This window comes from Pseudomonas sp. ZL2 (genome assembly GCF_054788455.1).
Map to the genome: position 1 here is coordinate 1 of NZ_JBGOGX010000047.1, position 57,671 is coordinate 57,671.

At 62.5% G+C, this 57,671-nt stretch carries 45 protein-coding genes and 1 pseudogene (1 of these 46 running past the window's edge); 19 read left to right on the forward strand and 27 right to left on the reverse strand.

Going from position 1 to position 57,671, the window contains the following annotated elements; translation table 11 throughout:
• Window positions 1–9: 9 nt before the first annotated feature.
• The 14 genes from ABM562_RS21340 to hutC form a co-directional block, all read right to left on the reverse strand.
• Window positions 10–744, reverse strand: coding sequence for an amino acid ABC transporter ATP-binding protein (locus ABM562_RS21340; protein WP_115089519.1), 735 nt, complete (start codon window positions 742–744; stop codon window positions 10–12).
• Window positions 737–1,699, reverse strand: a complete 963-nt coding sequence (locus ABM562_RS21345; RefSeq protein WP_134064738.1) for an amino acid ABC transporter permease — start codon at window positions 1,697–1,699, stop codon at window positions 737–739. The genes ABM562_RS21340 and ABM562_RS21345 overlap by 8 nt, the downstream gene beginning before the upstream one ends.
• A 78-nt stretch (window positions 1,700–1,777) precedes the next feature.
• Window positions 1,778–2,578, reverse strand: a complete 801-nt coding sequence (locus ABM562_RS21350) for a transporter substrate-binding domain-containing protein (protein WP_166675744.1) — start codon at window positions 2,576–2,578, stop codon at window positions 1,778–1,780.
• Window positions 2,579–2,829: 251 nt separating this feature from the next.
• Window positions 2,830–5,403 carry a glucans biosynthesis glucosyltransferase MdoH gene (gene mdoH, locus ABM562_RS21355; RefSeq protein WP_115089274.1) on the reverse strand — a complete coding sequence of 858 codons (2,574 nt, stop codon included), beginning with the start codon at window positions 5,401–5,403 and terminating at the stop codon, window positions 2,830–2,832.
• Window positions 5,396–7,111 (reverse strand): glucan biosynthesis protein G, encoded by a 1,716-nt coding sequence (locus ABM562_RS21360; RefSeq protein WP_115089520.1) that lies wholly within the window; start codon window positions 7,109–7,111, stop codon window positions 5,396–5,398. The genes mdoH and ABM562_RS21360 overlap by 8 nt, the downstream gene beginning before the upstream one ends.
• A 261-nt stretch (window positions 7,112–7,372) precedes the next feature.
• Window positions 7,373–7,810 (reverse strand): D-aminoacyl-tRNA deacylase, encoded by a 438-nt coding sequence (dtd, locus tag ABM562_RS21365; protein ID WP_115089275.1) that lies wholly within the window; start codon window positions 7,808–7,810, stop codon window positions 7,373–7,375.
• The gene (gene pip / locus ABM562_RS21370) at window positions 7,807–8,778 is read right to left on the reverse strand and encodes a prolyl aminopeptidase (protein ID WP_115089276.1); all 972 of its coding nucleotides are present in this window, start codon (window positions 8,776–8,778) and stop codon (window positions 7,807–7,809) included. The genes dtd and pip overlap by 4 nt, the downstream gene beginning before the upstream one ends.
• 168 nt (window positions 8,779–8,946) lie before the next feature.
• Complete coding sequence (gene hutG, locus ABM562_RS21375) at window positions 8,947–9,750, reverse strand: N-formylglutamate deformylase (protein WP_346617461.1); 804 nt, start codon at window positions 9,748–9,750, stop codon at window positions 8,947–8,949.
• A gap of 10 nt (window positions 9,751–9,760) precedes the next feature.
• Window positions 9,761–10,966 carry an imidazolonepropionase gene (gene hutI, locus ABM562_RS21380; protein WP_460423264.1) on the reverse strand — a complete coding sequence of 402 codons (1,206 nt, stop codon included), beginning with the start codon at window positions 10,964–10,966 and terminating at the stop codon, window positions 9,761–9,763.
• A gap of 15 nt (window positions 10,967–10,981) precedes the next feature.
• A complete protein-coding gene (locus ABM562_RS21385; RefSeq protein WP_115089279.1) occupies window positions 10,982–12,385 on the reverse strand; it encodes an amino acid permease in 1,404 nt (467 codons plus the stop codon).
• A gap of 112 nt (window positions 12,386–12,497) precedes the next feature.
• Window positions 12,498–14,030 carry a histidine ammonia-lyase gene (hutH, locus tag ABM562_RS21390; RefSeq protein WP_115089280.1) on the reverse strand — a complete coding sequence of 511 codons (1,533 nt, stop codon included), beginning with the start codon at window positions 14,028–14,030 and terminating at the stop codon, window positions 12,498–12,500.
• 67 nt (window positions 14,031–14,097) lie between these two features.
• Entirely contained in the window at window positions 14,098–15,777 is a 1,680-nt protein-coding gene (gene hutU / locus ABM562_RS21395; protein ID WP_115089281.1) for a urocanate hydratase, read from the reverse strand.
• 297 nt (window positions 15,778–16,074) lie between these two features.
• Window positions 16,075–16,647, reverse strand: a complete 573-nt coding sequence (locus tag ABM562_RS21400; RefSeq protein WP_115089283.1) for a HutD/Ves family protein — start codon at window positions 16,645–16,647, stop codon at window positions 16,075–16,077.
• Window positions 16,644–17,354, reverse strand: a complete 711-nt coding sequence (hutC, locus tag ABM562_RS21405) for a histidine utilization repressor (RefSeq protein ID WP_166675745.1) — start codon at window positions 17,352–17,354, stop codon at window positions 16,644–16,646. Before hutC ends, ABM562_RS21400 begins: the two co-directional genes overlap by 4 nt.
• Window positions 17,355–17,498: 144 nt before the next feature.
• On the opposite strand from hutC, the gene ABM562_RS21410 reads away from it, so the two are divergent.
• Window positions 17,499–18,863, forward strand: coding sequence for a formimidoylglutamate deiminase (locus ABM562_RS21410; protein WP_460423267.1), 1,365 nt, complete (start codon window positions 17,499–17,501; stop codon window positions 18,861–18,863).
• Window positions 18,864–18,927: 64 nt separating this feature from the next.
• On the opposite strand, the gene ABM562_RS21415 is transcribed toward ABM562_RS21410, so the two are convergent.
• Window positions 18,928–19,503 carry a lipocalin family protein gene (locus tag ABM562_RS21415; RefSeq protein WP_115089290.1) on the reverse strand — a complete coding sequence of 192 codons (576 nt, stop codon included), beginning with the start codon at window positions 19,501–19,503 and terminating at the stop codon, window positions 18,928–18,930.
• Window positions 19,500–19,754 carry an outer membrane protein assembly factor BamE domain-containing protein gene (gene bamE / locus ABM562_RS21420; RefSeq protein ID WP_115089291.1) on the reverse strand — a complete coding sequence of 85 codons (255 nt, stop codon included), beginning with the start codon at window positions 19,752–19,754 and terminating at the stop codon, window positions 19,500–19,502. Before bamE ends, ABM562_RS21415 begins: the two co-directional genes overlap by 4 nt.
• 234 nt (window positions 19,755–19,988) lie before the next feature.
• Here bamE and ABM562_RS21425 point away from each other — a divergent pair.
• Both ABM562_RS21425 and ABM562_RS21430 read left to right on the forward strand, forming a co-directional pair.
• A pseudogene (locus tag ABM562_RS21425) lies at window positions 19,989–21,026 on the forward strand (HAMP domain-containing protein); the annotation flags it as partial.
• Window positions 21,027–21,092: 66 nt separating this feature from the next.
• Window positions 21,093–21,881: a methyl-accepting chemotaxis protein gene (locus ABM562_RS21430; protein WP_420849262.1), complete on the forward strand. Its 789-nt coding sequence runs from the start codon at window positions 21,093–21,095 to the stop codon at window positions 21,879–21,881.
• An 83-nt stretch (window positions 21,882–21,964) separates the two neighbouring features.
• On the opposite strand, the gene ABM562_RS21435 is transcribed toward ABM562_RS21430, so the two are convergent.
• The 3 genes from ABM562_RS21435 to ABM562_RS21445 all read right to left on the reverse strand — a co-directional run bounded on the left by ABM562_RS21435 (window position 21,965) and on the right by ABM562_RS21445 (window position 26,166).
• Window positions 21,965–22,561 carry a DUF924 family protein gene (locus ABM562_RS21435; protein ID WP_115089295.1) on the reverse strand — a complete coding sequence of 199 codons (597 nt, stop codon included), beginning with the start codon at window positions 22,559–22,561 and terminating at the stop codon, window positions 21,965–21,967.
• A 3-nt stretch (window positions 22,562–22,564) separates the two neighbouring features.
• Window positions 22,565–23,575 carry a class 1 fructose-bisphosphatase gene (locus tag ABM562_RS21440; RefSeq protein WP_460423269.1) on the reverse strand — a complete coding sequence of 337 codons (1,011 nt, stop codon included), beginning with the start codon at window positions 23,573–23,575 and terminating at the stop codon, window positions 22,565–22,567.
• A gap of 140 nt (window positions 23,576–23,715) precedes the next feature.
• The gene (locus ABM562_RS21445; protein WP_460423271.1) at window positions 23,716–26,166 is read right to left on the reverse strand and encodes a glycogen/starch/alpha-glucan phosphorylase; all 2,451 of its coding nucleotides are present in this window, start codon (window positions 26,164–26,166) and stop codon (window positions 23,716–23,718) included.
• 199 nt (window positions 26,167–26,365) lie between these two features.
• On the opposite strand from ABM562_RS21445, the gene ABM562_RS21450 reads away from it, so the two are divergent.
• Window positions 26,366–26,773 (forward strand): YkgJ family cysteine cluster protein, encoded by a 408-nt coding sequence (locus tag ABM562_RS21450; RefSeq protein WP_233673577.1) that lies wholly within the window; start codon window positions 26,366–26,368, stop codon window positions 26,771–26,773.
• Between the two features lie 155 nt (window positions 26,774–26,928).
• Here the strand turns inward: ABM562_RS21450 and typA are convergent, their stop codons facing one another.
• Together typA and thiI are read right to left on the reverse strand one after the other, a co-directional pair.
• Complete coding sequence (gene typA / locus ABM562_RS21455; protein ID WP_115089301.1) at window positions 26,929–28,749, reverse strand: translational GTPase TypA; 1,821 nt, start codon at window positions 28,747–28,749, stop codon at window positions 26,929–26,931.
• 128 nt (window positions 28,750–28,877) lie between these two features.
• A complete protein-coding gene (gene thiI, locus ABM562_RS21460) occupies window positions 28,878–30,332 on the reverse strand; it encodes a tRNA uracil 4-sulfurtransferase ThiI (protein ID WP_115089303.1) in 1,455 nt (484 codons plus the stop codon).
• 331 nt (window positions 30,333–30,663) lie between these two features.
• Here thiI and glnA point away from each other — a divergent pair, with 331 nt between their 5' ends.
• From glnA to ntrC, 4 genes are all read left to right on the forward strand, one after another.
• Window positions 30,664–32,070, forward strand: coding sequence for a glutamate--ammonia ligase (glnA, locus tag ABM562_RS21465; RefSeq protein WP_010222298.1), 1,407 nt, complete (start codon window positions 30,664–30,666; stop codon window positions 32,068–32,070).
• Between the two features lie 147 nt (window positions 32,071–32,217).
• Window positions 32,218–32,766 (forward strand): chorismate mutase, encoded by a 549-nt coding sequence (locus ABM562_RS21470; protein WP_115089305.1) that lies wholly within the window; start codon window positions 32,218–32,220, stop codon window positions 32,764–32,766.
• Window positions 32,767–33,022: 256 nt separating this feature from the next.
• A complete protein-coding gene (glnL, locus tag ABM562_RS21475; protein WP_115089307.1) occupies window positions 33,023–34,108 on the forward strand; it encodes a nitrogen regulation protein NR(II) in 1,086 nt (361 codons plus the stop codon).
• On the forward strand, window positions 34,105–35,541 hold the full coding sequence (gene ntrC, locus ABM562_RS21480) for a nitrogen regulation protein NR(I) (protein ID WP_115089310.1): 1,437 nt from the start codon (window positions 34,105–34,107) through the stop codon (window positions 35,539–35,541). The genes glnL and ntrC overlap by 4 nt, the downstream gene beginning before the upstream one ends.
• 305 nt (window positions 35,542–35,846) lie before the next feature.
• Here ntrC and ABM562_RS21485 read toward each other — a convergent pair whose 3' ends face one another.
• Window positions 35,847–36,284: a hypothetical protein gene (locus tag ABM562_RS21485; protein ID WP_115089311.1), complete on the reverse strand. Its 438-nt coding sequence runs from the start codon at window positions 36,282–36,284 to the stop codon at window positions 35,847–35,849.
• Between ABM562_RS21485 and ABM562_RS21490 the strand changes: the two genes are divergently transcribed.
• Window positions 36,283–36,738, forward strand: coding sequence for a tRNA (cytidine(34)-2'-O)-methyltransferase (locus tag ABM562_RS21490; protein WP_010222290.1), 456 nt, complete (start codon window positions 36,283–36,285; stop codon window positions 36,736–36,738). The genes ABM562_RS21485 and ABM562_RS21490 overlap by 2 nt on opposite strands.
• Window positions 36,739–36,836: 98 nt before the next feature.
• Here ABM562_RS21490 and secB read toward each other — a convergent pair whose 3' ends face one another.
• Genes secB through ABM562_RS21505 form a run of 3 tightly spaced genes read right to left on the reverse strand, consistent with a single transcriptional unit; the run spans window position 36,837 to window position 38,041 of the window.
• Window positions 36,837–37,328: a protein-export chaperone SecB gene (gene secB, locus ABM562_RS21495; RefSeq protein ID WP_038997589.1), complete on the reverse strand. Its 492-nt coding sequence runs from the start codon at window positions 37,326–37,328 to the stop codon at window positions 36,837–36,839.
• Between the two features lie 40 nt (window positions 37,329–37,368).
• The gene (gene grxC / locus ABM562_RS21500) at window positions 37,369–37,623 is read right to left on the reverse strand and encodes a glutaredoxin 3 (RefSeq protein ID WP_045193908.1); all 255 of its coding nucleotides are present in this window, start codon (window positions 37,621–37,623) and stop codon (window positions 37,369–37,371) included.
• Window position 37,624: 1 nt separating this feature from the next.
• Entirely contained in the window at window positions 37,625–38,041 is a 417-nt protein-coding gene (locus ABM562_RS21505; protein WP_010222286.1) for a rhodanese-like domain-containing protein, read from the reverse strand.
• 217 nt (window positions 38,042–38,258) lie between these two features.
• On the opposite strand from ABM562_RS21505, the gene gpmI reads away from it, so the two are divergent.
• The 4 genes from gpmI to ABM562_RS21525 all read left to right on the forward strand — a co-directional run bounded on the left by gpmI (window position 38,259) and on the right by ABM562_RS21525 (window position 43,426).
• A complete protein-coding gene (gpmI, locus tag ABM562_RS21510; RefSeq protein ID WP_115089312.1) occupies window positions 38,259–39,794 on the forward strand; it encodes a 2,3-bisphosphoglycerate-independent phosphoglycerate mutase in 1,536 nt (511 codons plus the stop codon).
• A 152-nt stretch (window positions 39,795–39,946) separates the two neighbouring features.
• Window positions 39,947–41,233, forward strand: a complete 1,287-nt coding sequence (locus tag ABM562_RS21515) for a murein hydrolase activator EnvC family protein (protein ID WP_208644395.1) — start codon at window positions 39,947–39,949, stop codon at window positions 41,231–41,233.
• Window positions 41,234–41,320: 87 nt separating this feature from the next.
• Window positions 41,321–42,649: a S41 family peptidase gene (locus ABM562_RS21520; protein ID WP_115089314.1), complete on the forward strand. Its 1,329-nt coding sequence runs from the start codon at window positions 41,321–41,323 to the stop codon at window positions 42,647–42,649.
• 9 nt (window positions 42,650–42,658) lie between these two features.
• Window positions 42,659–43,426 carry a divergent polysaccharide deacetylase family protein gene (locus tag ABM562_RS21525; RefSeq protein ID WP_115089316.1) on the forward strand — a complete coding sequence of 256 codons (768 nt, stop codon included), beginning with the start codon at window positions 42,659–42,661 and terminating at the stop codon, window positions 43,424–43,426.
• Here ABM562_RS21525 and ABM562_RS21530 read toward each other — a convergent pair.
• Window positions 43,417–44,157, reverse strand: a complete 741-nt coding sequence (locus ABM562_RS21530; RefSeq protein ID WP_115089318.1) for a substrate-binding periplasmic protein — start codon at window positions 44,155–44,157, stop codon at window positions 43,417–43,419. The genes ABM562_RS21525 and ABM562_RS21530 overlap by 10 nt on opposite strands.
• 139 nt (window positions 44,158–44,296) lie before the next feature.
• Here ABM562_RS21530 and ABM562_RS21535 point away from each other — a divergent pair, with 139 nt between their 5' ends.
• The gene (locus ABM562_RS21535) at window positions 44,297–45,745 is read left to right on the forward strand and encodes a trypsin-like serine peptidase (protein ID WP_460423278.1); all 1,449 of its coding nucleotides are present in this window, start codon (window positions 44,297–44,299) and stop codon (window positions 45,743–45,745) included.
• A gap of 63 nt (window positions 45,746–45,808) precedes the next feature.
• On the opposite strand, the gene betT is transcribed toward ABM562_RS21535, so the two are convergent.
• Entirely contained in the window at window positions 45,809–47,812 is a 2,004-nt protein-coding gene (gene betT / locus ABM562_RS21540; protein ID WP_258578662.1) for a choline BCCT transporter BetT, read from the reverse strand.
• Between the two features lie 422 nt (window positions 47,813–48,234).
• Between betT and betI the strand changes: the two genes are divergently transcribed.
• The 5 genes from betI to mscK form a co-directional block, all read left to right on the forward strand.
• The gene (gene betI / locus ABM562_RS21545; protein WP_010222276.1) at window positions 48,235–48,900 is read left to right on the forward strand and encodes a transcriptional regulator BetI; all 666 of its coding nucleotides are present in this window, start codon (window positions 48,235–48,237) and stop codon (window positions 48,898–48,900) included.
• 31 nt (window positions 48,901–48,931) lie between these two features.
• The gene (gene betB / locus ABM562_RS21550; RefSeq protein WP_115089326.1) at window positions 48,932–50,404 is read left to right on the forward strand and encodes a betaine-aldehyde dehydrogenase; all 1,473 of its coding nucleotides are present in this window, start codon (window positions 48,932–48,934) and stop codon (window positions 50,402–50,404) included.
• A gap of 151 nt (window positions 50,405–50,555) precedes the next feature.
• Complete coding sequence (gene betA, locus ABM562_RS21555; protein WP_134061219.1) at window positions 50,556–52,247, forward strand: choline dehydrogenase; 1,692 nt, start codon at window positions 50,556–50,558, stop codon at window positions 52,245–52,247.
• 414 nt (window positions 52,248–52,661) lie between these two features.
• Window positions 52,662–54,404, forward strand: coding sequence for a potassium/proton antiporter (locus ABM562_RS21560; RefSeq protein WP_460423281.1), 1,743 nt, complete (start codon window positions 52,662–52,664; stop codon window positions 54,402–54,404).
• A 39-nt stretch (window positions 54,405–54,443) separates the two neighbouring features.
• A protein-coding gene (gene mscK / locus ABM562_RS21565; protein WP_115089331.1) for a mechanosensitive channel MscK crosses the window boundary here: on the forward strand, window positions 54,444–57,671 show its 5' portion. The gene runs 123 nt beyond the window's last position; the window shows 3,228 of its 3,351 coding nt (coding positions 1–3,228); its start codon is at window positions 54,444–54,446; its stop codon lies off the right edge, out of view.

The window sequence follows — 57,671 nt, forward strand, 5'->3', positions numbered from 1 at the left end:
GATGGGGCCCTAAAGCACCTGCCGCAAAAACGCCTGGGCGCGAAGGTCCTTGGGTGAGGTGAAGAACGCCTCCGGCGGCGAGTCTTCCAGCAGCTTGCCGTGATCGAAGAACAGCACCCGATCCGCCACTTCGCGGGCAAAGCCCATTTCGTGGGTGACACAAACCATGGTCATGCCTTCCAGGGCCAGGGTCTTCATCACATCCAGCACCTCACCGACCATTTCCGGGTCGAGCGCCGAGGTCGGCTCATCGAACAGCATTACCTTGGGCTCCATGGCCAGGGCGCGAGCGATCGCCACCCGCTGCTGCTGCCCACCGGACAAGCGCGAAGGGAACTCATTGGCCTTCTGCGCAATGCCGACCTTCTCCAGCAACGCCCGGGCCTTGGCCTCGCGCTCGGCCTTGCCGCGCTTGCGCACGACCTTCTGCGCCAGGCACAGGTTCTCCAGCACGGTCATGTGCGGGAACAGGTTGAAATGCTGGAACACCATGCCGACTTCCCGGCGGTAGGCGTTGACGTCGGTCTTCGGATCAGCCAGTTGCAGGCCGTCGATGGCCACGGTGCCTTCATCGAACGACTCCAGGCCGTTGAGGCAGCGCAGGAAGGTCGACTTGCCCGAGCCCGAAGGGCCGAGCACCACCAGCACTTCGCCCTTGGCCACGTCGGTGCTGACGTGATCGACCGCGCGCACCACTTGCCCACGGGTATCGAAGACTTTTACCAGGTCACGGACTTCAATCACTTTGCGCAAGCCTCCGCTCAAGCCGGCTGGCCATGTGCGACAGCGGCAGGTTGATCAACAGGTACAGGCCGGCGACGCAGAACCAGATCTCGAAGGTCGAGAACGAGGTGGTGATCGCCTCGCGACCGCTTTTGGTCAGCTCGGTGATGGCGATCACCGAGACCAGCGAGGTGTCCTTGACCAGGCTGATGAACTGCCCGGCCAGCGGTGGCAATACGCGCTTGAAGGCTTGCGGCAGCACCACATGGCGCATCGACTGGCCAGCGCTCAGGCCCAGCGAACGGGCGGCTTCACCCTGGCCCTTGGCGATCGACTGCACACCGGCGCGGACGATCTCGGCGACATAGGCGCCGGTAAACAGCGCCAGCGCCGCCACCCCGGCAAACTCCCGGGACAGGTTGAGCACGGTACCGATGAAGAAATAGAAGATGAAAATCTGTACCAGCAACGGCGTACCGCGTACCAGCTCGACATACACCGTCGACAGGTCACGCAGGGTCGGGTTGTTCGACAGCCGGCAGAGCCCGGCAAACAGGCCGATCAGCAGCCCCAGCACGCCGGAGGCGACCGAGATCCATACCGTGGTCCACAGGCCCCAGGCCAGCGGGCCGGCGGCCCAGTGATGGGTAACGCCGATCAGGTCGCCTTCGGCCACATCGTCGCCGCGCGACAGTTGCACGCTGGCCTGCTCGACCTCGAAGACCTGCTCGCCACCGCTCTCGTCACGTACCGTGACGCTGGCCATGTCGCCCTTGCTGACGATGGCTTCGATGGTGCCGTTTTCAGCGACGCGCTGGGCGACTTCAGCCTGGTAGGCAAAGTACTGCGGCACCCGGTTCCAGCGCCACTCGTAGGAAATCACCGAGGTCGCGTAATACAGGCTGACGGCCAGGCCGATCAGGACCAGCGCGGTCAGCCCGTGCCAGGGCCACTGGGCTTTTTTGTGTTTGATCACGTGAAGGTACTTCCGTAAAAGCGAACGCGCAGGGCCAGCCTGCGCGTCGGGTTTCAAGCCGGGCGTGGTGCCTCGGCCTTATTCCATGTCCTTGAGCCAGGCGGTGTCCTTGAACCACTTGTCGTGGATGCGATCGTAGGTCCCGTCGTGCTTGATCTGGTGCAGGAAGTTGTTGATGAAGTTGAGGCTGTCGTAGTCGCCCTTCTTCAGGCCGAAGGCCAGCGGTTCGAAGGTGAACGGCTTGTCGAGGAACAGCAGCTTGCCGGCGCCGGCCTTGTTCACCGCGACGACGTTGTACGGCGCGTCGTAGACGAAGGCGTCGGCCTTGCCGTTGACCACGTCCATCACCGCTTCCTGCTCGTTGTCGTAGCCGTGGTACTTGGCCTTGCCGATCAGCTTCTTGGCGACCATCTCGCCGGTAGTACCGAGCTTGGAGGTCAGGCGGTACTTCTCGTTGTTCAGGTCTTTGTAGGACTTGATCTCGTCAGCCAGCTCCTTGCGGATCAGCAGGGTCTGACCGACAACGATGAAGGGTTCGCTGAAGTTAAGCTTGAGGTTGCGTTCCTGGGTCAGGGTCATGCCGCTGCCGATCATGTCGAACTTGTCGGTCATCAGCGCCGGGATGATGCCGTCGTACGCAGTGGAAACGGTCTCGAGCTTGACGCCCATGGACTTGGCCATGGCCTTGAGGATGTCGACCTCGAAGCCGATGATCTCACCGCGCTTGTTGGTCATCTGGAACGGCATGTAGGTAGGGTCCATGCCGACACGCAAGGTGCCGCGCTTGACCGCGTCATCGATGGCTCCGGCCGCCTGGGCGGCACTTACCGCGACCAGCGCCGTGACGCCGACCAGCAGCATCGACAGATACTTCTTAATCATCACCAGATCCCCCAGCAGAAAAGCTCGAATTTTATTTTTGGCGCGAACCGTCCTACTCAGACGGGTGCGAGATATTCGGGGAGGGATGCTAACGCATGAACGGCACGGTACATATAGCCGAAGATGACTTTGTTACGCATTGATACCAGAAAAAACATCGCCGGCAACGCCGGCTCCCACAAGGTCAGTTGTGCATACAACCCTGTGGGAGCCGGCGTTGCCGGCGATTGCTTGAGCCGATCAGGCGATCAGGCACTGGCCAGCGAAGGCTGTACGGCAGGCTCCGGATGCAACGGCAACAGCGGCGAGTGCGGATCGTTGGCGATCGACTGGCGCCAGACGCCCAGCCAGGCCTCGTTCTGCTCATCCCAGACCGCCGTGTGCAGGCGTGCCAGGGCAACCGGGTCGCTGAGCAGGGCCAGACGGGTATTGCCATCCAGACCGCTCGGGCCGACTTCCAGGGCCTTGGCGATACGCTCGGCACGCAACGCCTCGATCGGCGCCGCGACGCCGTGACGGGCAGTGGCCAAGGCGCAAGCCAGGGCGTTCTGCTGCGGGTCGACCACGGCACGGACGAAGCCGTCGTGCATGGCGTGCCAGCGATTCTCGTGGGTGTACTGATCGGTGGCCAGCAGTTCGCGAGGCGTGGCGTATTCCTCGGGGATCAGGAACAGGCTCTCGTCCTTGGCACGCAACCCCAGGTGCACCCGACTGGAAATCACCGAGACCGGGATCGACAACATCAGCGAACCAACGATCGGCACCAGCCACCACAAAAAGCTCGGGTTCAGCCAGGCCACCAACAGCGCCCAGGCCACACCCAGCAGGGTTTGTGGACCATGGCGGCGGACCGCTTCGCTCCACGGGGTGGAGTCGTCGTCACGCTGCGGCGAGTTCCAGGTCGCGGCCCAGCCGAGGAACGCGGCGAGTACGAAGCGGGTGTGGAAGATCATCCGCACCGGCGCCAGGAGCATGGAGAAGAGCATCTCCAGCAGCATCGACACGGTCACCTTGAAGCGCCCGCCGAACTCTTTCGCACCCTTGGCCCAGATCAGGATGACGCTGAGCAGCTTGGGCAGGAACAGCAGCACGATAGTGGTGGAGAACAGCGCAATGGCTTTCTCTGGATGCCACTGCGGCCACAACGGGTAGAGCTGGCGCGGTTCGAGGAAGTACTGCGGCTCCATCAGGGTGTTGGTCGCCAGCAACGCAGTCGACAGCACCAGGAAGAAGAACCACAACGGCGCCGAGAGGTACGACATCACCCCGGTAAGGAACACCGCACGGTGCACCGGGTGCATGCCTTTTACCAGGAACAGGCGGAAGTTCATCAGGTTGCCGTGGCACCAGCGCCGGTCGCGCTTGAGCTCGTCGAGCAGGTTCGGCGGCAGTTCTTCGTAGCTACCCGGCAGGTCGTAGGCAATCCACACGCCCCAGCCGGCCCGACGCATCAGCGCCGCTTCGACGAAGTCGTGGGAGAGGATCGCACCGGCAAAGGCACCCTTGCCCGGCAATGGCGCCAGGGCGCAGTGCTCGATGAAGGGCTTCATGCGGATGATCGCGTTGTGACCCCAGTAGTGCGACTCACCGAGCTGCCAGAAGTGCAGGCCGGCAGTGAACAGCGGGCCATAGACGCGGGTGGCGAACTGCTGCATGCGCGCATACAGGGTGTCCATGCCCGAAGCTTTCGGCGCGGTCTGGATGATCCCGGCGTCCGGGTTGGCCTCCATCAGGCGCACCAGGCTGGTCAGGCATTCGCCGCTCATCACGCTGTCGGCGTCGAGCACCACCATATAGCGGTAGTCGCCACCCCAGCGACGGCAGAAGTCGTCGAGGTTGCCGCTCTTGCGTTTGACCCGGCGGCGACGGCGACGGTAGAAGATCCGCCCGAAACCCTTGGCCTCACGGCAGACTTCCAGCCAGGCCTGTTGCTCGGCCACGGCGATGTCGGTGTCGTTGGTGTCGCTGAGCACGAAGAAGTCGAAACGGTCGAGGTCACCGGTGGCGGCCACCGACTCGAACGTCGCCCGCAGGCCGGCGAACACGCGTGGCACGTCTTCGTTGCAGATCGGCATGACGATCGCGGTGCGGGCACCGGCTTCGATCGGCTCGTTACCGGCACTGCTGCCGGAAATGCGGTATTTGTCGCGCCCGGTAAGCAGTTCCAGGAAACCCATCAGCGCGGTCCAGAAACCCGCCGAGACCCAGCAGAAGAGGATACCGAAGAGGATCAGGATGCTGGTCTGCAGCGCATACGGCCAGACTTGCGTGGCGGTTTGCAGCAGCGGCTGGTGCATGACTTCGTCGAGGTCGACGAACGACCAGCCCTGGTACGGCAGGATGCCCTTCATGTACCAGCCGGCGACGATGGTCTGACCGAGCATCAGCGCCAGCAGGATGTAGCGGCGCATCGAGCCGACCCAGCGCCAGCGCGCCTTGGGCAGCTCGCGCTTTTCCGGCGCCGGAGCGTTGGTGCGGCCGGTCAGGCGGCGCCAGGCGCGGATCAGGATGTTGGTCCGCCACGGCTCGGGGATTACCCGGGTGCGACGGATCGGCGGCGTGGCCTTCAGGCAGACCCGGCCGCTGCCGTCCACCGCGAGCATCTCGGCGTCTTGCAGCTCTTCGGCGCAGGTCACGTGCAGGCGCTCGCCCACCGAGGCCTGAACGGCCTCGGCAGCGTCGGCGCCCGGCTGGGCAGACAGGCGTTGATGCAATTCGCTGAACGAGGAGCAGCGGGCGAGTTCCGCACGCTGCTCGTCGCTCAGGGGCAGGTGGGCCAGATATTCGCTGAGCGATTCTGGCCGGGTATGGGCATTACTCATCGGCAGGCAACTGATAGCTCCAGGTCTCGGTCAGCACCTGTTCGGTGGTGGCCGGTGCCCCGGTGGTGGACGCCGCGTCGGCGGCAGGTTGCTCGGCAGGCTTGTCAGCCTTGGCATGTTTGGCCGCGGCTTTGTCCTGCTTGCTTGGTTTGGCAGGCTTGGCCGGCTCGACCGGAACGTCACGCAGCAGGGCGGCGCGCATTTCCACGGACTTGCTCGGGTCTTTGACCTTCAGCCGCAGGGTCAGGCGCCAGCCTTTGATTTCCGGGTTGTAACGCAGGTTGTTCTCGACCACTTCGGCATTGTCGCCAACGCTGACCTGGCTACGCACTGCGGTGTCTTCCGGCAGTTTGCTCAGTACCGGGCCTTCGAAGTCGACCAGGAAGGCCACGCTGCCATCGGGCTGGCGGATCAGGTTGGACTGCTTGACGTCACCGGTCGAGCGCAGGGTCTGCTTGACCCAGCCCAGGTTCGGCGAGTGGAACTCGGACTCGTCGATGGTCCAGTGCAGGCGGTAGGCGTATTCGAACGGGGTACCTGGCTCCGGCAGTTTCTCCGGGCTCCAGAAGGCCACGATGTTGTCGTTGGTTTCGTCGGCAGTCGGGATCTCGACCAGGTCGACGGTACCCTTGCCCCAGTCACCGACCGGCTCGATCCAGGCACTTGGACGCTTCTGGTAGTTATCGTCGAGGTCTTCGAACTGGCTGAACTCACGCTGGCGTTGCAGCAGGCCGAAACCACGCGGGTTCTCGACGCTGAAGTTGCTCACGGCCAGGTGTTTCGGGTTGTTCAGCGGGCGCCACAGCCATTCGCCATTGCCAGCGTGGATCGACAGGCCTTCGGAGTCGTGCAGGGCCGGACGGTAGTTGAGCACCTTGGACGGCTGGTTGCCGCCGAACAGGAACATGCTGGTCAGCGGGGCGATGCCCAGGCGGCTGACGTGGTCACGCAGGAACACCTTGGACTGCACGTCGACAATGGTGTCGCTGCCCGGACGCAGGGTCAGGCGGTAGGCGCCGGTGGAACGCGGCGAATCGAGCAGCGCGTAGATCACCAGTTGCTTGTCGGTCGGCTTCGGACGCTCGACCCAGAACTCGGTGAAGCGCGGGAATTCTTCGCCCGACGGCAGCGCGGTGTCGATAGCCAGGCCGCGAGCGGACAGGCCATACACATGGCCCTTGCCGACCACGCGGAAATAGCTGGCGCCAAGCAGGGTCATGATTTCATCCTGCTTGTCAGCCTTGTTGATCGGGTACAGCACGCGGAAACCGGCGTACCCCAGCTGTTCGGTAGCCTTGGCGTCGAACTGCAGGTCGCCGAAATCGAAACGGCTCGGGTCGTACTTGATCTCTTTCACCGCCTTGCTGGTGACTTCGTTGATCTTGACCGGCGTGTCGAAATGCATGCCCTGGTGGTAGAAGGACAGCTTGAACGGCGTCTTGTCCTTGGCCCACTCGGCTTTTTCGTTGAGGAAGCGGATTTTCTGGTAGTCCGCGTACTTCATGTCACGGAACACCGCCGGCAGATTGCTTTTTGGCGCTTCGTACTTCTGCCCGGCAAGATCCTTCGCCTTGGCCGCGACATCGTCAAGGTTGAACGCCCAGAGCTGGCCTGCGCCGAGCAGGCTTACCAGCGTTGCGCCTGCCAACAGGGCCGTGCGCAGCCGATTGCCGGGAGTTCTTGGTGCATTACAGGGACTTACAATCACGAGCAACCCTCGCCGAAAACAGATCATAAAACCAACGGCCAGCGACATATGCCAGGTTGGCGAGCACTGTTCGGACTCCGAAAGGGCGCAATGATTCCCCAAACGGTTCCGGACAGTCTCAAGTCAGAGTGAAACGAACCCGCGAACGCAGGCCCACATAGCGCGCGATTATCCAGCAGGCTGCGTTACAACGCATCAGGCTGAACAAACTATTTATGCAACCAAACCCCTTGTTTTCCCGCAAACAGGGGTTTTTTGCCATCATATTTGTAACATAAATGTTACCGGGCCATCATTGACCAGGTGCACCTGCATGTCAGCTCCGAACTGACCACTGGCAACCGTCGCGTGCTGGACCTGGGCCTGGGCCAACATATAGTCGAAAAGCTCGGCGCCCAGCGCTGGCGGCGCAGCCGTGGAAAAACTCGGGCGCAGGCCGCTCTGGGTATCGGCGGCCAGGGTGAACTGCGAAACCAGCAGCAGGCCACCACCGATGTCCTTGAGCGACAAGTTCATCTTGCCCTGAGGGTCGCTGAATACCCGGTAGTTGAGCAGCTTGTGCAACAGCTTGTCGGCATGCGCGCGGGTGTCGCCGGGCTCGACCGCCACCAGCACCAGCAGGCCCTGGTCGATCGCGCCAACGGATTTGCCCTCGACATCCACCCGCGCGCCACGCACGCGTTGCAACAGCCCCTTCATGCTTCTTCCAGGGGCAGGTCGAGCAGGCGCCGGGCCATCTGGTCGGCGGCGCGCACCAGGGCGTCGGTGATGCCGGGCTCGGAAGCAGCGTGGCCGGCGTCGCGAATCACCTTCAATTCACTGTTCGGCCAGGCCTGATGCAGCTCCCAGGCGTTATCCAGCGGGCAGATCACGTCGTAACGACCATGCACGATCACCGCCGGCAGGTGGGCGATCTTCGGCATGTCGCGGATCAGTTGGTCCGGCTCGAGGAAGGCATTATTGGTGAAGTAATGGCATTCGATGCGGGCGATCGACAGCGCGCGCTGCGGCTCGGAGAAGCGATCGACCACCAGCGGGTTGGGCCGCAGGGTTGCGGTGCGCCCTTCCCAGGTCGACCAGGCCTTGGCCGCGTGCATCTGGGCGATCTGATCGTTGCCGGTCAGGCGCTTGTGGAAGGCCTTGACCAGGTCGCCACGCTCCTCGGCCGGAATCGGTGCGATGTAGTCCTGCCAGTAATCGGGGAACAGGCGGCTGGCGCCAGCCTGGTAGAACCACTCGATCTCTTGCGCGCGGCACAGGAAGATGCCGCGCAGGATCAGGCCATGCACGCGCTCGGGGTGGGTCTGGGCGTAGGCCAGGGCCAGGGTCGAGCCCCAGGAGCCGCCGAACAGCACCCATTTTTCGATGCCCAGGTGCTTGCGGATGCGCTCCAGGTCTTCGACCAGGTGCCAGGTGGTGTTGTTTTCCAGGCTGGCATGGGGGGTCGAACGGCCACAGCCGCGCTGGTCGAAGGTGATGATGCGGTACAGGTTGGGATCGAAGTAGCAGCGGCTCTGGGCATCGCAGCCAGCACCCGGGCCACCATGGATGAACACCACCGGCAGACCTTCCGGCGAACCGCTCTCATCGACATACAGCACATGCGGTGCTTCCACGGCCAGATCGTGCCGGGCGTAGGGTTTGATCTGCGGGTACAAGGTCTGCATTACGCACTCCGTGTGGGAATTATTCTGCCGTTGGGCATCATAAACCTGAATTGCGCTTAGAGCATGTACCTGTGATGGCTTTGAGGGCCCTATCGCTGGCAAGCCAGCTCCCACAGGTTCGATACACCCTGTGGGAGCTGGCTTGCCAGCGATGGGCTCACCCTGGTCTCAAGCCTTGTAGCGCTCCTTGCCCCATTCCAGCACCGTCTCGAGCAGTTGCTTCAACACCACCTGGGTCGGCGCCGCCAGATCCTCGCGGTACTTGAACGGCTCGACCTCTTCCATATAGGTGCTTTGCGCCAGCTCCAACTGCACCGCGTGGATGTCTTTGGCCGGGTCACCATAGTGACGGGTGATATGGCCACCCTTGAAGCGACCATTGAGCACATGGCTGTACTGCTCAAATTTTGCACAGACACCCTGCAGCCGCTCAGCCAGCTGCGGATCACAACTGGCGCCATTGAAGGTGCCGAGGTTGAAGTCCGGCAGCTTGCCATCGAACAGGTGCGGGATGTGCGAGCGGATCGAATGCGCATCCCACAGCAAGGCATAGCCGAACTGCTCGCGCAGGCGTGCCAGCTCGTTGCGGATAGTGTCGTGGTAGGGCCGCCAGATCGCTTCCAGGTACCCTGCCCGCTCCTGCGCCGACGGCGCCTTGCCGTCCTTGAACAACGGCTCGCCCTCGAACAGGGTCGCCGGGTACAGGCCGGTGGTGGCACCGACATACAGCGGCTTGTCGTCGTCCGGTCGGTTCAGGTCGATGACGAAACGCGAGTACCCGGCCGCGACCACGCTGGCGCCCAGGCCACGGGCAAAATCGTACAGCTGCGGGATATGCCAGTCGGTGTCCGGCAGGCTTTGCGCCTGCTCGACCAGACCGTCCTGCACCGCCGGGGTCAGGCGCAAACCGGCGTGGGGCATGCTGATCAGCAGCGGCAGCGTGCCCTGGTGAAAACTCAGTACCTTGTCCATACGCCCTCTCTCAATTGAAAATATCATGGCCCAGGCGCACCACCCGCTTGGGCAGGTCACCGCCGAGCCAGTAGGCCAGGTCGGCCGGTCGCTCGATCTGCCAGGCGACGAAGTCGGCCACCTTGCCGACCTCCAGTGAACCGTGGCTGTCGCCCAGGCCCAGGGCCGTTGCCGCGTGCAGGGTGACACCGGCCAGGGCTTCTTCCGGGGTCATGCGGAACAGGGTACAGGCCATGTTCAGCATCAGGCGCAGCGACAGCGCCGGCGAAGTGCCAGGGTTGAGGTCGCTGGCAATGGCGATCTTGACCCCATGCTTGCGCAGGGCATCCATCGGCGGCAACTGGGTTTCACGCAGGAAGTAGAAAGCACCGGGCAGCAATACCGCCACAGTCCCGGCCGCCGCCATGGCGATGGCGTCGTCTTCGGTCATGAACTCCAGGTGATCGGCCGACAGCGCCTGGTAACGCGCCGCCAGGCTGGAACCGGCCAGGGACGACAGTTGCTCGGCATGCAGCTTGACCGGCAAGCCCAGCTCGCGAGCCTTGATGAACACCCGCTCGACCTGGGCCGGGGAGAACGCCAGGTATTCACAGAAGGCATCCACTGCGTCCACCAGGCCCTCGGCGGCCAGCGCCGGGAGCATTTCATCGCAGATATGGCTGATGTAGTCGTCAGCCCGGTCCTTGTATTCCGGCGGCAAGGCGTGGGCCGCCAGGCAGGTGCTGCGCACGGTCAGTGGCAGCTCCTCGCCCAGGCGGCGGATGACCTTGAGCAACTTGCGCTCGCTGGCCAGGTCCAGGCCGTAACCGGACTTGATCTCCAGGGTGGTGACACCATCGCGCATCAGCGCCTGCACGCGCTGGCGGGCGCTGGCGAACAGTTCGTCCTCGCTGGCCGCACGGGTCGCCCGCACAGTGCTGGCGATACCGCCACCCTGGGCGGCGATCTCGGCATAGCTGACACCTTGCAGGCGCTGCTCGAACTCGCCGCTGCGATTGCCGCCAAACACCGTGTGGGTGTGGCAGTCGATCAGGCCCGGGGTGACCCAGGCGCCGCCCAGGTCCACGGTTCTGTCAGCGACCACAGCCGGCAGCTGCTGGCGCGGGCCGATCCACTCGATGTGGCCGGCACTGGTGATAATCGCCGCGTCCTCGATGATCGAGTAGGCGCCGTGCGCCATGCTTGCCACATGGCAGTGCTGCCAGAGGGTTTTCATTCAGTTGCTCCTTGATCAGAGTTGCGAAGGTTCCTGCACCAGCGGCTGCTCGGCGCCAGCCACCTGCGGTTTGCACCAGAGCTTGTAGGCCACCACCAGGAACAGTACCCAGACCACGCCCACCAGCAACGCTGCCTGGGTATCAGGGAAGTAGGCCAGCACGCCGAAGACGAACAGCATGAAGGCAATCGCCGCCGCCGGGCCATAAGGCCAGAACGGTACCGGGAACTTCAGCTGAGCGACCTCTTCACGGCTCATGCTGCGACGCATGGCGACCTGGGTCACGAGGATCATCAGCCACACCCAGACGGTCGCAAAGGTAGCGATCGAGGCGATCAGCAGGAACACGTTTTCCGGGATCAGGTAGTTGAGCACCACGCCGCCGAGCAAGGCTGCGCCCATGACCAGCACGGTCATCCACGGCACGCCATGACGGGAGATCTTGGCAAAGCCTTTAGGCGCCTGCCCTTGCTGGGCCAGGCCATACATCATGCGTCCGGCGCCGAAGATGTCGCTGTTGATCGCCGATACCGCAGCGGAAATCACCACGATGTTCAGCACGGTCGCCGCCGAACCAATCCCCAGATTGCTGAAGATCTGCACGAACGGGCTGCCCTGGCTGCCGATTTGCGGCCACGGATACAGGCACATCAGCACGAACAGGGTCAGCACATAGAACAGCAGGATGCGCATCGGCACGGCGTTGATCGCCTTGGGGATGACGCGCTGCGGGTCCTTGGCTTCACCGGCGGTGATGCCGATGATTTCGATGCCGCCGAAGGCAAACATCACCACCGCCAACGAGGCGATCAGGCCACCAATGCCATTGGGCATGAAGCCGCCATGCTCGAACAGGTTGCTGATACCGACGGCATTGTCGGCACTGGCATTGCTCAGGCCGAAGGCCATGATGCCGAAACCGGCAAGGATCATCGCGACGATGGCGCCGACCTTGAGCAGCGACAGCCAGAATTCCATCTCGCCGAACACTTTGACGTTGCACAGGTTCAGGCCGCCAATCAGGAAGACGATGCCCAGCACCCAGATCCAGCGCGCCACTTCCGGAAACCAGAAGCCCATATAGATGCCGAAGGCGGTGACGTCGGCGAGGCAGACGATGATCATTTCAAAGGCGTAGGTCCAGCCGAGGATGAACCCCGACATGGGGCCAAGATACGTGCTGGCGTAGTGGCCGAAGGAGCCGGACACCGGGTTGTGCACGGCCATTTCCCCCAGCGCGCGCATGACCATGAATACCGCTGCACCACCGATCAGGTAGGCCAGCAGCACCGCTGGCCCGGCCATCTGGATGGCGGCGGCGGAACCATAGAACAGCCCGGTGCCGATCGCCGAGCCCAGTGCCATGAAGCGAATGTGGCGCGCGGTGAGCCCGCGCTTGAGTCCTTGAGCTTGTTGCATGTCACGTCCTTATTCTTGTTCTGGTCGTGAGAATGAACGGGCGCGCCAATCCCGGGGCAAGCCCGCCCCCACGGTGGGAGCGGGCTTGCCCCGCGAAGGGCCCCGGGAGCAATTACAGGCTAGGCAGGACCTTGGCCGGCAGCAGGCCGGTCAGGCGCCCTTCGGCCAGCAGGGCGATGGCCGCCTCGATGTCCGGGGCGAAGAAGCGGTCTTTGTCGTAGTAGGCAACCTTGCTGCGCAGGGTTTGCCGCGCCTGTTCCAGCTTCGGCGAGGTCTTCAGGCCTTCGCGCAGGTCCAGGCCCTGGCAGGCGGCCAGCCATTCGACGGCAAGAATACCGCGCACGTTGTCGCTCATTTCCCACAGGCGCTTGCCAGCAGCCGGCGCCATCGACACGTGGTCTTCCTGGTTGGCCGAGGTCGGCAGACTGTCGACGCTGTGCGGGTGAGCCAGGGCCTTGTTTTCGCTGGCCAGCGCAGCTGCGGTGACCTGGGCGATCATGAAGCCGGAGTTGACCCCGCCATTGGCCACCAGGAACGGCGGCAGCTGGGACATGTGCTTGTCCATCATCAACGAGATACGGCGTTCGCTGAGCGAACCGATTTCGGCGATGGCCAGGGCCATGTTGTCGGCGGCCATGGCCACCGGCTCGGCGTGGAAGTTACCACCGGAGATCACGTCGCCTTCGGCGGCGAACACCAGCGGGTTGTCGGACACGGCGTTGGCTTCGATCACCAGCACTTCGGCGGCCTGGCGGAACTGGGTCAGGCAGGCGCCCATGACCTGTGGCTGGCAGCGCAGCGAGTACGGGTCCTGGACCTTGCCGCAGTTCTCGTGGGAGGCGGAGACTTCGCTGCCGTCACCCAGCAGGTCACGGTAGCACGCTGCGGCGTCGATCTGGCCGCGCTGGCCACGGGCTTCATGAATGCGCGCATCGAACGGCGAACGCGAACCCAGCACCGCTTCGACGGTCAGGCCACCGACCGACATGGCGGCGGCGAACAGGTCTTCACCTTCGAACAGGCCGCGCAGGGCGAAAGCGGTGGACGCCTGAGTGCCGTTGAGCAGCGCCAGGCCCTCTTTGGCCGCAAGAGTCAGCGGCTCGAGGCCGGCAACTGCCAGGGCTTCGGTGGCCGACAGCCATTGGCCGTTGTGGCGCGCCTTGCCTTCACCCAGCAGTACCAGCGACATGTGTGCCAGCGGGGCGAGGTCGCCGGAAGCGCCGACCGAACCTTTCAGCGGAATGTGCGGATAGACTTCGGCGTTGATCAGCGCGATCAGGGCGTTGATCACCTTGCGGCGGATGCCGGAGAAACCACGGCTCAGGCTGTTGACCTTGAGCACCATGATCAGACGCACCAAGGCATCGTCAATCGGCTGGCCGACGCCTGCGGCGTGGGACAGCACCAGCGAACGCTGGAGGTTTTCCAGGTCGTGGCTGGCGATACGGGTCGAGGCCAGCAGGCCGAAACCGGTGTTGATGCCGTAGGCGGTGCGGTTTTCCGCGAGGATCTGCTCGACACAGGCGACGCTGGCGTCGATCTGCTGGTCGGCGCTGGAATCCAGCGTGAGTTTTACCGGCTGCTGGTAGATCGCACGCAGCTGAGCCAAGGTCAGGGTGCCGGGCTTCAGGGTCAATTCAGTCACGTTAATGCTCCGTACTCGTGAGGCGTATGCGCCTGCATAGATATCAGTATCAACCATTTACCGCAGATCAGCCTGTGATCATCGGCAGGTTCAAGCCTTGTTCCTTGGCGCAGTCGATGGCGATCTGATAACCGGCATCGGCGTGACGCATGACACCGGTACCCGGGTCGTTGGTCAGTACGCGGGCGATCCGCTCGGCAGCCTCGTCGGTACCGTCGCAGACGATGACCATGCCCGAGTGCTGGGAGAAGCCCATGCCCACACCACCACCGTGGTGCAGGGAGACCCAGGTCGCGCCGCTGGCAGTGTTGAGCAGGGCGTTGAGCAGTGGCCAGTCGGAGACGGCATCGGAGCCATCCTGCATCGATTCGGTTTCACGGTTCGGGCTGGATACCGAGCCGGAGTCCAGGTGGTCACGGCCGATGACGATCGGCGCCGACAGCTCGCCGCTGCGGACCATTTCGTTGAACGCCAGGCCGAGCTTGGCGCGCTGGCCCAGGCCAACCCAGCAGATACGTGCTGGCAGGCCCTGGAAGCTGATGCGCTCGCGGGCCATGTCCAGCCAGTTGTGCAGGTGGGCGTCGTCCGGGATCAGTTCCTTGACCTTGGCGTCGGTCTTGTAGATGTCTTCGGCGTTACCCGACAGCGCTGCCCAGCGGAACGGACCGATACCACGGCAGAACAGCGGACGGATGTAGGCCGGTACGAAGCCCGGGAAGTCGAAGGCATTGGTCACGCCCTCTTCCTTGGCCATCTGGCGGATGTTGTTGCCGTAGTCAAAGGTCGGGATGCCCTGTTTCTGGAAGTCGAGCATGGCCTGGACGTGGACGGCCATCGATTGCTTGGCAGCCTTGACCACGGCAGCCGGTTCGGTCTGGGCGCGATCGCGGTACTGCTCCCAGGTCCAGCCAGCGGGCAGGTAACCGTTGAGCGGATCGTGGGCGCTGGTCTGGTCAGTGACCATGTCCGGGCGCACGCCACGCTTGACCAGCTCTGGCAGGATTTCAGCGGCATTGCCCAGCAGGGCGATGGAGATGGCCTTGCCTTCGGCGGTGTACTTGGCGATGCGTGCCAGGGCGTCATCGAGGTCCGTGGCTTGCTCATCGACGTAACGGCTGCTCAGGCGGAAGTCGATGCGGCTCTGCTGGCATTCGATGTTCAGCGAGCAGGCACCGGCCAGGGTTGCGGCCAGAGGCTGGGCGCCGCCCATGCCGCCGAGGCCTGCGGTCAGTACCCACTTGCCCTTGAGGCTGCCGTTGTAGTGCTGACGGCCGGCTTCGACGAAGGTTTCGTAGGTACCCTGGACGATGCCCTGGCTGCCGATATAGATCCAGCTGCCGGCGGTCATCTGGCCGTACATGGCCAGGCCCTTGGCATCCAGTTCGTTGAAGTGTTCCCAGTTGGCCCAGTGCGGTACCAGGTTGGAGTTGGCGATCAGTACGCGCGGGGCGTTGCTGTGGGTCTTGAACACGCCGACCGGCTTGCCGGATTGCACCAGCAGGGTTTCGTCGTCGTTCAGGTTGGTCAGGCTCTCGACGATCTTGTCGTAGCACTCCCAGTTACGCGCGGCACGGCCAATACCGCCGTACACCACCAGCTCTTTCGGGTTCTCGGCGACTTCCGGGTCGAGGTTGTTCATCAGCATGCGCAACGGCGCTTCGGTCAGCCAGCTTTTGGCGGTCAGCTTGTTGCCGCGCGCTGCGCGGATTTCGACGTCACGGAATTTCTTGAAGTTGTTGTCAGTCACGGAAATGGCTCCTAAGCGATCGGTCCAGAGCAACCCAGGCATTGGGTGGGTCATGGCACTTATACAAACACATCTTTACTTGTATGTACAAGCATAGGCAATTGAAATGCCAACTCCTCCCGAGGACCGCTTACCCGGTTCCAACGCAGGCGCTAGAGCCCCGCGGCGTGGGCGCTGCAGGGATACAAAAAAAATTTGGGGAGATGAACGGTCAAGCAATCTGGACCAGCGGCATTGCACCACTTTGGGTCATTCGGTAACAGGCCCGACCGAGCGGCTCGGCCGGGCGTAACAATTTTAGTCCGCGATCAGTTCGATCAGACAGCAGCGCCCCTGAATGTTCAAGGCCTGCAGGTTGTGATTACCTTCCAGACGCAAGCAGTCGTAGCGACCCAACACGTGCGTCCCTTGACCGGTCAACGCCACCTCAACCTGGGAGGCTGCCGCAAACAGCAGCAGGGTCGAAGCCGAACTGAACACCTGCTGGGTGCCGTCGAGCCACTGCAGGCGCGCGCGGTAACGCTCGGGGGAATAAATCAGGTTGAAATCGCGAATCGAACCACCGAGCAGGCTGCAACTGACCTGACTCTCGCCACTGAAGGCAAAGGCATCGAACGGCAACAGCGGGCGCGTCGGCTGACCGTCGACCTGCAAGCGCATGCCCTCGCCCTCGAGCACGGTGATGATCCGCTGATAACCGGCAAAGCTGGAAAAACCACCGGATTCGCTGATATCGGCAATCGACAGGCGCCAGCCGAAGCCGTCCAGGCCAACGCCTGCATCGCGGGTGATTTCTTCGGTGCTGCCGCCGCCGTTCTTCCACGGCATGCGGGGGTAGTCTTTGGCGCGTAATACCTGCAACTGGCTCATTTGCTGAAGCGTCCTTCCAAGCGATGACGGGATCCGGGATGAATCAGACGAGCGGCAGTCACTGGCTGACGCCCCGACCAGGTGCGGCGGCGGATCAGCAGGCACGGCTCGCCCTGTTCGATTTGCAGCAGGCGGCATTCTTCCGGCTCGGCGAGGATCGCTTCGACCACGTGCTCGCCTTCGGTCAGCGGTGCGACCTGGGACAGGTATGCGTAGGGCGTCTGCCGGGTGAAGTCCTGCTTGAGGTAGTCGGGTGCCACTGCGGCGTTGACGAAGCGGTCTTCGATCTGCACGGCGACGCCGTTCTCGTAATGCACGATCAGCGAGTGGAACACCCGCTGGCCTTCACGCATGTCCAGGGCCAGGGCGCGCTCGGAACCGGCGGCCTCTTCGGCCAGGACAATCACCTGGCAGCTGTGCTCGTGGCCGCGGGCGGCGATCTCGTCGGCAATGTTGTTGACCTCGAACAGTGCCGAACGGGTCTTGGGCTCGGCGACAAAGGTGCCGACGCCCTGCATGCGCACCAGCAGACCTTCGGCGGTCAACTCGCGCAGGGCGCGGTTGATGGTCATGCGGCTGAAACCCAACTGGTTGACCAGCTCGCTTTCAGACGGCACCCGGTGATGGGGCGGCCAGCTGCCATTCTGGATCTGCTGGGCGATCATCTGTTTGACCCGGGCGTACAGCGGCGCCGGACCCTCGCCCATCTGGGCAACCAGCGCGGAGACAGGAGGTGTCGGCACGGAAGATATCCTTGTTCGGTTGAATGAACGGTAGCTTGCCGGAGTTTACCCAGCAGGCAAACGTCTGTATATGTATATACAAATAATCACAATTGAGGTGCCGTGCCGATGTCCGTCTTCTTTGCCGAACGTGCTTTGCTGCCTACAGGCTGGGCCGAAAACGTCCGAATCGAGGTCGGCGCTGACGGCCTGCTGACCAGCATCCAGGCCAACGCCTCGGCCGAAAACGCCGAACGCCTGGCCGGTCCGCTGCTGCCAGGCATGCCCAACCTGCACTCGCACGCCTTCCAGCGCGCCATGGCCGGGCTCGCGGAAGTGGCCGGCAACCCTAACGACAGCTTCTGGACCTGGCGCGAGCTGATGTATCGCCTGGTCGGCAAGATCAGCCCTGAACAGCTGCAGGTCATCGCCCGTCAGCTGTACATCGAAATGCTCAAGGCCGGCTACACCTCGGTCGCCGAATTCCATTACGTTCACCACGACACCCAGGGCCAGGCCTACGCCGACCCGGCGGAACTGTCCTTGCGCATCAGTGCCGCGGCGCGCGCCAGCGGCATCGGCCTGACCCTGCTGCCAGTGCTGTACAGCCACTCGGGCTTTGGCGGGCAAACACCGAACGAAGGCCAGCGGCGCTTTATCAACAGCACCGAACAGTATCTGAACCTGCAGGCGCGCCTGGCGCCACTGCTGGCCGAGCAGCCCGCGCAAGGGCTGGGCCTGTGCTTCCACTCCCTGCGCGCGGTCACCCCGGAGCAGATCGCCCAGGTACTGGCCGCCAGCGACAAAGCCTGCCCGGTGCACATCCATATTGCCGAGCAACAGAAGGAAGTCGACGACTGCCTGGCCTGGAGCGGCCGCCGGCCTTTGCAGTGGCTCTATGAGAACACCGAAGTGGATCAGCGCTGGTGCCTGGTCCACGCCACCCATGCCGAGCCCGACGAAGTCAAGCTGATGGCCCGCAGCGGCGCGGTTGCCGGCCTGTGCCTGACCACCGAAGCGAACCTGGGCGACGGTATCTTCCCGGCCGTGGACTACCTGGCCCAGGGCGGGCGCCTGGGAATCGGCTCGGACAGCCATGTGTCGTTGAGCGTGGTCGAGGAATTGCGCTGGCTGGAGTATGGCCAGCGCCTGCGCGACCAGCGCCGTAACCGCCTGTACCGCGGCGATCAGCCGATGGTCGGGCGCACCCTGTTCGATGCCGCCCTGAGCGGTGGCGCGCAGGCGCTGGGGCAGCCGATTGGCGAACTGGCGGTGGGCAAGCGCGCGGACTGGCTGGTGCTCGATGGCAACGACCCGTATCTGTCGACAGCCAGTGAAGACGGCATTCTCAACCGCTGGCTGTTTGCTGGCGGTGACCGTCAGGTGCGCGACGTGATGGTCAACGGCCAGTGGGTAGTGCGCCAAGGGCACCATGCCCAGGAAGAAGACAGCGCGCGGGAGTTTGCCGGAGTGCTGCGCAGCCTGTTGGGCTGATTACGCCATCGCGGGGCAAGCCCGCTCCTACACTGTGGGAGCTGGCTTGCCAGCGATTTGGGCATCAAGGCTTAGCCGCAGCCATCTCCTTGTCCGCTACCCGCCAGATCAGCCGCTGGGTGTCGTAGCCCTGCTGGCGCGCCTTGGCCAGCAGGCTTTCGCGCTGCAAGGCCGGGATGGTCGGGGTACGCGAGAGTATCCACAGGTACTTGCGGTCCGGATTGCCGACCAGCGCGGTGTGGTATTTGTCGTCGACGTAGAGGATCCAGTAGTCACCCTTGGCAACGCCCGGCAGCAACTTCGAGAACCAGTTGTCGAACACCACCCAAAGCTTGTCGGTCTTGCCCGGCACCTGCACGTTGGCCGTGCCGCTGGCCTCCTGCCATTCACCTGCAAGGGTGCGGCAGCGGTTGAGCACACCGACGCTGCCGTCCGGCTTGAGGTTGTAATGGGCTTCGGACTGGGCGCAGTCACGCTGGAAATACATCGGCAAACGCGCCAGCTCATACCACTTGCCCTGGTAGCGCTTGAGGTCGACGCTGTCGGCGGTCTTCGGCTCAAGGGACCCGACGCCGGAGCTGGCGCAACCGCCGAGGATCAACCCGGCACACAGCACCAACAGCAAGTGCAGCCGCTTCATTTCAGACCCTGCCCGGAATACATCAACACCTTGTCGCCGGCGTACTGGACGCTGATGAACGTTTTCTCGTCGCCCCAGGTGCAACTGGACATGCCCAGGGCGCCCGAGCAATCGGTCGGCGCGCCGAGCAGTTTTTCGACCTCGACCTTGGTCATCCCGGACTTGATCTGTGAATAGTTTTCCTGGTTGATCTTGTTGCACGCAGTAAGGAACACGCACAAGGACAGCAGGGCGAGGGAACGCAACGACATGAAGGGTCACTCCTGGACATGAGGGTGCAGGCGCGGTGGCCTACCGACAGCTTAGAAGGGAAAAAGCTCATCCGGTTCCCGAGCGCTCCGGTTTTGTTGGCGTCAAAGCCCCGCCATTGGTCGACTGGTGAGTTCTGCGATTAATCTTTTGTCCATAACGGACGACACAGGAAGGCGCTGCGACCGATTGCCGCGCCCCACCCGTTGACCCGCCTTGTGCAGACAGACCTCGCAATGACAAAAAACCTGAAGTTCAGCCACAAGATTCTGCTCGCCGCCGCCCTGGTGGTCGCTGTCGCCTTCACTTGTTTCATCCTGTTCAACGATTACCGCCAGCGCCAGACCCTGCGCAGCAACACCGAAGCCTCGATGCAGGAACTCGGCAGCCTGACCAGCAGCAACATCCAGACCTGGTTGCAAAGCCGCATGCAGCTCCTGCAGTCGCTGTCCCAGCAGGTTGCCGTCGATGGCGCCAGCAAGGACAGCCTGACCCGCAGCCTGAGCCTGCCGGTGTACGGCAGCAACTTTCTGCTGACCTATTTCGGCGGCCAGGACGGCTACATGCAATCGGTACCGCTGGGCAATCGCGCCGCCGACTACGATCCGCGGGTTCGCGGCTGGTACAAGGCCGCTACCAGTGCCGGCCAGTCCATCGTCACCGAGCCGTACATTTCCGTTTCGGCCAACAAACTGGTGATCACCCTCGCCACCCCGGTGCAGCACCAAGGCCGGCTGATCGGCGTCAATGGCGCCGACACCGACCTGGACAGCATCAGTGCGATCATCAACGCACTGAACTTCGACGGCCACGGCCAGGCCTTCATCGTCAACGGCGCCGGCAAGATCCTCGTGCACCCGCAAGCCGGCCTGGTGCTGAAAAACCTCAGCGACGCCTACCCGCAAGACACTCCGCAGGTGGGCAGCGGCCTGAAAGAAGCCGAACTGGACGGCCACAAGCAGTTCATCACCTTCACCAAAGTCAACGGCGTGCCCTCGGCTGACTGGTACGTGGCACTGGTGCTCGACCAGGACTTTGCCTTCGCCACGCTCAGCGAACTGCGCACCTCGGCGGTGGTGGCCACGGTGATTGCGGTGCTGATCATCATTGCCCTGCTCGGCGTACTGATTCGCGTGTTGATGGAGCCGCTGCACGTAATGGGCCGGGCCATGCATGACATCGCCGAAGGCGAAGGCGACCTGACCCGGCGCCTGCGCATCCATGGCCAGGACGAGTTCGGCAGCCTCGGCCAATCGTTCAACCGTTTTGTTGAGCGCATCCACGAGTCGATCCGCGAAGTGGCCTCGGCCACCGGCCAGGTCAATGAAGTGGCCCAGCGCGTGGTCAGCGCCTCGAACGCATCGATCCACAACGCCGACCAGCAGTCGAGCCGCACCAGCAGCGTCGCCGCGGCGATCAATCAGCTCGGCGCCGCCGCCCAGGAAATCGCCCAGAACGCCGCCCTCGCCTCGCAGCACTCCAGCGATGCGCGCAACCTCGCGGCCGAAGGTCAGCAGGTGGTCGAACAAACCATCGAGGTGATGAACCAGTTGTCGGCGAAGATCAGCGACTCGTGCGGCAATATCGAAACGCTCAACACCAACACGGTGAACATTGGCCAGATCCTCGAAGTGATCAGCGGCATTTCCCAGCAGACCAACCTGCTGGCGCTCAATGCCGCAATTGAAGCGGCCCGCGCCGGTGAAGCCGGGCGCGGATTTGCCGTGGTGGCGGACGAGGTACGCAACCTGGCCCACCGCACCCAGGATTCGGCGCAGCAGGTTCAGCGCATCATCGAAGAACTGCAGGCCGGCGCCCAGGTGGCGGTCAGCACCATGACCGAAAGCCAGAGCCACAGCCAGCACAGCGTCGGCATCGCCAACCAGGCCGGCGAGCGGCTGGGCAGCGTGACCCAGCGGATCGGCGAGATCGACGGCATGAACCAGTCGGTGGCCACCGCCACCGAAGAGCAGACAGCCGTGGTCGAGTCGATCAATGTCGACATCACCGAGATCAATACGCTGAATCAGGAAGGGGTGGAGAACCTGCAGGCAACCTTGCGCGCCTGCAATGACCTGGAGAATCAGGCCAATCGGTTGAAGCAATTGGTGGGGAGTTTCAGGATCTGATGTGAAGCTGATCGCGGGGCAAGCCCGCTCCCACAAGCAATGCAAATCTCTGTGGGAGCTGGCTTGCCAGCGATGAATTCAACTCAAAACCTTGAGCCCGGCTCCAGCAGAAAATCCATCTCTTCATCGGTACTCGGCCGATTCAGCAGCAGATTGCGGTGCGGGAAGCGACCAAAGCGGGCAATCACCCGCTGGTGCTGCTCGGCATAGTCGAGGAAACCTTCGAACAAGCGCCGATCCGTATCCGGCTGGGCAGCGAGCAACAGCTGATAACGCTCGACGCTGATGTTCTGCCAGTCCAGCACTTCGGCATGTTCCAGCACCAGCAGGATGAACACCCGCTGGATCGGCAGCAGCTGGTAATCCCAGGCCTTGTCCAGCCCCTGCATCACCAGCACCTGGGCACGGCGATCGCCATCGAAGGCGCGCGGCGTGTCGCGGTGGATCATGCGCGGCAACTGATCGAGCAGCAACACCAGACCGAGCCAGCCCTGCGGGCTTTGCAGCCACTCATCGAGGCCACCGGCCAGCGCCTGTTCGACCAGGTCGCCGAAGCGCTCGCGCGCTTCGTCGTCGTGGTGCTTGCCGAACCACAAGGTGCTCTTCTCGTCAGCCACATCCTGGGGGCTGGTGCCCCAGCCAAACCACCACTCCAGCAACGGCTGCCAAGGTGCGAGCATGATTTACTCCTTGTGATAACCGGTAACGCGCTCGACTTCCTGCTTGGAGCCGAGGAACACTGCCACGCGCTGGTGCAGGCTCTCCGGCTGGATGTCGAGAATGCGCTGGCGACCGTCGGTGGAAGCACCGCCGGCCTGTTCGATGATGAAGGACATCGGGTTGGCTTCGTACATCAGACGCAGCTTGCCCGGCTTGGACGGCTCACGCGCGTCGCGCGGGTACATGAACAGGCCGCCACGGGTGAGGATGCGGTGCACATCGGCAACCATCGAGGCGATCCAGCGCATGTTGTAGTTCTTTTTCAGCGGACCGGCCTCACCGGCCAGCAGCTCGCCCACGTAGCGGGTCACCGGCTCTTCCCAGTGGCGCTGGTTGGACATGTTGATGGCGAACTCGGCGGTGGTTTCCGGTACCTGGATGTTCTCGTGGGTCAGCACGAAGCTGCCCAGCTCACGGTCCAGGGTGAAGCCCTTGACGCCGTTGCCCAGGGTCAGGATCAGCATGGTCTGCGGACCGTAGATCGCGTAACCGGCGGCAACCTGCTTGGTGCCCGGCTGCAGGAAGGCCTGCTCGTTGAGGCTTTCGTTCTGGCTCAGGTACTCGTTAGGGCAGCGCAGTACCGAGAAGATGGTACCGACCGAGACGTTGACGTCGATGTTCGACGAACCGTCCAGCGGGTCGAATACCAGCAGGTAGGCGCCTTTCGGGTACTTGCCCGGGATCTGGTAGGCATTGTCCATCTCTTCGGAAGCCATGCCGGCCAGGTGACCACCCCACTCGTTGGCTTCAAGCAGGATGTCGTTGGAGATCACGTCCAGTTTCTTCTGGACTTCGCCCTGCACGTTTTCGGTGCCCATGCTGCCCAGAACGCCGCCCAACGCGCCTTTGGAGACGTTGTGGCTGATTTCCTTGCACGCACGCGCCACCACTTCGATCAGGAAGCGCAGATCGGCAGGGGTACTGTTGCTGCGGGTCTGCTCAATCAAATAGCGACTCAGGGTAACGCGGGACATGTAAGGCTCCGAAGGAAGGGGGTAATAAAAACCCACGCAGTTTACAGGGAGAGTGAAGCGCTAGCGAGCAATCAGACACGCTTGGCCGATCAGACGGCACATCGGCCCGAGAGTTCACCCCCCGGGCCGGCCCTTGCAGCTTAGTCGAGGGCTTTCCAGATGTCGGTAGCGTACTCGCGGATGGTCCGGTCCGAGGAGAACCAACCCATGCGCGCCGTGTTGAGCACCGCCCTGCGCCACCACTGCCTGGGCTCGTGCCAGAGCTCTTCGACGCGCATTTGCGCTTCCCAGTAGGCGTCAAAATCGGCGCACACCAGAAAGCGATCGTAGGCCACCAGCGAGTCGATCAAGCCGACATAGCGGGCCGGGTCATCCGGTGAAAACACCCCGCCGCGAATGGCCTGGAGCACATCGTTGAGCCGATGGGAGGCACCGATCGCGGCACTCGCACCAAAGTCGCCGCTGCGCTTGCGCGCCTCCACCTGCTGGGAGGTCAGGCCGAAGATGAACATGTTCTCAATGCCGACCTGCTCGCACATCTCGACGTTGGCGCCGTCCAGGGTGCCGATGGTCAACGCGCCGTTAAGGCCGAACTTCATGTTGCTGGTGCCGGATGCCTCATAGCCGGCGGTAGAAATCTGCTCGGAAAGGTCGGCTGCCGGGATGATGCTCTCGGCCAGGCTGACGTTGTAGTTGGGCAGGAACACCACCTTGAGCAGGCCGCGCACGGTCGGGTCGTTGTTGACCACCTTGGCGATGTCGTTGGTCAGCTTGATGATCAGCTTGGCCTGGTGGTAGCTGGCCGCCGCCTTGCCGGCGAAGATCTTCACCCGTGGCGCCCAGCCGGCGCCGGGTTCCGCACGGATCGCCTGGTACAGCGCCACGGTGTGCAGCAGGTTGAGCAACTGGCGCTTGTATTCGTGGATGCGTTTGACCTGCACGTCGAACATCGCCTCGGGGTTGAGGGTGATGCCCAGACGCTCCTGGATCAGGCTGGCCAGGGCCTTCTTGCTGTGCAGGCGCTGGGCGGCGAACTGCTTGCAGAATGGGGCTTTGTCAGCAAAGGAATCAAGGTCGCGCAAGCGCCCTTGCGGGTCATCGAGCACATCGGCGCCTAATGCCTCGACCAGCATGCCGGTCAACTGCGGGTTGGCCTGGAACAGCCAGCGACGGAAGGTGATGCCGTTGGTCTTGTTGTTGATCCGCTCGGGGTAAAGCTTGTGCATTTCGGCAAACACGGTGCTGCGCATCAGCTTGCTGTGCAGCGCCGATACGCCGTTGACGCTGTGCGAGCCTAAAAACGCCAGGTTGCCCATGCGCACCCGGCGGCCATTGTCTTCCTCGATCAGCGACACCGCGCGCAGCACGTCGAAATCGTGGATGCCCTTGGCGCGCAAGGCGTCGATATGAAAGGCATTGATCAGGTAGATGATCTGCATGTGCCGCGGCAGCATGCGTTCCATCAGGCCCACGGGCCAGGTTTCCAGGGCTTCGGGCAGCAGCGTGTGGTTGGTGTAGGCCAGGGTCTCGACGGTCAGTTGCCAGGCGGTGTCCCACGGCACTTCGTGCTGGTCGACGAGCAGGCGCATCAGCTCGGCAACGGCGATCGAGGGGTGGGTATCGTTGAGCTGGATCGCCGCCTGCTGCGGCAGGTTGAGCAGGCTGTCGTGCATGTTCAGGTGCCGGCGCAGCAGGTCCTGCAACGAGGCGGAAACGAAGAAGTATTCCTGGCGCAAGCGCAGCTCCTGGCCGGCCTCGGTGCTGTCAGCCGGGTATAGCACCCGCGAAATGCTTTCGGCGCGGGCCACCTCGGCGACAGCGCCAAGGTGGTCACCGGCATTGAAGCGCTCCAGGTGCAGCTCTTCCAGCGCCCGCGCCCGCCACAAGCGCAAGGTGTTGACGCTGGCCCCGCGCCAGCCGACCACCGGCGTGTCGTAGGCCACCGCCCGCACCGTCTCGGCCGGCCACCATACCTGGCGCTGCTGGCCAGCGGCGTCGTGCACGGTTTCGACGCTGCCGCCGAAGCTGATCGGGTAGATCACCTCGGCCCGCTCGAACTCCCAGGGGTTGCCGAAATCCAGCCAGTTCTCGGTCTGTTCCTGCTGCCAGCCATCGACCACCGCCTGGCGGAACAGGCCGTGCTCGTAACGAATGCCATAACCGTGGGCGGCGATGCCAAGGGTCGACATGCTCTCCATGAAACAGGCCGCCAGGCGCCCCAGGCCACCGTTGCCCAGGGCCGCATCGGGCTCAAGCAGGCGGATGCGCTCAAGGTCGACGTTCAGCCCGCCCAGCGCCTCACGGGCGACATCCAGCAGGCCCAGGTTGCTCAGGCTGTCGTACAGCAGGCGGCCGATCAGGAATTCCAGCGACAGGTAATACACCCGCTTCTGGCTCTTGCGGTAGATCTGCCGGGTATGGTCCATCCAGTGATCGACCATGTGATCGCGGGCCGCCAGGGCAATGGCTTCGAACCAGTCGTGGTCGAAGGCATGCTCCGGGTCCTTGCCGACCGCGTAGGTCAATTTATCCAGCACAGCGGTGCGAAAAGCGGCCACCTCTGCGTCACGAGCGAGCGGTTCCTGAGACATGCGACGTCCTCGGGCAAGTTGACGAATGCGGATGGAGATTTCTCAGCCTAGACCGTTCGACACAGAGGGGAAGCTCTGGTTCGCGACTTTCTTGCGGCCAGCGGCAAACAAACCCGGAATAAAGCGGCAAATGGTTGTTCACAATTTGATCAACTCCGGTATCATCGCGCGCCCACAAGACTCTTCTAGCCTGAGCCCGATGAAACCGACCCTGATTGCCGCCGCCGAAGTCGACCGACTGGAAACCTGGCAGAAGTACCAAAGCCATATGTGCGGAGGCTGCAACTCGACCTGCTGCACCTTGCCGACGGAAGTGAAAATCAAAGACCTGATCCGCATGGGCGTGGTGGATGAGTTCGAGGTGGGCGAGCCGCCGAAGAACATTGCCAAGCGTTTGCAGAAGGACGGGATCATCCAGCGCTTCAACCAGAAGTCGGGGATTTTCACCCTGGCGCAGATGAGCAACGACGATTGCCTGTACCTGGACCGTAAAAGTCGCATGTGCACCATTTACGAAAAGCGCCCGGACACCTGCCGCAACCATCCGCGGATCGGACCGCGTCCGGGATATTGCGCGTACATCCCCAAGCCAGCGGCGCGCCGCTAAAAGCATCGCTGGCAAGCCAGCTCCCACAGGGTTGTACATGATCTTGTGGGAGCTGGCTTGCCAGCGATGAAGCCAACCCGGTTTCATGTCCCGCACAAACAAAAACGCCCCCGGTCTTGCGACCGGGGGCGTTTTCATTCAGCCGGAACTAAGACTCAGTTCTTGGCTTTCTTGGCAGCGCGGGTACGCTCGCCTTCGTCGAGGATCTTCTTGCGCAGACGGATCGACTTAGGAGTGACTTCGCACAGCTCGTCGTCCTGGATGAATTCCAGGGCCTGTTCCAGGGTGAAGCGAACAGGTGGAACCAGGGCGATGGTTTCGTCTTTACCCGAAGCACGCATGTTGTCGAGCTTCTTGCCCTTGGTAGGGTTGACGCCCAGGTCGTTGTCACGGCTGTTCAGACCAACGATCTGACCGTTGTAGATCTCCTGGCCGTGCTCGACGAACAGCTTGCCGCGCGCCTGCAGGGTTTCCAGGGAGTAGGTCAGGGCCTTGCCGGTTTCGACCGAAACCAGTACGCCGTTCTGACGGCCGGACATGTGGCCGGACTTCATCGGAGCGTAGCGATCGAAGATCGAGGTCAGGATGCCGGCACCGTTGGTCAGGGTCAGGAACTGGTTACGGAAACCGATCAGACCACGGGCTGGGATGTTGTATTCCAGGCGTACACGGCCCTTGCCATCCGGAACCATGTTGGTCAGGTCGCCTTTACGCAGACCCATTTCTTCCATGACCTTGCCCTGGGAATCTTCAGGGATGTCGATGGTGACGTTCTCGAACGGCTCGTGCTTGACGCCGTCGACTTCACGGATGATCACTTCCGGACGACCAACACCCATTTCGAAGCCTTCGCGACGCATGGTTTCGATCAGAACCGACAGGTGCAGCTCACCACGGCCGGAGACCTTGAACTTGTCAGCCGAGTCGCCTTCTTCAACGCGCAGTGCAACGTTGTACAGCAGCTCTTTGTCCAGACGTTCCTTGATGTTACGGGAAGTCACGAACTTGCCTTCTTTACCGCAGAACGGCGAGTCGTTGACCTGGAAGGTCATCGAAACGGTTGGTTCGTCAACGGTCAGCGGCTTCATCGCTTCGACTGCGTCCGGGGAGCACAGGGTGTCGGAGATGAACAGCTCGTCGAAACCGCTGATGCAGACGATGTCGCCAGCCAGGGCTTCTTCGACGTCAATGCGGTGCAGACCGTGGTGACCCATCAGCTTGAGGATACGACCGTTGCGCTTCTTGCCATTGACGTCGATAGCCACCACCGGGGTGTTTGGCTTGACGCGACCGCGAGCGATACGGCCAACACCGATAACACCCAGGAAGCTGTTGTAGTCCAGTGCCGAGATCTGCATCTGGAACGGGCCGTCACGGTCAACAGCAGGAGCCGGTACGTTGTCGACGATCGACTGGTACAGCGGGGTCATGTCTTCGGCCATTTCGGTGTGGTCCAGACCGGCAATGCCGTTCAGGGCCGAGGCGTAGACGACTTTGAAGTCCAGCTGTTCGTCGGTGGCACCGAGGTTGTCGAACAGGTCGAAGATCTGGTCAAGAACCCAGTCAGGACGCGCGCCTGGACGGTCGACCTTGTTGATGACCACGATTGGACGCAGGCCGGCTTCGAAAGCCTTCTTGGTCACGAAACGGGTTTGCGGCATAGGGCCGTCTTGAGCGTCGACCAGCAGCAGTACGGAGTCGACCATCGACATTACACGCTCAACCTCGCCACCGAAGTCGGCGTGGCCGGGGGTGTCGACGATGTTGATGTGGTAGCCGTTCCAGTTGATGGCGGTGTTTTTCGCCAGAATGGTAATACCGCGCTCTTTTTCCTGGTCGTTGGAGTCCATGACGCGCTCGTCGTTGAGCTCGTTACGCTCCAGGGTGCCGGACTGACGCAGGAGTTTGTCGACCAGGGTGGTTTTACCATGGTCAACGTGGGCGATGATGGCGATGTTACGCAGATTTTCGATCACGTGTGTATCTCGATCAGAGGATTCGGGTTGCCGCCCAGTCTAGGCGGCGAATATGAATGAATGGCGCTCAAACGGCCCGGTGGTCGGGAGGGCGATGGCGGATGCTCCCGCCATATAGCCCCGGCGTCTTATGTCGGACGATAAACGCGCACATTGGCATGTCCCTCACTGAGCAGATGATGGGCATGCAGGCGACTCATTACTCCCTTGTCGCAATACAGCAGGTACTGGCGCGTGGCATCCAGCTCCTTGAAGCGACTGTTCAGGGCGTAGAACGGCAAGGCCTTGACCTCGATGCCGTCCAGTTCCAGGGGCTGGTCTTCCTGGGCATCAGGGTGGCGAATGTCGATTACCACCTGCCCGGCCAGCGCCTGGCTGACTTCTTCGATCTGGATATCTTCGCTGAGTTCATCGATCACGTGGTCGATGGAGATCAGCCGGGCGCGCTCCAGGGCACGCTCGAGCACCGCCATGTCGAACTGCTTCTCTTCATGCTCGAGGCGATGACGCTTGGCGCAGGTGGTCGGGTTCACCGAAATCACGCCGCAGTATTCAGGCATGTGCTTGGCGAACTCGGCGGTGCCGATCTGCTGGGCCAGGTCGATGATGTCCTGCTTGTGGCTGGCCAGCAGCGGGCGCAACACCAGCTTCTCGGTGGCCGAGTCGATCACCGCGAGGTTCGGCAGGGTCTGGCTCGACACCTGGGAGATGGCTTCACCGGTCACCAGGGCGTCGATCTGCAGGCGGTCGGCGATGTTGGTCGCCGCGCGCAGCATCATGCGCTTGAGGGTCACGCCCATGTAGCTGTTGTCGACCTTGCCGAGGATTTCGCCGACCACTTCTTCGAACGGCACGCTGACGAACAGCACACGCTGGCTGCTGCCGTACTTCTTCCACAGGTAGTGGGCAACTTCCATCACCCCAAGTTCGTGGGCGCGGCCGCCAAGGTTGAAGAAGCAGAAGTGGGTCATCAGGCCGCGGCGCATCATCTGGTAGGCGGCGACAGTGGAGTCGAAACCGCCGGACATCAGCACCAGGGTCTGCTCCAGCGCGCCCAGCGGGTAACCGCCGATGCCTTTGTGCTGGTTGTGGATGACGTACAGGCGCTTGTCGCGTACCTCGATGCGTACCTCGACTTCCGGCGTACGCAGGTCGATACCGGCGGCGCCGCACTGCTGGCGCAGCTGGCTGCCGACGTAGCGGTCGACGTCCATCGAGCTGAAATCGTGGTGGCCGCCGCGCTTGCAGCGTACGGCGAAGCGCTTGCCGGCCAGCAGGTGACCGAAGTGCTGCTTGCACTTGGCGACGATGTCGTCGAAATCACCCAGCGGGTATTCGTCGACCTGCAGGAAGTGGGCAATGCCCGGCATGCAGGTCAGACGCTCGGTCATCTCGCGCAGGACCTTCTCGTCCTCGATGTGAGTGATCACTTCGAGGTTATCCCAGACACCGTTAACCGCGAGCGCAGGATCGAGGTCCTTGAGCACGTTGCGGATGTTGCGGGCCAGTTGACGGATGAAGCGCTTGCGAACCGGCCGGCTCTTGATGGTGATCTCTGGGAAGACTTTTACGATTAGTTTCATGAAAAACAGCGCGCGAGGTGCCGACTAAAAAAGTGGGGCGCGGATTATAGCGGAAATTGCTCAAGCTTTGAGCAACTTTTGTACAGAAGGTTTTCTGTGCGCCAAAATGGTGCATCATGCCCGATTAGCGCATCTTTAAAGTGCAGAAAAATGCCGTGAATTTGCGAAATCGGCCGAAAACGCTTGGGTTTGGGGCAAAAATCCCAACTCGGGGCACTGGCATGCAATTTGCTCCCTTGTGAGGCAGGTTGCCTTGGCCGACTATTCGCGCCCGGCATCACCCAAATTAAAGGGCTGCACAGGCAAGCTCTACCCCACCCCGGAGGACACTATGTCGAAGTCGGTTCAACTCATCAAAGATCATGACGTTAAATGGATTGATCTGCGCTTCACTGACACCAAAGGCACTCAGCACCACGTGACCATGCCAGCTCGTGATGCGCTGGATGAAGATTTCTTCGAAGCCGGCAAGATGTTCGACGGTTCCTCCATCGCCGGCTGGAAAGGCATCGAAGCTTCCGACATGATCCTGATGCCGGACGACGCCTCCGCCGTGCTCGACCCGTTCACCGAAGAACCGACCCTGATCCTGGTCTGCGACATCATCGAACCGTCGACCATGCAAGGCTATGACCGCGACCCACGCGCCATCGCCCGCCGCGCCGAAGAGTACCTGAAGACCACCGGTATCGGTGACACCGTCTTCGTCGGTCCAGAGCCTGAATTCTTCATCTTCGACGAAGTGAAGTTCAAGTCCGATATCTCCGGCTCGATGTTCAAGATCTACTCCGAACAAGGCTCGTGGATGTCCGACCAGGACGTCGAAGGCGGCAACAAAGGCCACCGTCCGGGCGTCAAAGGCGGCTACTTCCCAGTACCTCCGTTCGACCACGACCACGAAATCCGTACTGCCATGTGCAACGCCATGGAAGAAATGGGCCTGGTCATCGAAGTGCACCACCACGAAGTGGCAACTGCCGGCCAGAACGAAATCGGCGTGCAGTTCAACACCCTGGTGAAGAAGGCTGACGAAGTTCAGACCCTCAAGTACTGCGTACACAACGTTGCCGACGCCTACGGCCGCACCGCGACCTTCATGCCTAAGCCCCTGTACGGCGACAACGGCTCGGGCATGCACGTGCACATGTCCATCTCCAAAGATGGCAAGAACACCTTCTCCGGCGAAGGCTATGCCGGCCTGTCCGACACCGCCCTGTACTTCATCGGCGGTATCATCAAGCACGGTAAGGCCCTGAACGGCTTCACCAACCCGGCTACCAACTCCTACAAGCGTCTGGTACCAGGCTTCGAAGCTCCGGTAATGCTGGCCTACTCGGCTCGCAACCGTTCCGCCTCGATCCGCATCCCTTACGTTTCCAGCCCGAAAGCCCGCCGTATCGAAGCGCGCTTCCCGGACCCGGCTGCCAACCCGTACCTGTGCTTCGCGGCACTGATGATGGCCGGCCTGGACGGTATCCAGAACAAGATCCACCCAGGCGATGCCGCCGACAAGAACCTGTACGACCTGCCGCCTGAAGAGGCGAAAGAGATCCCACAGGTGTGCGGCAGCCTGAAAGAAGCCCTGGAAGAGCTGGACAAGGGCCGCGCGTTCCTGACCAAGGGCGGCGTGTTCTCCGATGACTTCATCGATGCCTACATCGCGCTGAAAAGCGAAGAAGAAATCAAGGTCCGCACCTTCGTACACCCACTGGAATACGAGCTGTACTACAGCTGCTAATCCGGTAACGCTCGCGCAAGCGGCGTAGTGCAAGAGAGGCCTCCTTCGGGAGGCCTTTTGTTTTTCTGACATTCTTATGCGCATTGGCCGACAGGAAAAAAGGCCAAAAAGCTGCACACTGCTCTTTTACCGCTTCGGACCCTCGCCATGCGTATGCCCCTGTTCGCCCTGCTCCTTGCGCCAACCTTGCTCCTGCAAGGGTGCGCCTCGACACCCGCACCGCCAGTTGCCCTGTCGCGCTTGCTCGATAGCGTGAATCAACGCCTGGATATCGCCGACGATGTCGCCCTGAACAAATGGGACTCGGGCCAGCCTGTAGAAGCGCCCGAGCGTGAGCAGCAGGTCATCGCCAATGCCCGCACCCAGGCCGTGCGCTTTGGTGTGGACGAGCACCGGGCAGGCGTGTTCTTCGCCGACCAGATCGAAGCCAACAAGCTGCTCCAGTACCGCGCACTGTCACGCTGGCATGCCGCAGGCAGCGCACCACAAACGCCACGGGTCGATCTGGGCAGCCAATTGCGCCCGCAACTGGATCGCCTGCAACGCACACTGCTGAGCCAACTGGCAGAGTTTGATCGCAACCGCCCGGCCCAATGCCAGGCGACCCTGGCCCAAGCCATCGCACAACAGGACAAAGACCCGCAGCAGTCCCTGGCCCTGATCCGCGCGACGACGCATTTGTGCTCGCCGCAGTAATCCTTCCTCTATGCTCTATATTGGTGCACGCATCTGCTTGCACCTGAGCAACTCAGCCCATTTTGGTTCACGAAAAGTGCGATCTCAGGACTTTGTAGGCGTTTTTCGCGCAAATACAGGTCTTAATCCGGAAATTCCGCTTCTTTTCGGAGCCTTGGTTTGCTTTTTGCATTTTCTTTGTACCAGCGGATTACCAGCGCCCGCGACCTGGCCCTGTGCCGAGGTTGTATGAGCCAAAAGAGGTCAACGACGCCCCATGACCATCAGCGATGCACTGCACCGACTGCTACTGGACAACCTGACCACCGCCACCATCCTGCTCGACGCCGAACTGCGCCTTGAGTACATGAACCCGGCGGCGGAGATGCTCCTGGCCATCAGTGGCCAACGCAGCCACGGGCAATTCATCAGCGAACTGTTCACCGAATCGCCCGAGGCGCTCAACTCCCTGCGCCAGGCGGTGGAGCACGCGCACCCTTTCACCAAGCGCGAAGCCCAACTGACCTCGCTGACTGGCCAGACCCAGACCGTCGACTACGCGGTGACGCCGATCCTCAGCAAAGGCGCGACCCTGCTGTTGCTTGAAGTGCATCCGCGTGACCGCTTGCTGCGCATCACCAAGGAAGAGGCCCAGCTGTCCAAGCAGGAAACCACCAAGATGCTGGTGCGCGGCCTGGCCCACGAGATCAAGAACCCGCTCGGCGGCATTCGCGGCGCCGCCCAGCTGCTGGCCCGCGAGCTGCCGGAAGAAGGCCTGAAGGATTACACCAATGTGATCATTGAAGAGGCCGACCGCCTGCGCAACCTGGTCGACCGCATGCTCGGCTCGAACAAGCTGCCATCGCTGGCCCTGACCAACATCCATGAGGTGCTGGAGCGGGTCTGCAGCCTGGTCGAGGCCGAAACCCAGGGCGGCATCACCCTGGTGCGCGACTACGACCCGAGCCTGCCGGATGTGTTGATCGACCGCGAACAGATGATCCAGGCGGTGCTCAACATCGTGCGCAACGCCATGCAGGCCATCAGCGGCCAGAACGAACTGCGCCTGGGCCGCATCAGCCTGCGCACGCGAGCCATGCGCCAGTTCACCATCGGCCACACCCGTCATCGCCTGGTGGCCCGCATCGAGATCATCGACAACGGTCCCGGCATCCCTGCCGAGCTGCAGGAAACCATCTTCTACCCCATGGTCAGCGGCCGCCCGGACGGTACCGGGCTGGGCCTGGCCATAACCCAGAACATCATCAGCCAGCACCAGGGCCTGATCGAGTGTGACAGCCACCCTGGCCACACCACCTTCTCGATCTTCCTGCCGCTGGAACAAGGAGCCACCGCCTCATGAGCCGAAGTGAAACCGTCTGGATCGTCGACGATGATCGTTCCATCCGCTGGGTGCTGGAGAAGGCCTTGCAACAGGAAGGCATGACCACCCAGAGCTTCGACAGCGCCGACGGGGTCATGAGCCGCCTGGCCCGGCAGCAGCCGGACGTAATCATTTCCGACATCCGCATGCCTGGCGCCAGCGGCCTTGACCTGCTGGCGCAGATTCGCGAGCAGCACCCGCGCCTGCCGGTGATCATCATGACCGCCCATTCCGACCTGGACAGCGCGGTGGCGTCCTATCAGGGCGGTGCCTTCGAGTACCTGCCCAAGCCGTTCGACGTCGATGAAGCGGTATCGCTGGTCAAGCGTGCCAACCAGCATGCCCAGGAGCAACAAGGCCTGGACGTGGCGCCGAGCCTGACCCGCACCCCGGAGATCATCGGCGAAGCGCCGGCGATGCAGGAAGTGTTCCGCGCCATCGGCCGCCTGAGCCATTCCAACATCACTGTGCTGATCAACGGCGAGTCCGGTACCGGTAAAGAACTGGTCGCCCACGCCCTGCACCGCCACAGCCCGCGGGCGGCGTCGCCGTTCATCGCCCTGAACATGGCGGCGATCCCCAAGGACCTGATGGAGTCGGAACTGTTCGGCCATGAGAAAGGCGCCTTCACCGGCGCCGCCAACCTGCGCCGCGGCCGCTTCGAGCAAGCCGATGGCGGCACCCTGTTCCTCGACGAGATCGGCGACATGCCGGCCGACACCCAGACCCGCCTGCTGCGGGTGCTGGCCGATGGCGAGTTCTACCGGGTGGGCGGGCATGTGCCGGTCAAGGTCGATGTGCGGATCATCGCCGCCACCCACCAGAACCTGGAAACCCTGGTGCAGGCCGGCAAGTTCCGTGAAGACCTGTTCCACCGCCTGAACGTGATCCGCATCCACATCCCGCGCCTGGCCGATCGTCGCGAAGACATCCCGACCCTGGCCAGGCACTTCCTGGGTCGCGCAGCCCAGGAACTGGCCGTGGAGCCCAAACTGCTCAAGGCAGAAACCGAGGAATTCATCCGCAACCTGCCGTGGCCGGGCAACGTGCGTCAGCTGGAGAACACCTGCCGCTGGATCACGGTGATGGCCTCGGGGCGTGAAGTGCATATCGGCGACCTGCCACCCGAGCTGCTCAACCTGCCGCAAGACGCGGCGCCGGTGACCAACTGGGAACAGGCCCTGCGCCAATGGGCCGACCAGGCCCTGGCCCGTGGCCAATCGAGCCTGCTCGACAGCGCCGTACCGAGCTTCGAGCGGATCATGATCGAGACCGCGCTCAAGCACACCGCAGGCCGCCGCCGCGATGCCGCCGTGCTGCTGGGCTGGGGCCGCAACACCCTGACGCGCAAGATCAAGGAGTTGGGGATGAAGGTCGATGGCGGCGATGAGGACGGTGACGACGAGGCCTGACCTGTGGGAGCTGGCATGCCAGCGATCGAGCGCGAAGCGGTCGCATCCGGCCTGTAGAGAATGCACAGACTGCATTGACCTCATCGCTGGCAAGCCAGCTCCCACAAGATTGCAATTTGCCCCATTGATGCACCGACCCCGCTATCGGTGCACCGCCTGAAGGCACAAATCCCCGGCAAAACCCTGCCTAACCCCGTAAACCCGCCATTTTGCGCACTGCAACAAAACTGGCACACACCCTGCATTAGTATCAGTACTTCCAGTTTTGGGGACCTTGGTACAGGCAGGCCGGGGAATCCCCTCTTTTATTCGCGTAGCCTCACCTGCACCCGCCAGCGTTCGCCCTCCTCTGCACCGGCCCATTCGCCGTGCAGGGGGCGGGCCGCGACCAGGGTCACCAGCAAGCCACCATCACTGTTCTGCACCCGCCAGCTCACCGGCTTGCCCTGCAACTGCAACTGACCGCGTGCAGCCCTGCCCTCGGCCTCGAACAGCAGCGTCAGGGTGCCTTCGACCTCTTCGCCGTGCAGCTTGGGTTCTTCGTTGAACCACAGGTTCAAGCCGGCCTCGACCACCTCGATCTGCTCCAGCACCCGCGGTTCGGGCGCGGTCAGGCGACCGATCATCAGCCCCACCAGCATGCCGAACAGCGCCAGGGAAAACAGCACGCGCGGCCATAGCTGCGAACGCGGGTCCGGTTCAGGAGTAGAATGCTCGCCATCTTTATGTTCGGAGCCGTGCATGTTTCACGTCATCCTCTTTCAACCAGAGATTCCGCCGAATACCGGCAACATCATCAGACTGTGCGCCAACAGCGGCTGCCACCTGCACCTGATCGAGCCGATCGGCTTCGAGCTGGACGACAAGCGCTTGCGCCGGGCCGGTCTGGACTACCACGAGTATGCCACGCTCAAGCGCCACGCAGACCTGCCCAGCTGCCTGGAAAGCCTAGGCCAGCCACGGCTGTTCGCGTTCACCACGAAAGCCTCGCACCCCTACCACGAAACTGCTTTCCAGCCGGGTGACGCCTTTCTGTTCGGCCCGGAAAGCCGTGGCCTGCCCGCCGAGGTGCTGGACAGCCTGCCCGCCGAGCAACGCCTGCGCCTGCCGATGCGTCCGGGTTGCCGCAGCTTGAACCTGTCCAACACGGTGGCGGTGACGGTGTATGAGGCGTGGCGCCAGCAGGGGTTTGCCTGAGGAATCAAACCGCAGAACAGCGCCGCTCCCACAGTGTTCGCGACAATCCCCAAGAAAAAAGCGCCCATCAGGGCGCTTTTTGCTACATCGCAACAGGCTTATTGCAGCGAAGGGGCTTCGCCAGCTTCCTGCATGCGTTGCATTTCCTGAGCGTACAGGGCGTCGAAGTTGACCGGCGAGAGCATCAGTGCCGGGAACGAACCACGGGTCACCAGGCTGTCCAGCGCTTCACGGGCGTACGGGAACAGGATGTTCGGGCAGAACGCGCCCAGGGTGTGGCTCATCGACGCCGGGTCGAGGTTCTTGATCAGGAAGATACCGGCCTGCTGCACTTCAGCGATGAAGGCTACTTCGTCGCCGTTCTTCACGGTCACCGACAGGGTCAGCACGACTTCGTGGAAGTCGCCTTCCAGGCCTTTCTGCTTGGTGTTCAGGTCCAGGGCAACGCTCGGTTCCCACTGCTGACGGAAGATCGCCGGGCTTTTCGGCGCTTCGAACGACAGGTCGCGCACGTAGATGCGCTGCAGGGAGAACTGCGGCGTGTTGTCGTCGGCTGCGGCTGCGGCGTCGTTGTTCTGTTGATCAGTCATGACAGATCCTTCTTTCCAGAGTCTTTAATGGGTTTCTGATTCAGGCCTTGAGCAGCGCGTCGAGCTTGCCGGCGCGCTCCAGGGCATACAGGTCGTCGCAACCGCCGACGTGGGTGGAGCCGATCCAGATCTGCGGCACCGAGGTACGGCCGGCCTTCTGGCTCATTTCGGCGCGCACCTGAGGCTTGCCATCGACCTTGATCTCTTCGAAGGCCACGCCTTTGCTTTCGAGCAGGTATTTGGCCCGCGAGCAGTAAGGGCAGTAATCGCTGGAGTAGACGATGACGTTGCTCATATCACTTCACCAGCGGCAGGTTATCGGCCTTCCAGCTCGACACGCCACCCGACAGCTTGGCAGCGGTGAAGCCGGCCTTGAGCAGTTCGCGCGCGGTGGTGCCGGCGTGCTGGCCCATGGCGTCGACGATGATCAGGGTCTTGTTGGCCTTGTGCTTTTCCAGCTCGCCGATGCGCGCGGCAACCTTGTCCTGGGGAATATTCACGGCGCCAACGATATGGCCGGCGGCGTAGTCCTTGCTCGAACGGATGTCGATCACCAGGCCCTTGTCGGCGTTGACCAGCGCGGTCAGTTCGCCAGTGCTGAGGCTGCGGCCGCCCTTGCGTGCTTCGGTGACGATCAGCAAAACCAGCAGAACGACGAAGATACCGACCAGCAGATAGTGATTTGTTGCGAATTCAATCAGGTGAGCAACCATCGGAGGGTGTTCCAGGCCATTAAAAATGTTGGCCAGTATACACAGCCCCCAAGGTCGGCCAAAGCCCGCCGGGCAGGGTTATCGCCAGTAATTCTCATTACCGGGCTGCAGCCCGTCGGCCCGCGCTGCCGGGCCTGCAAGGTTAATTCGTCATTGCTGGCCAATTTGCCCTAAAATGCGTGCCTTTATCATCTGAACAACCGTGAGTGTGGGATTGATGACGAGCACGCCAAAACCCTTGGTCCTGATCATCCTGGATGGTTTCGGTCACAGCGAAAGCCACGAATACAACGCCATCTATTCGGCCAATACGCCGGTCTATGATCGCCTGCGCGCTACCCAGCCGCACGGCTTGATCTCCGGCTCCGGCATGGATGTCGGCCTGCCGGACGGGCAAATGGGCAACTCCGAGGTCGGCCACATGAACCTCGGCGCCGGCCGCGTGGTGTACCAGGACTTCACCCGGGTGACCAAGGCGATCAAGGACGGCGAGTTCTTCGAAAACCCGGTGCTGTGTGGCGCGGTCGACAAGGCTGTCGGTGCCGGCAAGGCCGTGCACATCCTTGGCCTGCTCTCCGATGGCGGCGTGCACAGCCACCAGGACCACCTGGTGGCCATGGCCGAGCTTGCCGCCAAGCGCGGTGCCGAGAAAATCTACCTGCACGCGTTCCTCGACGGCCGCGACACCCCGCCAAAAAGCGCGCAATCCTCGATCGAGTTGCTCGATGCCGCCTTCGCCAAGCTCGGCAAGGGCCGCATCGCCAGCTTGATCGGCCGCTACTACGCCATGGACCGCGACAACCGCTGGGACCGTGTATCGGCAGCCTACAACCTGATCGTCGACAGCAGCGCCGAATTCAGCGCCGACACGGCCCTGGCCGGCCTTGAAGCCGCCTATGCCCGCGACGAGAGCGACGAATTCGTCAAGGCCACGCGCATTGGCGAGGCGGTCAAGGTCGAAGACGGCGACGCAGTGATCTTCATGAACTTCCGCGCCGACCGCGCCCGCGAACTGTCGCGGGTGTTCGTCGAGCCCGAGTTCAACGAATTCCCACGTGCACGCCTGCCCAAACTGGCCGCCTACATCGGCCTGACCCAATACTCGGCGAAAATCCCGGCCCCGGCCGCATTCGCCCCGGGCAGCCTGAACAACGTGCTCGGCGAATACCTGGCGAAAAACGGCAAGACCCAGCTGCGCATCGCCGAAACCGAGAAATACGCCCACGTCACCTTCTTCTTCTCCGGTGGCCGTGAAGAGCCCTTCGAAGGCGAAGAACGCATCCTCATCCCGTCGCCAAAGGTCGCCACCTATGACCTGCAGCCGGAAATGAGCGCGCCGGAAGTCACCGACCGCATCGTCGAAGCCATCGAGCAGCAGCGCTATGACGTGATCGTGGTCAACTACGCCAACGGCGACATGGTCGGCCACAGCGGCGTATTCGAGGCCGCAGTCAAGGCCGTCGAGGCGCTGGACCTGTGCGTCGGGCGCATCGTCGAGGCGCTGGACAAGGTCGGCGGCGAAGCGCTGATCACCGCCGACCACGGCAACGTCGAGCAGATGGAAGACGAATGCACCGGCCAGGCGCACACCGCGCACACCACCGAGCCGGTACCGTTCATCTATGTTGGCAAGCGCAAAGTGCAGGTCCGCGAAGGCGGCGTGCTGGCCGACGTGGCCCCCACCATGCTCAAGCTGCTGGGCCTGGAAAAACCGGCAGAAATGACCGGCTCGTCGATTCTGATCGACGGCTAAAGCCGCTGAAGACAAGCTACAAGCCGCAAGAAAGAGCCCATTCACCCATTTTTCTTGCCGCTTGTAGCTTGCCGCTTGCAGCTAAAGCCGTTTTTTTTGCAGCCTATGGCGGGCATACTAGGCCAGTCTCTATGCCTGGTGCCGCCCACCCCATGTTTCGCGCCCTGATCCTACTCGCCCTGTCTTGCCTGCTCAGCCCGGCCTTCGCCGATGAGCGCGCGCAAACCCAGCAACAACTGGACGCCACGCGCCAGGACATTACCGAGCTGAAAAAGATGCTTGGCAAGTTGCAGGAGGAAAAATCCGGTGTGCAGAAAGACCTGCGCTCAACCGAAACCGACATCGGCAAGCTGGAAAAGCAGGTGGAGGCCCTGCAACTCGAACTAAAAAAGACGGAAGGCGAACTGGAGCGCCTTGATACCGAGAAAAAAAAACTCCAGAGCGCCCGCATTGAACAGCAACGACTGATCGCCATCCAGGCCCGTTCGGCCTACCAGAATGGCCGCGAGGAATACCTGAAACTGCTGCTCAACCAGCAGAATCCGGAAAAATTCGCCCGCACCCTGACCTATTACGATTACCTGAGCCAGGCGCGCCTGACCCAGTTGCGCAACTTCAACGAGACCTTGCGCCAACTGGCCAACGTCGAGAAAGACATCAGCCTGCAACAAGCGCAGCTGCTGGCCCAGCAAGGCACCCTCGACAGCCAGCGCCAGGAGCTGGAGAAAGTCCGTACCGAGCGTAAAGAGGTGCTGGCCAAGCTCAACAATGACGTCAAGGCCCGCGACCAGAAGCTGCAGGCCCGTGAGCAGGACCAGGCCGACCTGAGCAAAGTGCTCAAGACCATCGAGGAAACCCTCGCCCGCCAGGCCCGTGAAGCCGAGGAAGCGCGGCAGAAGGCCCTGCTCGCCGCCCAGGAAGCGGAAAAACAACGCCAGCGCGAAGCCCTGGCCGCCAGCAACAGCGACGCGCCGAAGAAGCCCAAGGCTATTCCCGGCCCGCTGGTCTCCAGCAGTGGCGAAACCTTCGGTGGGGCTTTTTCTGCCGCACGGGGAAAACTTCCATGGCCTGTCAATGGTCGATTGCTGGCACGCTTTGGCGAAACCCGCGGCGATGACTCGCGAGCCAAGTGGGACGGGGTGATGATCAGCGCCTCCCAGGGCAGCCAGGTGCGCGCCGTGCATGGCGGCCGGGTGGTATTTGCCGACTGGTTGCGCGGCGCTGGACTTCTGGTCATTCTCGACCATGGTAATGGTTACCTGAGCCTGTACGGCCATAACCAGAGCCTGCTCAAGAGTGCCGGCGATGTGGTCAAGGCCGGTGAGGCCATCTCCACCGTCGGCAACAGCGGCGGCCAGAACAGCTCGGGGCTGTATTTCGCCATCCGCCAGCAGGGGCGCCCCAGCGACCCCGCACAATGGTGTCGTGCCCAGGGATAGGCAACACCCCCTATTTGACGGCGTAGCGCAACTTCGGGCTGCGCCGATGCTCTACGGAGCGCTACCAGGATCAGGAGTTCGTTCGACATGCTGCACTCGCCTCGCCTCACCTCGCTGGCCCTGACCATCGCCATGGTCATCGGCGCGCCCCTGGCCCTTGCGGCCGAGCCGGCCAAGCCCGCCGCGATTCCAGCGACAACGGTCTCGGCACCGTCGGCCAAGGCACCGCTGCCGCTGGAAGAGCTGCGCACCTTCGCCGAGGTCATGGACCGCATCAAGGCCGCGTATGTCGAACCGGTAGACGACAAGACCCTGCTGGAAAACGCCATCAAGGGCATGCTCAGCAACCTTGATCCGCACTCGGCCTATCTCGGCCCGGAAGACTTCCTCGAGCTGCAAGAGAGCACCAGCGGTGAGTTCGGCGGCCTGGGCATCGAAGTGGGCATGGAAGACGGCTTCATCAAGGTGGTCTCGCCGATCGACGAGACCCCGGCCTCGCGCGCCGGTATCGAAGCCGGTGACCTGATCGTCAAGATCAACGGCCAACCGACCCGTGGCCAGACCATGACCGAAGCAGTCGACAAGATGCGCGGCAAGGTCGGCGAGAAAATCACCCTGACCCTGGTGCGCGACGGCGGCAACCCGTTCGATGTAACCCTTGCCCGCGCGGTCATCCAGGTCAAGAGCGTCAAGAGCCAGATGCTCGAAGACGGCTACGGTTACATCCGCATCACCCAGTTCCAAGTCAAGACCGGCGAAGAAGTCGGCAAGGCCCTGGCCAAGCTGCGCAAGGACAACGGCAAGAAGATGCGCGGCCTGGTCCTGGACCTGCGCAATAACCCCGGTGGCGTCCTGCAATCGGCCGTGGAAGTGGCCGACCACTTCCTGACCAAGGGTCTGATCGTCTACACCAAGGGCCGCATCGCCAATTCCGAGCTGCGCTTCTCCGCTGACCCGGCCGACGCCAGTGAAGGCGTGCCATTGGTGGTGCTGATCAACGGCGGCAGCGCCTCGGCCTCGGAAATTGTCGCCGGCGCCCTGCAAGACCAGAAACGCGGTGTGCTGATGGGCACCGACAGCTTCGGCAAAGGCTCGGTGCAAACCGTGCTGCCGCTGAACAACGACCGCGCATTGAAGATCACCACGGCGCTGTACTTCACCCCCAACGGCCGTTCGATCCAGGCCCAGGGCATCGTGCCGGATATCGAGGTGCGCCGCGCCAAGATCACCGCCGAGCAGGACAGCGAGAACTTCAAGGAAGCCGACCTGCAGGGTCACCTGGGCAACGGCAACGGCGGCGCCGACCGTCCGTCGGGCAAGGGCGGCGGCGCCAAGCCTCGCCCACAGGATGATGATTACCAGCTCAGCCAGGCCTTGAGCCTGCTCAAGGGCCTGAGCATCACCCAGGGTAAATAAGGCCAGTTGATGCGTTACCTGCTGTTGGCCCTGTTGTACCTGATGAGCGGTGTCGCCCTGGCGGCGCCGACTCAACCGGGCAAGGCCTACCTGACGCTGATCATCGACGACCTGGGCCAGAACCCTGCGCGCGATTCACGCACCCTGGCCCTGCCCGGCCCGGTGACCCTGGCGATCATGCCCGACACCCCACATGCCACGGCGTTCGCCCGCCAGGCCCACCGCGCCGGCAAGACGGTGATCCTGCACATGCCCATGGACCCGGCCACCGGCCCCTACGCCTGGCACCCCGGCACGCCGCTGCCGGAACTGGAGCGGCGGCTGAACGCAGCGCTCGACAAAGTGCCCTACGCCGTTGGCATCAACAACCACATGGGCAGCCGCATGACCGCGGAGCCGGCGGCCATGGCCTGGTTGATGGGCGAGCTGCAGCGCCGCGGCCTGTTCTTTGTCGACAGCCGCACTAGCGCCGCCACGGTTGCTGCCAAATCAGCGCAGAACATCAATCTGGCCAGTGTGTCGCGGGATGTATTCCTGGACGATGTACGCACCACCGAAGCCATTGCCGGCCAGCTGCAACAGGGCATTGCCCTGGCGCGCAAGCAAGGTTCGGCAGTGCTGATCGGCCATCCTTATCCACAGACCCTGGAAGTGCTCGAGCGCGAACTGCCCAAGCTCAAGGCCCAGGGCATCGAATGGATAGAAATTCAGCAGATGATCGCCGAGCGCAGCAATCGCGCGATGTCCGGCCACGGGCGCAACGGTATTTACAGGTAGCGGGCGAACGTCGCCTCGACAAAACCGTCACTGCGCATCTGCTCCAGCGCCTGCTGCAGCTTGTTCACCACCTCGTCCGGCACTTCACGGTTGAGCGCCAGGTACAGCTCGGCGCCGTGAAAACGCAGCACCGTCTTGAGTTTGCTCACCCCCACCTGGCGCGCCAGGTAGCGACCGGCCGGGTCGCCGCTGGCCCACAGGTCGATTTCGCCGTTCAGCAGTTTTTTCGCGTTGTCGCGGTCGCGCAGCACCAACACCGGGTTCAGGCCTTGCTTGGCCAGGTATTCGGCAATCGCATCCCCTTTATAAGCCCCGATACGATAACGCTTGGCTTCCTGCAGGCTGCTCAAGGCAATCGGGCTGCCCTCGGGGGCCAGCAAAATCCAGTCATCCGGCCCCAGCGGCCCGACCCACTTGAACAGCTTTTCCCGCTCGGGCTGGCGAGCCATGACGAAAACGCCGTAGCCGGGGGTTTGCAGGGCCTGCTCGTAGATGCGCTGCCAGGGGAAGCGCAGGGTCATGCTGTAGGGCACCTTGGCGCGCTTGAACATCTCGCGCACCAGGTCGGCGGCAATGCCATTGATGCCATCGTCGCGGGCAAAGCTCTTGCCGCTGATGGCCATGTTGTAGGGCGGGAAGTTTTCGGTGAGCAGCACCACAGGCTCGCTCGCGCGGGCGAGATAGCTGAACGACAGGCAGCTGCACAACAACAGGACAAGACGCTTGAACATGGTGGCACCGGGCTCCTTGGCAACGCCAAGAGTGCCGGGGCCTAGTGCGCCTGTCCAGCATGGCGCTCACTATCTATGTACCACACGCCGGTAGCGCGGCTTGCGAACACTTGCGCAGGCATACACAAGGAGGTTCACCATGCGCACGTTTTCCCGTCACTACCTGGGTGCCGCACTGGCGTGTTTAGCCTTGCAGGCAACCGCCGCGGACTATGGTCAAGGCCTGGCCGATCAGGCAGGCCCCGTCACCCTCGAGAACGCCGACAACCAGAACGCTCACTGGAGCGGCATCGGCCGAATGTCCGCCGGATGTATCGGCACCCTGATTGATACCCGGGACCCCTGGACCGACAACAACGGGCCAGCCTACATAATTACTAACGGGCATTGCGCCAATGCAAAAAATGGCACGATTACTCATGACCAGCCAATAACCGGCACCATAGCCTTCAACTACTTCGCAGACACTGCCAGCAAACGCCAGGTCGTGGCCCTCAAGCGTCTGGTATGGAGCAGTATCCAGGGTGTCGACCTTGCGCTGCTGGAGCTTGACGCACCACTCAGGGCAGTCATGGAAACAGGCATCGTACCACTGAAAATAGACCCTCCCACTCCCGTTGGCAGCCCGATCCTGGTGGTCGGCGACCCCATCAATCCCGGCCTTGGATTACGCTTGAGCACCTGCACCATGCAAAAAGCCGACGCCCATGTCGAGCGCCCATGGGTGTGGCGCAACATTCTGCGTAATCAGTGCGCGGGAATGGATGACGGGGCCTCTGGCAGCCCCATCCTCAACCGCGCCAACAATAATATTGTCGGTCTGATCAACAGCACTTCATTCAGGTCATACAGACCATCGGCGTCAGAGGGGCAAAACTATGGCGTACCTATTACGCGCTTGTTTCGTTGCGGCATGGGCGGGCGAGCGGACTTAACCTTGGACGGCTGCGACCTGCTGCCGGGCTTCGCACTGGAGCAGCAGAATCCTAATGCATTCCAGCGTGTACACAAGATCGCTACAGCTGAGGACGGCAGCCCGCAGGTACCGTCATGGAATTATGAATTTATCATCGACACGCAGTTTTACCGTTACAAGACAACCCGGGATGCCCTGCAATGCGAGAACCCGGCTCATTACAGCGACACCCTGCCTGGGCCACGGGCCAAGATCGAAGATACTGTTGGCCCGGAGCCCGGGAGGCACTTTCTGTGTATCGTCGGCGTCGAGTCACCTGAGCAATCGGCCTCGCGCGCGCTAATGGCGAACAGCATGAGCGTAGCCGTTGACCTGTTCGAGCAAGCCCCGGTACCAGAACCGTCCGTACTGATCGAGCCTCGGCGCTCCGGTGATATCAAAGTCACCTGGACCCTCGACCCACCCCATCTGGACACCTATCGGGCAAAGCGCGGCCCGATTGCCAGTACCGACTGTGCCGATGAGCGGGGCTACACGACTTTTTTCGGTAACCGCTCCGTCGTGTTCAAGGCGAACAAACTCCCGCAAAAACTCTGTACCTATTCGCAAGACATCATCAAACAACGCTCGCCTGTTCGCACCGACCTGCTGCCAGCCCCTGCCGCCGGCTGACAGCCGTACATGAAAAAGGGCCCTGTTCCTGCGAACAGAGCCCTTCGGGTCCATCAGCCGTTATCAGCTATAGACACGCCCCAGCAACTGGCGGTGGCTTTCGAACTGATCGAGCACATCACGGGTGATCTGCTCCGGGGTGAAGCCCATCAGGTCGTATTCCTGGCTGCCGTTGTGCAGGTAGACCTCGGCGCGGTAGAAGCGCTGGCGCACTTCCGACTCGCCTTCTACCGGCGCTTCGCTCGGCGCGGCCAGGTAACCGTCCAGGCTTACTTCGTAAACGAACGGGTTGCCTTCTTCCATGTCGATGCGCAGGCCCATGGCCGAGCGCGACTGGCCGACCCGGGTCTGCACCTGGAAGCCCAGGGTCTGCAGCTGCGCGGCTGCTTCCTTGAGCGCCGGGCTGACGCGTTTGTCCATGAAGCGCTGAACGATCGCCTGGGTCGGCTGCAGGTCCAGCTGGCTCAGGCGCTCGCTGAAACCGCGACGACCACGGGCAGCCAGTTCGGCTTGCTCCTGCTCGACCTGGCTGTCCTGTTTCATCGCCTTGTACAGGCCGAACATGAACAGCACCAGCACCACCGAGAACGGTAGCCCCGCCAGCACCACCATGGTCTGCATGGCCTGGAAGTTACCGGCCAGAAGCAAACCGATGGTGACCACGGTAATGATCGCCGACCAGAGGATACGCAGCCAGTTCGGCGCATCTTCATCGACATGGCCGCCTTTGCAGGAAAGGTTGGCCATCATCACCGCGCCGGAGTCGGCTGGGGTCAGGAACAGCACGAAGCCTACAAAGATCGCCACACCGACTACGATCTTGGCGAACGGATAGTGCTCGAGCAGCTGGTAGATCGACATCGCCGGCTGCTCCAGCGCTGTTCGCCCGAGTTCCACCGCGCCCTGGTTCATTACCAGGTCCAGCGCCGAGTTGCCGAAGATCGACAGCCAGGCCAGGGTGAAGCCCAGCGGGATCAGCAGCACGCCAGCGACCAGTTCGCGCACGGTACGACCGCGGGAGATACGGGCAATGAACATGCCGACGAACGGGCCCCAGGAAATCCACCAGGCCCAATAGAACACGGTCCACAGGCCCAGCCAGCGCTCGGACTTGGCACTGTCGCCCTCATAGACGTACAGGTCGAAAGTCTTCAGCACCGCGCCATTGAGGTAGTCGCCGATGTTCTGCACGAAGCTGTTGAGCAGGTGCAGGGTCGGGCCGTTGAGCAGCACGAACAGCAGCAAGCCGCTGAACAGGATGATGTTCAGGTTGGACAGGCGGCGGATGCCGTTCTCCACACCCGAAACAGCGGCGATGGTCGCCACGGTGCTCATCACCAGGATCACGATCAGCAGGTTGGTGTCGCTGTGCTGCATGCCGAACAGGTACTCAAGGCCCGAGGACACCTGCATCGAACCGATCCCCAGGTTGGTCACCAGGCCCAGCAGGGTCACGAACATGCCGAAGATGTCGACGGTGTGGCCCGCGGCACCCTTGACCCAACGCTCGCCGACCAGCGGGTACAGCGCCGAGCGCAGTGCCAGCGGCTGGTTGTGGCGGTAGGCGAAGTAGGCCACGGCCAGGCCGACCAGGGCATAGATTGCCCAGCCATGCAGACCCCAGTGCAGGAAGGTCAGCTGCAGGCCTTCACGGGCCGATTGCAGGCTGGCCGGCGCGCCTTCAGGCGGGTTGAAGTAGTGATCCAGCGGCTCGGACGCGCCGAAGTACAGCAGCGAGATACCGATACCGGAGGAGAACAGCATCCCGGCCCAGGCACCGTAGCTGAAGTCCGGCTTGTCATCCTTGCCGCCAAGCTTGAGCTTGCCGAAATTGGAGAAGGCCAGAACGATGACGAACAGCAGGTAGCCGCCAATCACCAGCATGTAGTACCAGCCGAAGCTGCGCGACAACCAGGCCTGGGCCTCGTTCAGCACGCGGCCGGCGGTTTCGGGAACTGCGATCAGCAAGGCAGTCAACAGCAGGATCAACAACGTCGAGGTGAAGAACACCACGCTGTTGACCCGGACCCTCTCGGCAGGGGTCTTGATTAGGGAGGCAGAACTCATTGCACATAGGCTCCGGGCAGTGCGAGAGAAACACGAAACAACCGTTACCCGAGCAAATGGTGCAATAGCCCCACTGCTCCAGGTGTTATAAAAGCACCTTGAAAAAACCGTGATCCCGAATCGATTGCGTTGAAAAAAACAGGCCGAAAACCCCGTCCCGAGGGTTGGCCGCGCGGTGCTATACCGTTCGGCAGATCTGTTCAACGCGCCGTTTACACCCGTCAACACCTTGTATTCCGGGGGTTCCACGTCTTTTTGGGGTGCCAATTTGTGCAAGCCGCAGGTAGGAAAAACCTGTCAATTGCACAGATTGTCGCAGAGCTTATTCTTTGTTGATTGAACGTTCAATCAAAACAAAATAGACTGGCCTTCGCCGAGGCAGCCGCTCGTCGACTGCTCGCAGGCCTGAGGAGATTTGCAAGATGCCCAAGGTCGGTATGCAACCCATCCGCCGTCAGCAGTTGATCGAAGCCACATTGATGGCCATCGACCAGGTCGGCATGGGTGACGCCAGCATTGCGCTGATCGCCCGTTTGGCCGGTGTGTCGAATGGCATCATCAGTCACTACTTTCAGGACAAGAACGGCCTGATCGCAGCGACCATGCGGTACTTGATGAGCGTGCTGAACGAGAACGTCGTCGCCAACCGGCAGGCGCTCAAGGACACCAGCCCGCGCGCCCACCTGCAGGTGATTATCGAAGGCAACTTCGACGCCAGCCAGGTCAACGGCCCGGCAATGAAAACCTGGTTGGCCTTCTGGGCTTCCAGCATGCACCAGCCGTCTTTGCACAGGTTGCAGCGGATCAACGATCACCGCTTGTATTCCAACCTGTGCTGCCAGTTCCGCCGCGTCCTGCCGCTGCCTGATGCACGCACCGCGGCCCGTGGCCTGGCAGCGTTGATCGACGGTCTGTGGCTGCGCGGTGCGCTGTCCGGAGACGCGTTCGACACCGACCAGGCGAAACAAATCGCTTACGAATACATGGATCTACAACTGGCTAAACAGACGAGCCCGGACACGCAAAACCAGGCCTCTGAACCACCGCGCGTCGCGATTGCCAAACAAGCAGGAGCGCTGCACGGATAGCCAAACACACATATGCACTTGCGAGGACACTATGGCCCGTTTCGAACTGCAAAAACTCTACATTGATGGTGGTTATGTCGACGCTTCCAGCGACGCTACCTTCGACGCCATCAACCCGGCCAACGGCGAAGTCCTCGCCCAGGTGCAACGCGCTACCGAAGCCGACGTCGAGCGCGCTGTAGAAAGCGCCGAACGTGGCCAGAAAATCTGGGCCGCCATGACCGCCATGCAGCGTTCGCGCATCCTGCGCCGCGCCGTCGACATCCTGCGTGAGCGCAACGATGAGCTGGCCGCCCTGGAAACCCTGGACACCGGCAAGTCCTACTCCGAAACCCGCTACGTCGACATCGTCACCGGCGCCGACGTGCTGGAATACTACGCAGGCCTGGTACCGGCCATCGAAGGCGAGCAGATCCCGCTGCGCGACAGCTCGTTCGTCTACACCCGCCGCGAGCCGCTGGGCGTGACCGCCGGTATCGGCGCCTGGAACTACCCGATCCAGATCGCCCTGTGGAAATCCGCACCTGCCCTCGCGGCCGGTAACGCGATGATCTTCAAGCCGAGCGAAGTCACCTCGCTGACCACCCTGAAACTGGCCGAGATCTACACCGAAGCCGGCCTGCCGGACGGCGTGTTCAACGTTCTGACCGGCAGCGGCCGCGAAGTCGGCACCTGGCTGACCGAGCACCCACGCATCGAGAAAATCTCCTTCACCGGCGGCACCACCACCGGCAAGAAGGTCATGGCCAGCGCCTCGAGCTCGACGCTCAAGGAAGTCACCATGGAACTGGGCGGCAAGTCGCCGCTGATCATCTGCGACGACGCCGACCTCGATCGCGCCGCCGACATCGCCATGATGGCCAACTTCTACAGCTCGGGCCAGGTCTGCACCAACGGCACCCGCGTATTCGTCCCTGCCTCGATGAAAGCGGCTTTCGAAGCCAAGATCGCCGAGCGCGTTGCCCGCATCCGCGTTGGCAACCCTGAAGACGAAAACACCAACTTCGGCCCGCTGGTCAGCTTCGCCCACATGGAAAGCGTGCTGGGCTACATCGCCAAGGGCAAGGAAGAAGGCGCACGCGTTCTGTGCGGCGGCGAGCGTCTGACCGAAGGCGAACTGGCCAAGGGCGCGTTCGTGGCACCTACCGTGTTCACCGACTGCCGTGACGACATGACCATCGTCAAGGAAGAGATCTTCGGCCCAGTGATGAGCATCCTCTCCTACGAGAGCGAAGAAGAAGTCATCCGCCGTGCCAACGACACCGAATACGGCCTGGCCGCGGGCGTGTGCACCAACGACATCAGCCGCGCCCACCGCATCATCCACCAGCTGGAAGCCGGTATCTGCTGGATCAACGCCTGGGGCGAGTCGCCAGCCGAAATGCCGGTCGGCGGTTACAAGCAATCCGGTGTCGGCCGTGAAAACGGCGTGAGCTCGCTGGCTCAGTACACTCGCATCAAATCCGTTCAAGTTGAGCTGGGTTCCTACAACTCGGTGTTCTGAAGCGACAAGCTTCAAGCGGCAAGCTGCAAGTCAAAGCCGGTGCGTGTTGCGCCAACCGGCTCTTGCAGCTCTCACTCATTTGCGAGCCTCGCACGACCGCATTTTCTTGCGGCTTGTAGCTTGAGGCTTGCAGCTGCTTTCGGAGAAAGCCATGGAATATGACTACATCATCGTCGGTGCCGGCTCTGCCGGTAATACCCTGGCGACCCGCCTGACCGAAGACGAAGGCGTGACTGTCCTGCTGCTCGAGGCCGGTGGCCCTGACTACCGCATGGACTTCCGCACCCAGATGCCAGCCGCGCTGGCCTTCCCGCTGCAGGGCCGCCGCTACAACTGGGCCTACGAGACCGACCCGGAGCCGCACATGGACGGCCGCCGGATGGAATGCGGTCGCGGCAAGGGCCTGGGTGGCTCGTCGCTGATCAACGGCATGTGCTACATCCGCGGCAACGCCATGGACTTCGACGGCTGGGCAAAACTGCCAGGCCTTGAGGACTGGACCTACCTGGACTGCCTGCCGTACTTCCGCAAAGCGGAAACCCGCGACATCGGCGCCAACGATTACCACGGCGGCGAAGGCCCGGTCAGCGTGACCACGCCTAAAGCCGGCAACAACCCGCTGTTCCACGCCATGGTCGAAGCCGGCGTGCAGGCCGGTTACCCGCGTACCGAAGACCTCAACGGCTACCAGCAGGAAGGTTTCGGCCCGATGGACCGTACCGTGACGCCTAAAGGCCGTCGCTCCAGCACCGCCCGCGGCTACCTGGACACCGCCAAGAAGCGCTCGACCCTGACCATCGTCACTCACGCCCTGAGCGATCGCGTGCTGTTCGACGGCAAGCGCGCTGTTGGCGTGAGCTACCTGGTCGGCGCCAGCGAAGAGCGCGTCGAAGCCCGTGCACGCAAGGAAGTGATCGTCTGCTCCGGCGCCATCGCTTCGCCGCAACTGCTGCAACGCTCCGGCGTTGGCCCGCGCGCCCTGCTGGAAAGCCTCAACGTGCCTGTGGTTCATGACCTGCCAGGCGTGGGCGAGAACCTGCAGGACCACCTTGAGCTGTACCTGCAATACGCCTGCACCCAGCCGGTTTCGCTGTACCCGTCGCTGCTCTGGTACAACCAGCCAGCCATCGGTGCCGAGTGGCTGTTCAAAGGCACCGGTATCGGCGCCAGCAACCAGTTCGAAGCCGGTGGTTTCATCCGTACTCGCGAAGAGTTCGAATGGCCGAACATCCAGTACCACTTCCTGCCGGTTGCGATCAATTACAACGGCAGCAACGGCGTACAGGAACACGGCTTCCAGGCCCACATGGGTTCGATGCGCTCGCCTAGCCGCGGCCGTATCCAGCTCAAGTCCAAGGACCCGCGCCAGCACCCGAGCATCCTGTTCAACTACATGGCGACCGAGCAGGACTGGCAGGAATTCCGTGATGGCATCCGCCTGACCCGCGAAATCATGGCCCAGCCTGCGCTGGACGCCTACCGTGGCCGCGAAATCAGCCCGGGCGCCGACGTGCAGACCGACGAGGAACTGGACAAGTTCATCCGCGAGCACGCCGAAACCGCGTTCCACCCGTCCTGCTCGTGCAAGATGGGCGACGACGACATGGCGGTGGTCGACGGCCAGGGCCGCGTGCATGGCATGCAAGGTCTGCGGGTGGTCGATGCCTCGATCATGCCGATCATCATCACCGGCAACCTCAACGCCACCACGATCATGATCGCCGAGAAAATCGCCGACAAGATCCGCAACCGCCAGCCGCTGCCGCGTAGCACCGCCAAGTACTACGTCGCCAACGGCACGCCGGTCAAGGGCAAGGCGATGCGTGAGGTCAAGCAGGCCTAAAATCCTGCAACGCCCATCGCTGGCAAGCCAGCTCCCACAAGGGCTGTACCATTCCTGTGGGAGCTGGCTTGCCAGCGATGGCGTCAGCGCAAGCAACACAAAGAAGGCACCTTGCGAGGTGCTTTTTTTGTACCCGCGATTAACCCTTTACACCCCGCCAACCCCTCAGGTTAGAATCCTTGGCACGCGACCTGCTTATCGAAAGCAAGCCGCCCCCTTCCTGCTTTCCCCCGGAGTACTGCCAGCGATGGCGTCAGCGCAAGCAACACAAAGAAGGCACCTTGCGAGGTGCTTTTTTTGTACCCGCGATTAACCCTTTACACCCCGCCAACCCCTCAGGTTAGAATCCTTGGCACGCGACCTGCTTATCGAAAGCAAGCCGCCCCCTTCCTGCTTTCCCCCGGAGTACTGCCTTTGGATGCGTCCACCATCAATAGCCTGTTCTTGATCGGCGCATTGCTGGTAGGTGCAAGTATTCTGGTCAGCTCACTTTCTTCACGTCTGGGCATCCCGATCCTGGTCATCATCCTCGCGGTCGGCATGATTGCCGGGGTCGATGGCGGCGGCATCATCTTCAACAACTACCCGACCGCCTACCTGGTGGGCAACCTGGCACTGGCGGTGATCCTTCTCGACGGCGGCCTGCGCACGCGGGTGGCGAGTTTCCGCGTGGCCCTGTGGCCGGCGCTGTCGCTGGCCACGGTGGGCGTACTGATCACTACCGGCTTGACCGGCATGGTTGCCGCCTGGCTGTTCGACCTGAGCATCATCCAGGGCCTGCTGATCGGCGCCATCGTCGGTTCCACCGATGCCGCGGCGGTGTTCTCGCTGCTCGGCGGCAAAGGCCTGAACGAACGGGTTACGGCAACCCTCGAGATCGAATCGGGCAGTAACGACCCGATGGCGGTGTTTCTCACCGTAACCCTGATCGACATGATCGCCAGCGGCCAGACCGGCCTGCACTGGAGCCTGCTCACTCACCTGTTGCGCGAGTTCGGCATCGGCGGCCTGCTGGGCCTGGGGGGCGGCTGGCTGATGCTGCAGCTGGTCAACCGCATCAACCTCGCCGGCGGCCTGTACCCGATCCTGGTGGTGGCCGGCGGCCTGGTAGTGTTCTCGCTGACCAACGCCCTGCACGGCAGCGGCTTCCTTGCCGTGTACCTGTGTGGCCTGGTGCTGGGCAACCGGCCGATCCGCAGCCGCCATGGCATCCTGCACATGCTCGACGGCATGGCCTGGCTGGCGCAGATCGGCATGTTCCTGGTCCTCGGCCTGCTGGTGACGCCTCACGACCTGCTGCCGATCGCATTGCCGGCGCTGGGCCTGGCGCTGTGGATGATCATCTTTGCCCGGCCACTGTCGGTGGCCGCCAGCCTGCTGCCGTTCAAGGCCTTCCATGGCCGCGAAAAAGCCTTTATCTCCTGGGTTGGCCTGCGCGGCGCGGTACCGATCATTCTTGCGGTGTTCCCGCTGATGGCCGGGCTGCCCGATGCCCAGCTGTTCTTCAACCTGGCGTTCTTCATCGTGCTGGTCTCGCTTTTGGTCCAAGGCACCAGCCTGCCGTGGGTGGCCAAACTGCTGAAAGTGACAGTACCGCCAGACCCTGCGCCAATTTCCCGTTCGGCCCTGGAAGTGCACATCACCAGCGAGTGGGAACTGTTCGTCTATCGCCTGGGCGCCGAAAAATGGTGCATCGGTGCCGCCCTGCGTGAGCTGAAAATGCCCGAAGGCACCCGCATCGCGGCCCTGTTTCGCGGCCAGCAACTGCTCCATCCGTCGGGAAGTACCACCCTGGAAGTCGACGATCTCCTCTGCGTAATCGGCCACGAACACAACCTGCCGGCCCTCGGCAAGCTGTTCAGCCAGGCTCCGCAGCGCGGCCTCGACCTGCGCTTCTTTGGTGACTTCGTGCTCGAAGGTGACGCAGAACTGGGGGCTGTAGCGGCGTTGTACGGTTTGCAGCTCGACGGCCAGGACCCGCACACGCCGCTCAGCCGCTTCATTGCGCAGAAGGTTGGTGGCGCGCCGGTGGTCGGCGACCAGATCGAATGGAACAGTACCTTGTGGACTGTTGCGGTCATGGAAGGGAACAAGATCCTCAAAGTGGGCGTCAAATTCCCCGAAGGTACTCGACCCGGCCCTGGGTTGTTCCTTTAAACTCCGTTCTTCGCCTCTGCCTGTACGAATTTTCTGCCTATGTCCCTGCGCACTTTGTTAAGCGCAGCCCTGATCGGGCTGTGCCTGTCCTTCACCCCGGTCTGGGCAGCTGAACCGCCAACCACAGCGTCGATCCAGAAAAGCCTGGACAAGATCGCCGAGCGCAAGCTGCCCGAGGCTGAACAGAAAGCCCTGCAGCAGGTGCTCGAACAGACCCTGACCTTCCTCGGCAACAAAGAGGACAGCGAGAAGAAGCTCGCTGCGCTCAAGCACCAGCTCAGCGACGCACCGCGCCAGACCAGCGATAACCAGCGCGAGCTGGCCAAGCTCAAGGACAGCAAGGTGATCCCGGTCGCCCAGCGCTACGCTAGCTCCAGCGTGCCGCAGCTGGAGCAATTGCTGGCCGAGCGCACTACCGAGCAGGGCGAACTGCAAAAAGCGCTGTCCGAGGCCAACAGCCTGACCATTACCGCGCAGACCCGGCCCGAACGGGCCCAGGCAGAAATCAGCGCCAACCAGACCCGCACCCAGCAGATCAACACCAGCCTGAAGATCGGCAAGGACGGCGGCAAACCGCTCAACGCCGACCAGCGCAACCAGCTCAACGCCGAACTGGCCGCCCTCAACGCCCTGACCCTGCTGCGCCGCCAGGAACTGGCCGGCAACAGCCTGCTGCAGGACCTGGGCAACAGCCAGCATGACCTGCTGATCGAACGCGCCACGCGCCTGGAGCAGGAAATCCAGGACCTGCAGACGCTGATCAACCAGAAGCGCCTGGCCCAGTCCCAGCAGACCGTCACCGAGCAATCGATCGAAGCGCAGAAGGCCGGCGGCAGCACCCTGCTGGCCACCGAAAGCGCCGCCAACCTCAAGCTCTCCGACTACCTGCTGCGCAGCACCGACCGCCTCAACGAACTGACCCAGCAGAACCTCAAGACCAAACAGCAACTGGACACCCTGACCCAGAGCGACCAGGCCCTGGACGAACAGATCAGCGTGCTCAAGGGCAGCCTGCTGCTGTCGAAGATCCTCTACAAGCAGAAGCAGGCGCTGCCGCACCTGAAGCTCGACCGCGACCTGGCCGACCAGATTGCCGACATCCGCCTGTACCAGTTCGAGATCAACCAGCAGCGCGAGCAGCTCAGCAGCCCCAGCAGCTATGTCGACAAGCTGCTCACCGCACAACCGCCCGAGACCGTCACCCCGCAACTGCGCAAGGCCCTGCTGGAAGTGGCGATCACCCGCAGCGACCTGCTCGAACGCCTGAACCGTGAACTGAGCGCGCTGCTCAACGAATCGATCACCCTGCAGCTGAACCAGAAGCAACTGTTCAGCACCGCACAGAACCTGCGTGCAACCCTTGATGAGCAGATGTTCTGGATCCCCAGCAACAAGCCGCTGGACCTGGAATGGCTCCGCACCGTCCCCGAGCGCCTGCAGAAACAAGTGGTCAGCCTGCCCTGGGGTTCGGGCCTGAGGGAACTGACCGACGGCCTGGCCCAGCGCCCGTTGTTGTTCCTGCCCTTGCTACTGCTGATCGGCGCCCTGCTGTGGCGGCGCAAGTACCTGTATGCGCGCCTGACCAAGGTTCACCAGGATGTCGGCCACTTCAAGCGTGACAGCCAGTGGCACACACCCCAGGCGATCCTGGTCAACATCCTCCTGGCCATGCCCCTGAGCCTGGGCCTGGCCTTGTGCGGCTATGCCCTGCAGATCGACGCCCGCGGGCAGAACGCCAACCTCGCCTCGGCGCTGTTCCAGGTGGCCCAGGCCTGGCTGGTGTTCTACACCGCCTACCGGATACTCGCCCCGGGCGGGGTGGCCGAACTGCACTTTCGCTGGGAAAAACCCCAGGTCGAATTCCTCCGCGGCTGGATCCGCCGCCTCGGCACCGTGGTCCTGGCCCTGGTCGGCGTGGTGGCGGTGGCCGAGCATCAACCTTCGGCGCTGGCTGAGGACGTACTCGGCATCGGCGTGGTGCTGACCTGCTATGCCTTGATGGCCTGGCTGCTCAGCCGCCTGCTGTTGAGCAGCCCTACCCACCGCAACGCCTCGCTGTTCCGCAAGGCCGTGGGCGTGGCCTTCACCGCACTGCCGGTGGCGCTGTTCATTGCCGTGTGCTTTGGCTACTACTACACCGCGCTCAAGCTCACCGATCGCCTGATCGATACCCTGTACCTGCTGATGTTCTGGCTGGTGATCGAAGCCGCCTTTGTCCGCGGTCTGGCCGTGGCCGCCCGGCGCCTGGCCTACCAGCGGGCGCTGAGCAAGCGCCAGGCGGCCAAAGAAGGCCTGGATGGCGAAGTGCTGGTTGAAGAACCGACCCTGGACATCGAACAGGTCAACCAGCAGTCCCTGCGCCTGATTCGCCTGGCCCTGCTCGGCGGTTTCATCGCCGCCCTGTACTGGGTCTGGTCGGACCTGATCAGCGTGTTCGCCTACCTCGACAACATCACCCTGTACGAGTACACCAGCGGCACCGGCGCGGCCATGAGCATGGTACCGATCAGCCTGCGCGATCTGCTGGGCGCACTGGTGATCATCGGCATCACCGTTGCCCTGGCCGGCAACTTGCCTGGCCTGCTGGAAGTGCTGGTGCTATCACGCCTGAACCTGGCCCAGGGCAGCGCCTACGCCACCACCACGTTGCTGTCCTACGTGATTGCCGGGGTCGGCTTCGTCTCTACCCTGTCAGCCTTGGGCGTCAGCTGGGACAAGCTGCAATGGCTGGTGGCCGCACTGTCGGTGGGCCTGGGCTTCGGCATGCAGGAGATCTTCGCCAACTTCATCTCCGGGATCATGATCCTGTTCGAGCGCCCGGTACGGATCGGCGACACCATCACCATCGGCAACCTCTCCGGCACGGTGAGCAAGATCCGCATTCGCGCCACCACCATCACCGACTTCGACCGCAAGGACATCATTGTCCCGAACAAGACCTTCATCACCGGGCAACTGATCAACTGGTCGCTGACCGACACCATCACCCGGGTGACCCTCAAGCTTGGCGTCGACTACGGCTCGGACCTCGACCTGGTGCGCACCCTGCTGCTCAAGGCCGCCAACGACAACCCGCGGGTACTCAAGGAACCGGCGCCGATCGTCTATTTCCTCAACTTCGGCGAAAGTACCCTGGACCACGAACTGCGCATGCATGTGCGAGATCTGGGCGACCGCAACCCGGTACTCGACGAGATCAACCGCTACATCAACAAAGAGTTCAAGAAGCAGCACATCAACATCTCCTTCCGGCAGATGGAGATCTAC

What these genes read in the sequence shown, in the direction of transcription:
- mdoH (WP_115089274.1), bottom strand. Translation starts at nt 5,403, where the DNA reads ATGAGTAATGCCCATACCCGGCCAGAATCGCTCAGCGAATATCTGGCC.
- dtd (WP_115089275.1), bottom strand. Translation starts at nt 7,810, where the DNA reads ATGAAGGGGCTGTTGCAACGCGTGCGTGGCGCGCGGGTGGATGTCGAG.
- pip (WP_115089276.1), bottom strand. Translation starts at nt 8,778, where the DNA reads ATGCAGACCTTGTACCCGCAGATCAAACCCTACGCCCGGCACGATCTG.
- hutG (WP_346617461.1), bottom strand. Translation starts at nt 9,750, where the DNA reads ATGGACAAGGTACTGAGTTTTCACCAGGGCACGCTGCCGCTGCTGATC.
- hutI (WP_460423264.1), bottom strand. Translation starts at nt 10,966, where the DNA reads ATGAAAACCCTCTGGCAGCACTGCCATGTGGCAAGCATGGCGCACGGC.
- ABM562_RS21385 (WP_115089279.1), bottom strand. Translation starts at nt 12,385, where the DNA reads ATGCAACAAGCTCAAGGACTCAAGCGCGGGCTCACCGCGCGCCACATT.
- ABM562_RS21400 (WP_115089283.1), bottom strand. Translation starts at nt 16,647, where the DNA reads ATGAGCCAGTTGCAGGTATTACGCGCCAAAGACTACCCCCGCATGCCG.
- hutC (WP_166675745.1), bottom strand. Translation starts at nt 17,354, where the DNA reads ATGGGCGAGGGTCCGGCGCCGCTGTACGCCCGGGTCAAACAGATGATC.
- ABM562_RS21410 (WP_460423267.1), top strand. Translation starts at nt 17,499, where the DNA reads ATGTCCGTCTTCTTTGCCGAACGTGCTTTGCTGCCTACAGGCTGGGCC.
- ABM562_RS21415 (WP_115089290.1), bottom strand. Translation starts at nt 19,503, where the DNA reads ATGAAGCGGCTGCACTTGCTGTTGGTGCTGTGTGCCGGGTTGATCCTC.
- bamE (WP_115089291.1), bottom strand. Translation starts at nt 19,754, where the DNA reads ATGTCGTTGCGTTCCCTCGCCCTGCTGTCCTTGTGCGTGTTCCTTACT.
- ABM562_RS21435 (WP_115089295.1), bottom strand. Translation starts at nt 22,561, where the DNA reads ATGCTCGCACCTTGGCAGCCGTTGCTGGAGTGGTGGTTTGGCTGGGGC.
- ABM562_RS21440 (WP_460423269.1), bottom strand. Translation starts at nt 23,575, where the DNA reads ATGTCCCGCGTTACCCTGAGTCGCTATTTGATTGAGCAGACCCGCAGC.
- ABM562_RS21445 (WP_460423271.1), bottom strand. Translation starts at nt 26,166, where the DNA reads ATGTCTCAGGAACCGCTCGCTCGTGACGCAGAGGTGGCCGCTTTTCGC.
- ABM562_RS21450 (WP_233673577.1), top strand. Translation starts at nt 26,366, where the DNA reads ATGAAACCGACCCTGATTGCCGCCGCCGAAGTCGACCGACTGGAAACC.
- thiI (WP_115089303.1), bottom strand. Translation starts at nt 30,332, where the DNA reads ATGAAACTAATCGTAAAAGTCTTCCCAGAGATCACCATCAAGAGCCGG.
- glnA (WP_010222298.1), top strand. Translation starts at nt 30,664, where the DNA reads ATGTCGAAGTCGGTTCAACTCATCAAAGATCATGACGTTAAATGGATT.
- ABM562_RS21470 (WP_115089305.1), top strand. Translation starts at nt 32,218, where the DNA reads ATGCGTATGCCCCTGTTCGCCCTGCTCCTTGCGCCAACCTTGCTCCTG.
- glnL (WP_115089307.1), top strand. Translation starts at nt 33,023, where the DNA reads ATGACCATCAGCGATGCACTGCACCGACTGCTACTGGACAACCTGACC.
- ntrC (WP_115089310.1), top strand. Translation starts at nt 34,105, where the DNA reads ATGAGCCGAAGTGAAACCGTCTGGATCGTCGACGATGATCGTTCCATC.
- ABM562_RS21490 (WP_010222290.1), top strand. Translation starts at nt 36,283, where the DNA reads ATGTTTCACGTCATCCTCTTTCAACCAGAGATTCCGCCGAATACCGGC.
- ABM562_RS21485 (WP_115089311.1), bottom strand. Translation starts at nt 36,284, where the DNA reads ATGCACGGCTCCGAACATAAAGATGGCGAGCATTCTACTCCTGAACCG.
- secB (WP_038997589.1), bottom strand. Translation starts at nt 37,328, where the DNA reads ATGACTGATCAACAGAACAACGACGCCGCAGCCGCAGCCGACGACAAC.
- grxC (WP_045193908.1), bottom strand. Translation starts at nt 37,623, where the DNA reads ATGAGCAACGTCATCGTCTACTCCAGCGATTACTGCCCTTACTGCTCG.
- ABM562_RS21505 (WP_010222286.1), bottom strand. Translation starts at nt 38,041, where the DNA reads ATGGTTGCTCACCTGATTGAATTCGCAACAAATCACTATCTGCTGGTC.
- gpmI (WP_115089312.1), top strand. Translation starts at nt 38,259, where the DNA reads ATGACGAGCACGCCAAAACCCTTGGTCCTGATCATCCTGGATGGTTTC.
- ABM562_RS21515 (WP_208644395.1), top strand. Translation starts at nt 39,947, where the DNA reads ATGTTTCGCGCCCTGATCCTACTCGCCCTGTCTTGCCTGCTCAGCCCG.
- ABM562_RS21520 (WP_115089314.1), top strand. Translation starts at nt 41,321, where the DNA reads ATGCTGCACTCGCCTCGCCTCACCTCGCTGGCCCTGACCATCGCCATG.
- ABM562_RS21525 (WP_115089316.1), top strand. Translation starts at nt 42,659, where the DNA reads ATGCGTTACCTGCTGTTGGCCCTGTTGTACCTGATGAGCGGTGTCGCC.
- ABM562_RS21530 (WP_115089318.1), bottom strand. Translation starts at nt 44,157, where the DNA reads ATGTTCAAGCGTCTTGTCCTGTTGTTGTGCAGCTGCCTGTCGTTCAGC.
- ABM562_RS21535 (WP_460423278.1), top strand. Translation starts at nt 44,297, where the DNA reads ATGCGCACGTTTTCCCGTCACTACCTGGGTGCCGCACTGGCGTGTTTA.
- betT (WP_258578662.1), bottom strand. Translation starts at nt 47,812, where the DNA reads ATGAGTTCTGCCTCCCTAATCAAGACCCCTGCCGAGAGGGTCCGGGTC.
- betI (WP_010222276.1), top strand. Translation starts at nt 48,235, where the DNA reads ATGCCCAAGGTCGGTATGCAACCCATCCGCCGTCAGCAGTTGATCGAA.
- betB (WP_115089326.1), top strand. Translation starts at nt 48,932, where the DNA reads ATGGCCCGTTTCGAACTGCAAAAACTCTACATTGATGGTGGTTATGTC.
- betA (WP_134061219.1), top strand. Translation starts at nt 50,556, where the DNA reads ATGGAATATGACTACATCATCGTCGGTGCCGGCTCTGCCGGTAATACC.